Below are 57671 nucleotides of genomic sequence, written 5' to 3' on the forward strand. Positions count from 1 at the left end.
TGGGCAGCCCGGTCAGCCCATCCGACGACGCCAGCGCCTCCAGCGCCCGCCGATGCCGCCGCCCCATCCACAGGAACAGCGCCAGCGCCAGCGCCAGCGCGCCTGCCACCCCGCCCAGCAGGATCAGCCGCTGCCGCTCATAGCGCGCCCGCTCCTGCTCGAACACGACTTCGCGCTCCAACGCCTTGTTGCGATCCACCTGCCGCTCGATCTCCACCTGGCTGGCCAGCGTCGCAGCCTCGCGGCTTTTCTTCGCCTCGATGTCATCGCGGTACATATCGGCATAGCGCTTCATGTCGGCATAGGCTTCGCGGAAATTGCCCAGCCCCGCCTGCGCCATGCCGCGCGTCTGATAGAGCGGGAATTTGATCGCCGACCGGCTGGCGGGCGCCTCGAGTATCGCCGTGGTCAGCGCCACCGCCTCGGGATAGCGCTTGAGCCCATAGGCAATGCGCGATCGATAGGCCATCAGCCGGGGCCGGGCCATCTGGTCGTCGCCGAACAGCCGCTCCGCCTCGTTGCACGCGCCCTCTGCCTCGCCGAAGCGCTTCAGCGACAACAGCGACTGGCATTTCGACATCACGGCAAAGGCCGCGAAATTGCGGTTCCCAAGCGACAGGCTCAGCCGATAGGCGGTGTCGAAGCCGCCGATCGAGCTGACGAAATCCTTCATTCCCGTATGCGTCATCGCCCTGCGAAACGCCGTGGAGGCGGTGAGGAAGGTCAGATTGTTGGCCCGCGCCCAGCGTTCGCCCTCGTCGATCAGCGCCAGCGCCTCGGCACTGTCCCCCGCCTTCATCAACACGCCCGCGACATCGATCGCCAGCAACGCGCGCTGCTCGGCCATGCCCTGCTGGATCGCCAGGCGATATGCGGCGCCCAGTTCCCGAATTTCCGCCACCGGCTCACGGCTGAGCGACCCGATCACTGCGCGCGAGCAGATATCCTCGATCGAATTGGGCGTGACAAAGCGCCGCGCCGCCTTGATCCGATCGGCGATCGGCTTGAGCGCGGCGGGGTCGCTCTGGCCGAATGCCAGTTGCGCGAGCAGCTCCATGTGCGGTGCGTCGCGCGGGCTGGGGGCGAGTGCGAGCCCGGCATTGGCCGCTACGACCTCGTCCTCGCTGCGTTCCAGCGTGCTATAGGCCAGCGCCTGTGCGGCATACAGCCATGCCCGGTCGATCCGGCCCAGATCCTTGCGCGCGAGTTGCGCAGTGATCGCGGCCAGTGCGCGCGCCGGATCGGCATTCACCTGCCGCTGGAAATCCGCAACGATCGGCGGAGACCCGATGCTGCACATTGCCTGCGCCGGCGATCCCGCCAGCACCAGCGCCGCCGCAAGCGCGCCCAACGAAATCCCTGCTGCCCGATTCGCCACGTCCGACCCCCGTATAGTTACGGAGCCTGGGTGCCATCTTCATGGTTAATACTGGGTAAGTATGCCCCGCGGCAGATTGTTTTACGCGGAAATTCTCGAAATGCTATTCATGAGCGCGCGCCGCGCTGATCGCGAACCACAGCCAGCCGCCGATCAGAGTCAGGCCCCCCAAGGGCGTCACCGCCCCCAACCAGCGCGGGGCGCCCAGCGCCATCAGGTACAGCGTCGCCGCAAAGATCGCGCCGCCGGCCACGAAGCACCATGCCGGCCCGCGCATCGCCATCCGCACCGCGACGAGCGCAGCGACGGCGTGGATCAGCTGATACTGCCCCCCGGTGCGCAGCCACTCCGCCGCCTGCGCACTGGCCGCGCCATGCGCCCCGAACGCCCCCGCCGCGACGGCAATGGCGCCCGACAGCGCGGCGAGGATGGTGAGGTTCTTCACTTCGCCTCCAGATCCGCCGCAGCCGCAGCCGCCTGTCCCGCCGGGGTGAAGATGCCGTCGCGCCCGGCATACAGGTCGCCGCTCTCGCGCTGGAGCTTCAGCCGCTCAAAATCGCGCCGGCGATATTCGGCTTCGGTCTTGTCGGCCTCCTGCATGTCGACGCCCACCGCCGCCATCGCCCGCCGTGCCATCACCATCGCGCTCTCCAGCACTTCGCGGACGGCACCCGCGATCGGCGCCCCCTTCATCTTCATCACGCTGCGCCGGTCATAGGCGCGCACGAAGATCGTCGCCTTGGGAAAGCTGTGGTGGATCGCCTCCAGCTTCTCGGTATCCAGCCCGTCGCCGTCCTGGCAGAACAGCAGCAGCTCGGCATCCTCCGCGCCCGCCTGGCGCAATATGTCGAGCCGGGTGCCGTCGCCATAATAGACCTTCATCCCGAACTCGCCGGCGACCTGGATCATCTCGACATCGGTGTCGACGATCGTCACGGGAATCCCCTGCCCGATCAGCATCTGCGCCACGGTCTGCCCGAACCGGCCATAGCCGACGACGACGGCGTTGCTCCCGTCCTGCTGCGGCCCGTCCAGCCCCTCGGCGCTGGCCTCGGGTTCGGTGCGCAGCCGCTTGGTCGCCATCATCAGGAACGGCGTGGTCGCCATCGACAGCGTCACGATCGCGCCAAACACGCTCGCCGCCTCGCTCTCGACGAGGAACGCCGCCTGTGCCTGCGCGAACAGCACGAAGCCGAATTCGCCGCCCTGGCTCAGCAGCACGCCCAGCGCGAACGCCGATCGCGGCTTCATCCCGAAGAGCAGCCCCAGCGCCATGATGATCGCCGCCTTGGTCGCGATCAGCGCAATCGCCATCCCCGCCACGAAAAAGGGTCGCTCGGCAATCGCATGAAGGTTCAGCGTCATCCCCACCGCGAGGAAGAACAGCCCGAGCAGGATCGCGCGGAACGGCGCGACATCGGCCTCCAGCTCGTGCCGATACGGCGAATCCGCCAGCATCACGCCTGCGATAAACGCCCCCAGCGCGGCGGACAGCCCCAGCGCCTCCATGATCGCAGCACTCGCGATCACCGCGAACAGCCCGGCAAACACGAACATCTCGCGCTCGCCCAGATTGCCGATCAGCTTGAACAGCGGGCGCAACAGATAGCGTCCGGCCAGGATCAGCCCGACGATCGCGACGACGGTATAGACCGCCAGCAGCCATCCCGGCGGCCCGTTCTGGTCGGCGGGGTTGCGCGACAGCGCGGCGACGATCGTGATCAGCGGCACGATCGACAGGTCCTGGAACAACAGGATCGCGAATGCGCGCTCGCCGAACGGAGTCCGCAGCCGCCCCGCCGATTGCAGCATCGGCAGCACCTGCGCCGTCGACGACAGCGCCAGCGGCAGTCCCAGCGCCAGCGCCGCGCCCAGCGACGACCCGGTCGCGAACCACACGATCCCCGCCACCGCAACCCCGCACAACGTCACCTGCAGGAACCCCAGCCCGAAAATCTCGCGCCGCATCCGCCACAACCGGCTGGGGCTCAGTTCCAGCCCGACGAGGAACAGCAGCAGCGCGATGCCCAGTTCGGCAATCCCCATCTTGCCCTCGGCATCGCCGACCAGCCCCAGCACCTGCGGCCCGACCAGCGCCCCCGCGACGAGGAACCCCAGCGTCGCACCGATCCCCAGCCGCCGAAAGATCAGCACGAACACCAGCGCAAAGCCGAGCAGCGGCACGCCGTCATGGAGCAGCGACATTCCCGAATGCTCTTCCATCAGCCCCGTCCCCCCGCCTGTGCAGCCGCCTCCGCCGCCGCCTCGAACGCCAGCCGGATCGAGGCATGCCGCCCGCGATGCGGCAATGCCGGCGCGAACAGCTCCAGTCCCGGCCATTCGGGCGGCGCGTCGCGCTCCCCCGCCAGCCAAGCCGCCAGCGCATCACGCGCCGCCGCCAGTTCCTCGGCGCTACGCCCGACGACATGCGCGCCCATCAGCGACGCCGAAGCCTGCCCCAGCGCGCACGCCCGCACCAGCATCCCCACCGCGGACACCCGCCCCTCGCCATCGGTCTCGACATCCACCGTCACCCGGCTCCCGCACACCGGCGAGCGCTTCTCAACGCTCGCCATCGGCGCGGCCAACCGCTCCTGATAGGGGATGGAGGCGGCGAGCCGCAAAATCTGGGTATTGTACAGCGGCGCGTTCATCCGCCTGAACCTAGGGGACGAAGCCCCGCGATGCGACTCCTACCAAGGGATGGTTGCGCGATTTCGGAGGGGGCGGGGCTGGCAGCAGCCCCCCCGTCATCCCGGCGAAGGCCGGGACCCATTCAGCCCCTCCGCTGAATGAAAGAACGCGGACGGAGCACCGAAAGAACTCTGACTTCCCTCAGGATGACACGGCTTTTGCACGATGCTATAATCGCCCGCACCAATAGAATATAGTGCCATTGCCTCATCTTTACTTCCCGTCATGCTGAACTTGTTTCAGCATCCATGGCGCAACCAGCCTGTGCATTGCCTGTTGCACCATAGATGCTGAACCAAGTTCAGCATGACGGCGTGAGAAAAGGGCGAATGCTTCCGTAAGCAACAACCCTAAGCCAAGGGAGGGAAAAGCCGCCATGTCCGACAAACCCGTCGCCGAACGCCTCCAGGTCAAACATGGCCGCCGCCTCGCAGTAATCGGCGCCCCGCCCGCCCTCGACGCCGCAATCGGCACAGATGCCCCCCGCGCAGCCCCGTCAGAAGCCGAAGTCGTCCTCCTCGCCACCCCCGACCGCGCAACCTTCCTCGCGCAAGTCCCCCGCACCGCCGCCGCGATCGCCCCCGCCGCAATCCTGTGGGTAGCCTATCCCAAACTAACCTCCCCCCTCGCCGCCGACCTCAACCGCGACACGATCCGCGCACTGGCGCTGGCGCATGGCCTCGACACGGTGAGCCAGATCGCCGTGGATGCGGACTGGTCGGCGATGCGGTTGAAGCGGGTTTAGGGGGTGGGCTCGGAGGGAAGCGCCCCATGTGTGGACGGCTCTCCGTTGGCAAGGGTTTGCGAGCGGATGCACTTGGTGGTCGGTGCGGCCATGTGTCCGGCCTTTGATGCGGCTGTCGTTGCCGCTGGCCATAATGCCTTCCGCGGACCGGATCCCTGATCAATTGCTCGCACTCGGGGTGCGGGGGCGTAGTAGGGTGGTCTGATCCGGGGGTGTCGACCGGCTTTCGTGCAATAGCTCCTTTGCCCTTTCCAACCTCGCAGCGCAGCCTTCAGCCGCGCAGTCTCATGCGGCGACGGCCATCGGCTCGCGATAGCGTTCTCCGTGCATCATCATGGCCCATGCAATCCGGGCGTTCTTGTTCGCCAGTGCGATAGCAGCAACCTTTGGCTTGCGGCGCTCGAGCAGGCGGACGAGCCAGGTCCGGCGCGTGCTCTGCATTGCGCGTCGGATCACGGCCATGGCGCCTGCGAACAGCATCTGCCGCAGATAGCGATTGCCGGCCTTGGTGATGGACCCCAGCCGCTCCTTGCCGCCGGATGAGTTTTGCCGTGGCACCAAGCCCATCCACGCTGCCATGTTGCGGCCGCACCGGAAGACCGACGGGTCGGGCACGCATGCTATCAGTGCTGACGCCACCAGCGGCCCGATGCCGGGTACTTCCATGAGACGACGACCAAGCTCCGTCGAACGGGCCAGGCCGAGGACCTGGCGATCATTCTCGAGGATCTGCTGCTTCACCAGCTTCCATTGGGCAACGAGCATCTGCAGACACTGACGCGCTGCTGCAGGGAGACGCGCATCGGCCGCATCGTCGATGACCTCGAGCAGCCGGTCGACGCCACGGCGCCCAACCGGTGCGACGATCCCGAACTCCGCCATGTGCGCACGAATGGCATTGGTGAGCATCACCAGCTGACGGTTGAGCATCAGGCGCACCTTAGTGCAGCATCATCGCGCTTTGCTCCTCGGGCGCTTTCGGCGCAACGAAACGCATGGTGGGGCGCGTCACTGCCTCTGCGATCGCCTCGGCATCGGCCATGTCGTTCTTCTGCCGCTTCACATAGGGCTTCACATATTGGGCAGGCATCAGCCGCACCTCATGGCCAAATTTGGCGATCTCGCGAGCCCAATAATGTGACGTCGCGCAGGCCTCGATCCCGACCAGACAGGGCGGCAGCTTTTCGAAGAACGGCAGCAACCGCGCCCGCGTCAGCCGCTTCTGCAGAATGGTTGTGCCGGCTTCATCCAGCCCATGCAGCTGGAAGACCGACTTCGCGATGTCCAATCCGATCACATGTACGTTCGCCATGGCACTTCTCCTCCATTCGACCGGAGCAGATTAGATCGACTCCGCGGTGATGGAGAGCCGTCCACGGCATCAGTTGCGGACATTCGGCATCCGTGGTCAATTGACCGTATGAGTGGAAATCCTGACTACAATGCGCTGATGCGCGACGTTTGCGTGGGGAAAGGTTGGTGCGGCGGAATCGTTAATGGCGAGCCGTGCCACGTAGACTACCTTATCCCAGAAACAGGGTCTGTAAGCGCCGAACAGTTCGTCGAATGGCTATTTCAGGCCGAGGGCCTCGATCCATCATCCGAACCTGCCAAGTGGGGAAAACATAAAGACGGGCTGCGCGAGGCATTCGTCCGCCACATGGGTGCGGACGTGGTCGATGCTTCGGCACTCAAATGGGATGTCAGCTAACCACCGATTCCGGGCACTCGCGGCGAGCTTCGCCTGTACCGTCCGACGCAGCAGCCGCCCCCTTGCAATCGCGGCGATGTTCCCCATATGTGCCGAACTTGCCGCCTTCCGGCGACCGCTCTTTGATCCCGTTAGTTATCCCCTCACGTGCACGAAGCGGCGCGCTTCGCGGGCTCGACTCATGTTCCGGCTGGCGGTTCCCGCCAACTCCACAAGCCTAAACTTCCTAAACTTCGCATCCCCTCGCCGGCCCGTAGCGAGGCCTGCCGAAAAACGCGCATACGCCTAAACTTCCTAAACTTCGCTCGGTGGCCACCACCCCAGCGCGGTGGCAGCTAACCACCACTACCAGCCGCTCCCCACACTACCGCCGCCGCCCCACACTAGCATTCCCCGCATCCTCGTCCGCATCCGCAGGTCCCCCAAACACCGGCTCCCCGCGCCGCCGCCGGTCGACGAACTCCGCGATCCCCGCGCTCGTCCGGTCCAGCAGCGGATAGGTCGAGGACGAGGTGATCCAGCGCGGGCGCTGGGCCGGGCCGCCGCCGACGGTGTCGAACACCAGCACCATCAGCAGGAAGACGATGCTCACCAGCACCAGCCCCTTCAGCGCGCCGAAGCCAAAGCCCAAGGCGCGGTCGATCGGCCCCAGAAAGCCATCGCGCGTCCGCGATCCGATCGCATTGGCGATCATCCGTCCGCCGAAATAGGTCGCCCCCGCCAACATCGCGAACGCGAGCACCGCGCCGCCCTGCGCCGTGCCCACCACCCCCGCCAGCGCCTGCGACAGTGGCGTATGGAACAGCTTGAGCGCCAGCACGACCAGCAGCCAGGCGAGCAGCGCCAGCACTTCGGTCACGAAGCCGCGCATAAAGCCCAGGATCGCCGCCCCGCCGATCGCGAGCAGCACGATGATGTCGAGTCCAGTCAAGTTCATGGCAAAGCGCCCTCCCGCGCGTCCTTTACGCCAGCACAGCACCGCTGCGGAAGCGATTTGGCGCGCTACCGCCCCAGCAAATGATCGACGAATGCCCCCAGCGTCCGGAACCCCGCGATCGACAGGCCGCCGCCATCGGGCTTGGCCCCCGCCTGCCCCTGCGGCGCCATCGCGCGCCCAAACCCCAGCTTCGCCGCCTCGCGACACCGCAGCGGGCCGTGCGCCACCGGGCGCACCTCGCCCGACAGCGCGATCTCGCCGAACGCCACGGCGTCCGCCGCCATCGGCCGCTCGGCCAGCGCCGAGACCAGAGCCGCCGCCACCGCCATGTCCGCAGCCGGGTCCTGCACCCGGTATCCGCCCGCGATGTTCAGATAGACTTCGCAGGTGGAAAAGCTGAGGCCACACCGCGCCTCCAGCACCGCCAGCACCATCGCCAGCCGCCCGCTGTCCCAGCCGACCACCGCGCGCCGCGGCGTCGCCCCGCTCGCCAGCCGCACCACCAGCGCCTGCACTTCGACCAGCACGGGCCGCGTCCCCTCCAGCGCGGGGAACACGATCGTCCCGGTCACGCTCTCGTCGCGATTGGTGAGGAACAGCGACGAGGGGTTGGCGACTTCGCTCAGCCCCTCGCTCTCCATTGCGAACACCCCGATCTCATCGGTGCCGCCAAAGCGGTTCTTGGTCGCGCGCAGGATGCGGTACTGGTGGCTGCGCTCGCCCTCGAACGCGAGCACGGTATCGACCATATGCTCGAGGACGCGCGGCCCCGCGATGCTGCCGTCCTTGGTGACATGCCCGACGAGCACCAGCGCCGTCCCGCGCTCCTTGGCAAAGCGGATCAGCTCGCCCGAACTCGCGCGCACCTGGCTCACGGTCCCCGCAGCACCTTCGATCAGGTCCGAATGCATCGTCTGGATCGAATCGATGATCAGCAGGTCGGGCGCGCTCCCCTCGCCCAACGTCGTCAAAATATCGCGCACCGACGTCGCCGCCGCCAGTTGCACCGGCGCATCGCCCAGCCCCAGCCGCCGCGCGCGCAGCCGCACCTGGTCCGCCGCCTCCTCGCCGGAGACATAGGCGACGCTCAGCCCCCGCAGCGCGATCTTCGCCGCCGCCTGGAGCAGCAAGGTCGACTTGCCGATCCCCGGATCGCCGCCGATCAGCGTCGCGCTCCCCTCGACAAAGCCGCCGCCCAGCGCACGGTCCAGCTCGGCGATGCCGCTGCGCATCCGCTCGGGCAGCGCGATCTCGCTGTTGAGCCCGCTCAACTGGATCGTGCGCCCGCCCGATTGCAGATTATGCCGCGCCTGGAACGGAGTCGCATTCGCCGCCACCTCCTGCACCAGCGTGTTCCACTCGCCGCAATCAGCGCATTGCCCCGCCCATCGCGACGCCACCGATCCGCACGCCTGACACACATATCGTTTCTGGGGCTTCGCCATGGCGGCGACGCTAGCCGATCCGGAACAGGAAGGGAACACCGCTTGTGTGCGCGCCGTCAGAAGCTCGCCATCAGGTTGAGCGAGCCATAGAGCGTCGTCCCCCCGCCGGGCGCGTTCGGCGCCGCCTCGAGGAAACTCCCCTTGGCCAGCACCACCCCGTCCGCCTCGAAGCGCAACCGCCCCGGCCTGACCCACCAGCGCAGCCGCGCGTCGAGCTGATGCCCCGCAAACGCCCCCGCCTGCCCGCTCGCATCGCGCACCCCGGTCGTCGAGAACGCGTCGCGCCGCTCGGCCAGCCACAGCGCGTGATAGCTCGCAAAGGCGTCGACGCGCGCCGACGGCGTCACCTCCGCCCGCGCCCCCGCCGCCGCGATATTGGCGCGCCCCACCGCGTTATAGATACCCGAGGGCGCGAGGTCGGCGCGGCGCATCCCGAACAGCGTGTCGAACCGGCCATAGCTGCCACCCGGCCGGTCGCCGCTCGCGCGATCGACCTCCACCGACAGCCGCGGCTTCCACGCCCCCGCCAGCGTATAGCCGACATCGCCATGGACGAACCATGCCGACACCGGCAGCACCGCCGCCGCGGGCGCCGTCGATGCGCGCACGCGGCCCGACTGATAAAACCCCTCGACTTCCGCATCGACCCGCCCCTTCGCCGGATCGCGCAACAGCCGCCCGCCATAGGTGTTCAGCGATCGGTTGCGCGTCGGTCGCCCCGGCATGTCGCGCTCGCCGAGATGGTAGAAACTCGCCTCGACCATCACCGGCCCGATCGCGTGCGCCTGCGCCACCGTCCCGCCCCACAGCACCAGGTCGAACCCCTCGCGATCAGGCGCGACGCCGTTGCGGTCCAGCGTCGCGGCATCGTCGGGCCGGCGCTGCTGCGGCAGGACGTAGAGCAGGTTCGCATGCAGCCCCGCCTTGCCCGTCAGCTCGGCTTCGACGCCGGTATAGCCATTGGTCGTGTTGCGATAATCATCCGCCGCGACCAGCCGCCGCGATCCGATGTTGAGCATGAACCGCCCGCCCCGCACCACCGCCTTCACCCCCGGCGCCAGCGGCAGCGCGACCGCGGCATAGGCCTGGACCAGCTCGGCGGCATTGACTTCGCCCGTCGTGATCGGCCGCCCGGCATCGCCATAGGCCCGGCTGTCCCACAGCTCGCCGACCAGCGCCACCGGCCCCGACTGATAGCGCGCGAGCAGCGTCGAGCGGACATTGAACAGCGCCCCGCTGCTATCGGACCCCGCGACCGGCGACGCATCGATCGCCTCGTACCGCAGCCGCACCGTCGCGCTCAGATCGAGTCCGTCCTCGGCGGCACGGGCGGGCGCCGCCGGCCCGGACTGGGCGGCAGCCCCCACCGGCATGACAAGCGCAACCAGCCCCAGCATTTCGCGACGCATCGAACTTCCCCCCGGAAATGCCCCGCTTCCGCTTTACCCCGTTACCGCGCCGGGAGAGAGCGACTTCGCATTGCCCGCCGCAAAGCTCCGCTTCGACTGGGCGCCATGAACTTGCCCCCTCCCCCCCCGGTCGCTATGCGCAGCGCAACATGCACCCCTCGGACCTCCGCGTCGCCCTGTTCAGCGGCAATTATAATTATGTCCGGGATGGCGCGAACCAGGCGCTGAACCTGCTGGTCGGGCATCTGCTCGCGCGCGGGGTTCAGGTGCGGGTCTATTCGCCCACTGTCGAGACCCCGGCGTTCGCGCCCACCGGCGACCTCGTCAGCATCCCCTCCTGGCCGCTCCCCGGCGAGCGCGGCGAGTTCCGCTTCGCCACCCGCCTGCCGCGCAGCGTCCGCGACGACATCGCCGCCTTCGCGCCGAACCTGGTCCATGTCTCGTCGCCCGAATTTGTCGGCCACGCCGCGATCCGCTTCGCGCGCGCACACGGCCTGCCCGTGCTGGCGTCGCTCCACACCCGGTTCGAAACCTATCCGCGCTATTACCATCTCGGCTTTCTCGAGCCTTTGGTCGTCCACCTGTCGAAGCGCTTCTACAACCGCGTCGATACCGTGATGGTCCCCGGCCAGTCGATGTGCGACCTCCTGCGCGAATGGGGCGTCACCACTCCGATCGGCATCTGGTCGCGCGGCGTCGACCACGCGGCCTTCAATCCGCAGCGCCGCAGCCTCGAATGGCGCCGCGATCTCGGCATCGCCGATGACGAGTTCGCGGTCGGCTTTCTCGGGCGGCTGGTGCTGGAAAAGGGGCTCGACATTTTCGCGGGCGTCGTCGCCGCGCTGGAGGCACGCGGGGTCAAGCACCGCGTCCTCGTCGTCGGCGACGGCCCGGCGCGCGACTGGTTCGCCGAGCGCGTCCCCGGCGCCGCCTTCGCCGGATTCCAGCGCGGCGAAGACCTCGCCCGCGCCGTCGCGTCGATGGACGTGCTGTTCAATCCGTCGGTGACCGAGACCTTCGGCAACGTCACGCTGGAGGCAATGGCCTGCGGCGTCCCCGTGGTCGCCGCCCGCGCGACCGGCGCGGTCGACCTGATCGAAGACGGCGTCAACGGCTTCCTCGTCCCCCCGCGCGAAATCGCAGGCTACACCGACGCCATCGCCCGCCTGGCGCAGGAGCCGGAGTTAGCGGCATCGGCAGGCGCATCGGGCCACGCCAAGGCGCTGGGCTATGAATGGGACCGGATCAACCAGGCGGTGCTGGAGGCGTATCTGGGCTTGGTGCGGGGTTGAGGGGGGCGACTGCCGTCGTGCCGGATCAGTCCAGGCCGGTCTTGCCCGGCGCCCAATAGGCCTTGGCGAGCAGGCGCGCCGCCGGAAACGGCTGCGACCGCAGGACTTGCCTCAGCCTCTGTATCGTCCGTGCGTTCCCGGTCAGCACGATTGATGCGCCGGCGGCTGCGGCCTCGGAGAGCCCCGCCTCCATCGCGAAGATATGGCCATTCCCGCCTTTCCGCACGACCAGCGCCAAAGGATCGAGGCCCAGATGCGCGGCAACGCGCCGAGCGCTCTCGACGTCTTCGACTTCGAGGCAAGCCGATACGGCGCGCGTCGGGTCCTGGTGAATCGCCGCATAAACGAGCCCGATCGAGGTCTCATCCCCGACGACGAGTAGCGGACCCGGCAGGCACGACAGGTCCAACGACGCGCGCGGACCGAAGATATCGCACCGATCGCCGGGCGCCACCGTACGGACCCACCCGCTTCCCGGTCCATCGCCATGGGCGTAGCCCAGAATACACATCCGCCCGGTCGACGGGTTCCACTCGACCGGAGTATAGGTCCGCGCGACGAAGGCGGAGCCCATCGCGATCTGCACCTTCTGTCCGGGCAGCCATGCCACGTCGGCAAGCGCGGGCCCCTCCAACGTGATCAGATGGAAGCGATCGGCCAGTTGCTCGTTCGCGACGATCGTCGCGGGCTTCATCCACAGGCGCATCACCGCCTTGCTGAACCGCCCCGGCTCCTTGGTGGCGCGTTCGGGCGAGCCGGCGGCGAGCATCACGCGACCCTCACGGAAAATTCGTTGCCGCGCCCCGCATCCGGCAGCGAAAACGAAAGATAGCCGTTGGCGGGATCGCGGACATAGGCCTGATATTCGGGCTCGAACGCATTCTCGCCAAGAATCACTGCGCCCGGCTTCAGCCGCTGCTCAACCAGCTTGAGCACCGGCAGATACAGCGAGAAAGCACCATCGACCAGCACCATGTCGACCGCGCCGCCCACGTCCTTCAACGTTTCGAGCGCGTCGCCGGCGCGGATTTCGACCAGATCGCCGAGTCCCGCCGCGTCGAGATTCGCGCGCGCCCGCGCAACCTTGCCGGGCTCCATCTCGCTCCCGATAAGGTGCCCGCCGCCATTGTCGCGCAGCGCGGCGGCGAGATAGATCGTCGAAATCCCCATCGACGTGCCGAACTCAACGATCCGCGTCGCCCCGCGGGCGCGGGCGATCGCATAGAGAAAGCGCCCATATTCTGGCGAGACCGCAAGGAAATTATCGGCGTAGCGGCGATAGACCGTCGAATAGTCCGCACGCTCCCCGGCGAGAATATCCGAGATCATCTGCTCGGCCCCGCCCGGGCCGTTGAAGATCGTCATCATCGCCTCGAAATGTTCGCGGTCCGAATTCTCGGCGTCGCGATGGAGATCGTTCAGAAGATCGGCGACCCGGCTGGTCTGCAATGTGTTCACGCGCTTTTCCCTTTTTTCCGCGCTGCAAGCGGCACGGCCTCGACGGAGTGATGCGAAAGGGATACCGGGGCGCGGAGATGACGTCATTACGAAGCCACGACATACTATTATCGAATCTCGCCAATCCTGGAGGGCATGATGCCGATCCTGAACGCTATCGATGGTTTCGAGTGGATCGACCCCGACGATGTCCCCCGGCCGATCGTCGCCTTTGGTGCCCAAATGTCCGATGCGGACGGCTTCGAACTCGAACCGCATCGGCATCGCAAGGGCCAGATGCTGCTCGTCCAGCGCGGCGCGCTCAGTTGCGAGGTCGAAGGCGGGCTGTGGATCGTGCCGCCGCGCAGCGCGATCTGGATCCCCGGGGGCGCGCTGCACGCCATTCGCGCGTCGGGTGCGCTGGAAGGCTATGACGCCTTTGTCGATTCCGATGCCGCCGCGCGCCTGCCGCGTGCCTGTTGCGCGGTGGCGGTGACCCCGCTGCTGCGCGAACTTCTGGCGCGGGCTGCGCATCTGCCGTATTTCTATGAGGACGAAGGCGCAAATGCGCGACTGGTGGCGGTGCTTCTCGATGAACTGGCGATAGCGCCGGTCGAGGATCTCCATCTCCCGATGCCAAGCGATCCGCGCCTGCGCAAAGTCGTCGACCAGATGATGGCCTCGCCCGCAGATCGGGGAAGCCTGAAGATCTGGGCGCACCGTGCCGGCATGGGCGAACGGACGCTGGAGCGGCTAATCCATCGACAGACCGGGATGAGCTTCGGCCGCTGGCGCCAGCAACTCGGCGTCGTGCTTGCCGTCAAATGGCTCGCGGGCGGCGCCTCGATCCAGCAGGTCGCCGGGGAACTCGGATATGAAAGCGTCCCCAGCTTCGTGACGATGTTTCGAAAGGCGCTCGGCACCTCGCCGGGACGGTATATGGCGGAACGTCACTCGGGCTGACGATCCGCCCCGACCCTGTGTCCCCTATTGCCGATCAAACAACTCTCGCCTGGGACGCGCTTGTGCCTAGCTAAGGCCGCAGCGCGATCACCCCCTTGACTCCCCCCACCACCCCGCTAAACACTGAACCATATGGTTCAGCATCCCTCCCCCGCCCTCGATCTCTCCTTCGCCGCCCTGTCCGATGCGACGCGGCGGGGGATCATTGATCAGCTTGGGCGGGGCGATGCCTCGATCACCGTGCTGGCCGACCGGTTTCAGATGACGCTGACCGGCATGAAGAAGCATGTTCAGGTGCTGGAGCGCGCGGGGCTCGTCGTCACGCAGAAGGTCGGGCGGGTGCGGACCTGCACGCTGGGCACGCGCGGCCTCGCGGCGGAGGCGGCGTGGATCGAGGCGCATCGGCGGCTGTTCGAGGACCGCTTTAGCGCATTGGATGAAATTCTGGACGAACTGAAACAGGAGGAACAGGATGACTCAGCAAGGTGACACTGCAGCGGCCACGCCCAACCGCACCTCGGTCGAGCGCAGGGGGACTCGCGAACTGGTCGTGACGCGGGTCTTCGATGCCCCGCCTGCGCTCGTGTACCGGGCGTGGAGCGAGTCCGACCTGTTCCGGCGCTGGTGGATGCCGCGATCGGCGGTGGGCGTGTCGCTCGTGGCGTGCGACCTCGACATGCGTACCGGCGGCAAATACCGGCTGGAATTCAGCGCGGGCGGGCCGGACACCATGGCCTTTTACGGCAAATATCTGGAGGTGGTGCCCAACGAGCGCATCGTCTGGACCAATGACGAGGGCGAGGAAGGCGCCGTCACCACCGTCACCTTTGCCGAGCAGGACGGCAAGACGCTGCTGACCTTCCACGAAGCCTATCCGACCGCCGAGGCGCTGGAGGAAGCGCTACAGGGATCGGCCGCCGCGCTGCCCGAACAGCTCGAGCAGCTCGACGAACTGCTCTCCGCCACCGACGCATGACGCCCGGCGCCTGCGGGAGGGTCCCGCAGGCGCTATCGCCAGTCGAACCCCAACGGCGCCTCGCGAAACGCGAACCGGTCGAGGTGGCGCGCCACCGCGCCCTTCAGCCCTTCGAGCTGTTCGTCGGACGACGCGTCGATCCGCACGTCCAGCCCCGTTTCGGCGACGTTGAACGTCACCACGGCGTCGCCGGGGAACGCCATGCCGCGCGCGTCCTTTGGGAAGATCACCGTGCCGTTTTCGGGGGTGAATTCCACCTGGAGGTTATGGCTCCAATGCTTGCACAGCTGCTGGAGATATTTGCTCGCGCTTTCGGTCGGCACCAGCGCCGACGCGCTTTTGGTCGTTACGGTCATTCTGTTTCCCTTCTCCCGCGGCGCCGGCGGTAAACCCAGCCGGCGCCGGAGCATTTCCAGACGCGGCATTTACAGCCGCTCGATCTTCCGCGCCGCTTCGTCGAGGATCGCGGCGACTTCGTGGAGCGTGTCGGCCCCGACCTCGGGATCGCCCAGCCGCTCCTGGAGCACCGTGCGCAGATTGCCCATCGCGCGCCGGATCGGCCCGCCGCTGGTACGCGCCTGCTGGCTGCCCAGTTCCGCGAGCCGGGCGAACAGCGCGGCGACCACTGCGGCATTTTCGGCGAGGTGCGCGGTGCCCGCCTCGGTGATCGCGAACTGCTTCTTCGCGCCCTCGGTCCTGGTCTCGGCGATCAGGTCCATCTCGTCGAGCAGCGTCAGCGTCGGATAGACCACGCCGGGGCTGGGCGCATAGCCGCCGCCCGACCGTTCCTCGATCTCGCGGATCAGGTCGTATCCGTGGCGCGGCTGCTCGCCGATCAGCTTGAGCAGGAGGAGGCGCAGTTCGCCCCCGTCGAACATCCGCCGCCCGCGCGGACCGCCGCCGCCCTCGGGCCGACCCCAGCCGCCGCGACCGAAGCCGCCGCCAAAGCCGCGCGGTCCGGGACCGCATTCGCGCCGCTCGTGGCGGCCATGTTGGCGATGATGAAAACGCATTTGGTTTATTCCTGTCTGAGTCGTGATGGGTCTAAGATATATCTTCGTGACGTTTGCACAAGCCCCCTATGGGCAACTTTTGTCACTTTCGCCCTCAGCCCCTATCTTGGCGCCATGCCCGATCTCTTCGCCGCCCATGAACAGCCGACCGTCGCCGCCGATCCCCCCGCCGGCGCCCCCCTCGCCGATCGCCTCCGCCCGCGCCGGCTGGACGAGGTCGTCGGGCAGGAGCATCTGACCGGGCCGGAGGGCGCGATCGGGCGGATGGTCGCGGCGGGAAAGCTCAGCTCGATCATCCTGTGGGGCCCGCCCGGCACCGGCAAGACCACGATCGCCCGCCTGCTCGCGGACGCGGTCGGGCTGCGCTTCGTCGCGATCTCGGCGGTGTTCTCGGGCGTGGCGGACCTGAAGAAGGTCTTCGCCGAGGCGCGCGAGCACGCCCGGATCGGCCGCAAGACGCTGCTCTTCGTCGACGAGATCCACCGCTTCAATCGCTCGCAACAGGACGGATTCCTGCCGTTCGTCGAGGACGGCACCGTCACGCTGGTCGGCGCGACGACCGAGAACCCGAGCTTCGAGCTCAACGCCGCGTTGCTCAGCCGCACGCAGGTGCTGATCCTCCACCGGCTCGGCCACCCCGCGCTGTGCAAGCTGCTCGATCGCGGCGAGGCGCTGGAGGGCCGCCCCCTCCCCCTGACGCCCGAGGCGCGCGACGCGCTGGTCGCCAGCGCCGATGGCGATGGCCGCTTCCTGCTCAACCAGGCCGAAACTTTGTTCTCGGTAACGTTCGAAAAGCCGCTCGATCCCGCCGCGCTCGGCGATTTCCTCCAGCGCCGCGTGGCGGTGTACGACAAGGATCGCGAGGGGCATTACAACCTGATTTCCGCGCTCCACAAATCGATCCGCGGCAGCGATCCCCAGGCCGCGCTCTATTATCTCGCGCGGATGCTGACCGCGGGCGAGGAGCCGCTCTACGTCCTGCGCCGCCTCACCCGTGCGGCGGTCGAGGATATCGGCCTCGCCGACCCCCAGGCGCTGGTCCAGTGCATCGCAGCCAAGGACACTTATGAATTCCTCGGCTCGCCCGAGGGCGAACTGGCGATCGCCCAGGCGTGCCTCTATCTCGCCACCGCGCCCAAATCGAACGCCGCCTATGCCGCGCAGAAAGCGGCGTGGCGCTCGGCGCGCGAAACCGGATCGCTGATGCCGCCGCAGAACATCCTGAATGCCCCGACCAAGCTTATGAAACAGATCGGCTATGGCAAGGGCTACACCTATGACCACGACGCCGAGGACGGCTTCTCGGGCGACAATTACTGGCCCGACGAGTTGCCGCCCCAGACCTTCTACACCCCCACCGATCGCGGCATGGAAAAACGCATTTCGGAGCGGATGGCGTGGTGGGACTCGATGCGCGAGGCTAAACGCGATGACTGACTGGGACGACGCCGTCGCCACCGCCTGCGCGCTGCCCGGCGTGGTCATGGCCTCGCATTACGGAACCCCCTGCCCCAAGCTGAACGGCAAGGCGATTCTGGCGCCCGGTCGCGAGGCCGGAAGCTTCTGCCTGATGGTAACGCAGGCGGAGAAGTCGCTGCTGCTCGAAACCGACCCCGACACCTTCTGGGAAACCGACCATTATCGCGGCTATCCGGCGGTGCTGGCGCGCTACGGCACCGACGCGCGCGACCGGATCGCGCTCTATGTCGAGCGCCGCTGGTGGGACCTCGCCAAAAAGCCCCAGCGCATCGCCGCCGGGCGGGCGGAGCGGCCCTGACCTTCACCGATTTCATCGCGATCGACTGGTCGGGCCAGGCCGTCGAGCGTCCCGCCGGGCTCGCCGTCGCGCATGTCGGCACAGGGACAGGCGCGCCCCGGCTGATCGATCGGCGATGGTCGCGCGCCGACATCGCGGAGTGGCTGGGCGAGTTGGCCGACACCGGCACCCGCGCGCTGATCGGGCTCGATCTGTCCCCCGCCTTCCCCTTCGACGACGAAGGCGCCTATTTCCCCGGCTGGGAAGCCTCCCCGCCAGACGCCCCCGCGCTGTGGGCATTGGTGGACCAGCTCAGCGCCGACGATCCCCACCTCGCCGCCAGCAGCTTCGTCGCGCATCCCCATGCCCGCCGCCACTTCCGCCAGCGCGGCGATTGCGGCGACCTGTTCCCGGCCGGGCGCGGGCGTTTCCGGGTGTGCGAGCATGGGCAGGAGGCGATGCGGCTGTCGCCCTATAGCTGCTTCAACCTGGTCGGCGCGTCGCAGGTCGGCAAGTCGAGCCTCACCGGCATGCGCGTGCTCCACCGCCTGCGCGGGCGGATCGGGATGTGGCCGTTCGATCCGCTGCCCGCGACGGGGCCGGTGCTCGTCGAAATCTACACCTCGCTTGCCGCACGGCTGGCGGGGATGCGCAAGGGCATCTCGAAGATCCGCGACGCCGCGACGCTGGACGCCATGCTCGCAGCGTTCGGATCGGACGCGCATGCCCCGCTGCCCCGCTATGACGATCATGCGACCGACGCAATGCTGTCCGCCGCCTGGCTGCGGTCCGCCGCCGCCAGCCCCGCCCTGTGGCGCCCGTCCCGGCTGACACCGGCTCTCGCGCGCACCGAAGGCTGGACCTTCGGCGTGCCTTGAGCTGGCCCGTTCGCTGATAAGTGTCCGATGAATCGGTGCTTGAACCGGGTAGCGTTACAACATATCAGCTTTGTTGCATTGCAACCAAGATCGAGCGACGCCGCGTTGAATTCCTGCAACAAACCCCTTGCGAGGCTGACCGGCCCCCGTGGAGCGCCCTCGGGCGGTCGGACGGTGCCGACGCTGGCGTTGCTATGGGCCGCATTGCTGGCGTTCGCTTGGCAGAGCATCGTCACGCAGACGCATCGCCATGTCGATACCACCACCGTGTTCGGCCAGTCGATCGCCAGCATCAGCAACGGCGACTCCGACGATCAATCCCCGGTGGATTCGCCCGCGAACTGCGTGATCTGCCGCGAAGTCGCGCATGCCGGCCCTGCGCTGCTCCCTACCGGTGTCACGCTCGACACCCCGGCGCGGTCTGAGTTCCGCGCAGCCGCATCCGACCTCCTGCGCCAGCAATCGATCGAGCGCTCGCATCGCTGGCAGAGCCGCGCACCACCTCAAATCCTCCACGCCTGAACGAACCGTATCCGACGCCGCGCGCCCTTGGCGCTCGCCGCCGAAGACGGTTCGCCGTCGATACGAACAAGGTTCCTGGAGTAGTTTCCCATGCGTCATGCATTGCTTTTGAGCGCAGCGTCGCTCGCCCTCGCGCTTCCTGCGGCCGCCCGCGCCGCCGATCCCGACACCACCAAGCCCGCGGCGCCCGCCACCGCGGCACCCTCCGCTCCCGCCGACGCCGAGCCGGCGGATCAGGACCGGCGCAAGACCGGCGAGGAAATCGTCGTCACCGGCATCCTGCCGCAGAGCGAGAAGGACGTGCTTTCGGGCACCACGGTCCTCTCCGGCGAAGACCTGACCCGCAACCTGCGCCCCAGCATCGGCGAAACGCTCGCCCGCCAGCCCGGCGTCTCGGCCACGTCGTTCGGCCCCAGCGCCTCGCGCCCGATCCTGCGCGGCTTCCAGGGGGAGCGCATCCGCGTGCTCAGCGACGGGATCGGCTCGATCGACGTGTCGAACACCTCGGTCGACCATGCCGTGATCATCGACCCGCTGCTCGCCGAGCGCATCGAAGTGGTGCGCGGTCCGTCCGCGCTCCTCTATGGGTCGTCGGCCGTGGGCGGGGTCGTGAACGTGATCGACAGCCGCATCCCCCGCGCAATCCCGGCGGACGGCTATCGCGTCAATTCGATCGCGAGCTATGGCTCGGCGGCGAACGAGCGCTCGATCGGTGCCGCCGGCGACGTGGCCGTGGGCGACAAGATCGTTCTCCACGCCGATGGCTCGTACCTGAAGAGCGGCGACCTGCGCATCGGCGGCAATGTCCTGTCGTCCAGCGCCCGCGCCGCCGCGCTTGCCGCCGCCGCCGGCCCGACGACCGAGGACGATCCCGATTTCGCAGCGAGCGCCGCGCTCAAGGACAAGCTGCCCAATTCGGCGGCGAAGACCTGGACCGCGGGCTTCGGCGCCGCGCTGATCACCGACACCGGCAATCTGGGCATTTCGTACAGCCATTATGACAGCCTCTACGGCGTGCCGATCCGCTACGCGACCGAATCGGGCCAGGAACAGGAAGGGCCGCGGCTCAGCGTCCTCCAGAACCGCGTCGACCTGCGCGGCGAAGTCGAAACCGGCGGGGGCTTCCTCGACAAGATCCGCGTCCGCGCCGGCTATGCGAATTACCGGCATTTCGAGCTTGAGGAAGACGGCGCGGTCGGCACCGCCTTTTACAACAAGGGCATCGAAAGCCGGCTTGAACTGCTCCAGGCCAGCCGCGGCGGGTGGAGCGGCGCGTCGGGCGTCCAGTATTTCCATCGCGACTTCGACGTCGAGGGCGACGAGGCCTTCCTCCCCAAGAACAAGACGAGCCAGCTCGGCCTGTTCACGCTCCAGCAGCTCGATCTGGGCGCGCTGCGCGCTGAAGCCGGGCTGCGCTACGAGCGGAGCGATCTTGAGGCATCGCCGGTCGACGGCGACCTCCGCTTCTTCTCGGGCAAGCGTCAGTTCGACGCCGTCTCGGGATCGGCGGGCGTCTCCTATGCACTGGCAGACGGCGTGCGCATCGGCGTGAACCTGTCGCGCACCGAACGCGCCCCTTCGGGCGAGGAGCTGTTCGCGCGCGGCGGCCATGCCGGCACCCAGTCCTGGGAACTCGGCAACCCCGACTTCAAGCTCGAAAAGTCGTGGGGCCTCGAAGGCACGCTGCACATCCACCAGGATCGCTTCAGCTTCGATGCGTCGGCCTATTACAACTGGTTCTCCAACTACATCTCGGACAACCAAGTGGACAGCTCGATCTGCCAGCTCGCCGCCGATCCCAGCGAGCGTGAGGTCGACTTGCCCTGCTTCCAGTATCAGCAGGCCGATGCCCGCTATTACGGGTTCGAGGCCGACGCTTCGTTCAAGCTCGCGCAGGTTGGCCAATACGCGATCAACATCGATGCGCTGGGCGATTATGTCCATGCGACCATCGTCGATGTCAGCCCCGTCCCCCGCATCCCGCCTGCGCGCGTGCTGGGCGGGATCGAGGCGCAATCGGACCGCGTCAGCGCCCGCGCCGAAGTCGAGCATGTCTTCGCGCAGGACCGGATCGCCCCGTTCGAGACCACGACCGACGCCTATACGATGGTCAACGCCTCGATCGGGTTCAAGCCGATCTCGGGCAACGACAAGGTCTCGCTCCTGCTCAGCGCGAACAATCTGTTCGATGTCGAGGCACGCCGGCATACGAGCTTCCTGAAGGACTTCGCTCCGCTGGCCGGCCGCGATCTCCGCGCAACGCTGCGGTTCGGCTTCTAGCCGCCGCCGGGTGACCCGCCCGGGCTCCGCATGCCGGAGCCCGGGCGGGTTGCACGCCAAAATACTTGACCCGCCGCCGCGACCCGATCAAACGCACTCGCGATCGCACTGTCTTTGCGTCAGGTGGCCGGTTTAGCTCAGCTGGTAGAGCAGCGGTTTTGTAAACCGAAGGTCGCGGGTTCGATTCCTGCAACCGGCACCATTTTTCGGCAGCCTCCTGCCCCCTGCGGGCCCCAGAGCGGCCGCGGCGCGTCAGCCGTGCAGCAATCCGTCGCGATCAGCCGCCGCGCCCTCGCTCTCGGCCTGACGGATCAGGACCATCACCTCCTCGATGATCGAGCGCATCATCGCCCCCGCCAGCGTGTCGTCGCCGGCCTCGATCGCCTCGAGCACCGCCTTGTGCGCGGGCAGGCTGGCGCTACGCCCCTTGAACCGGTTGGTGAAGCGGATCGAGGTTCGCAGCGCGGTGCCCACCAGTTCCTCGAACTGGGCGAAGAACGGGTTGCCGCAGGCACGGAGGATCGCGATGTGGAACGCGATGTCGGCGTCGAGCGCATCGTCGTCGCCGCGCTCGGCCGCCTCCATCCGCGCAAATCCCGCCGCGATCCGCGCCTTGCCCGCGGAGGTGGCATAGCGCGCGGCGAGTTGCGCCGCCACGGGCTCCACCGCGAGGCGCAGCTCGCTGAAACTGCGCAGCAGCGGCAGCGTGAACTTGCGTTCGAGCAGCCAGCGCAGCACGTCGGTGTCGAACAGGTTCCATGCCGAGGTCGGCTGCACGATCGTCCCCTGGCGCGGGCGCGCGGACAACAGCCCCTTGGCCGTCAGCATCTTGACCGCCTCGCGCGTCACCGACCGGCTGACGCCATGCTGCACGGTGAGCTCCGCCTCGGTCGGGAAGCGCTTGCCGTCATATTGCCCCGTGACGATCGCGCGCCCGACCACGTCGAGCAGGCCATGTGTGAGGTTGCGGCCCAGCGCCGTGCGCGCTTGGCTGGGGACAGGATCGATCATGGGTGCTGGTCGCCGAATCGAGTGGCTGGGACAAGAACGCTGGCCCGCGTCACGCGGTCCGCGCCGCCTGCCATGCAGCGACGAGCGCAAGCGCCCGCTCGCGCACCACGGCGGCGGAATCGCCCGGCTTGTACAGCGCGCCGCCCACACCGATCCCCTCGACACCCGCCGCCAGCCATTCGGCAAAATTATGCGCTCCCGTGCCGCCGACCGCCCAGACGCGGACATGCTTGGGCAGCACTTCGCGCACCGCCTTCAGATAGGCGGGTCCAAGCGCGACTGCGGGAAACAGCTTCAGCCGCCGCGCGCCCGCGGCAATCGCCTGGAACGCCTCGCTGGGGGTGACGAATCCCGGCATGGGCTCCAGCCCGCATGCCACCCCGCGGGCGATCACTGCGGGATCGGTATTGGGCGTGACCATGATCGTGCCGCCGGTCGCCGCCAGTGCGTCCACCGCGGCGACGTCGAGCACCGTCCCGCCACCGATCGCCGCACGATCGCCCAGCCTGTCCTGGAGCAGGCGAATGCTGGTCGTCGGCTCGGGCGAGTTGAACGGTACTTCGATCAGCCGGATGCCGGCCTCGACCAGCGCCTCGCCGATCGCCAGGACCTCGCCGGGCGCTATGCCGCGCAGGATGGCGACGATGGGCGCGGTGCCCGATGCGAGCAGGTCGTCGATGGTCATGGGGTCTCCAGCAGGGCAAGGCCGGCGAGCGAACACGCATCGCCGGTATAAGCGGTGGCAGTCAGGCTGCGTGCGGCCAGCGCCTGGGAATAGCGTTCGACCAGCGCCGGATCGCCGATCAGCGCGATCTCGCCGGTGGCAGCGGGCGCGATCTCGGCAATCTCGGCTCCAATCACCAGGCCCGAGAGGAAACCGCGCGCCCAGGCCCCTCCGACGCCGCTGCGCAATTGCGCCGCACGCGCCTCGAACAGCGCACCAAGCAGGTGCCCGCCCGCGTCGATCCGCGCGAGCCCGGTGGCAAAGCCGGTCGCCTCGTCGGTGTCCGCACCGTCTTCGGCAGAGGCGCGGGTCAGCGTGGAATGGTCGCGCAGCAGCGCAAACAATTCGCCGGTCAGGAAGGTCTGGAACCCGGTCACCCGGCCATCCTCGACCTGCGCCCATTTGCTGTGCGTGCCGGGCAGCGCGACGAGATGCCGTCCGTGCGCCAGCGCCGGGGCGATCGCCATCGCGCCGAATATCTGCGTCTCCTCGCCGCGCATCACGTCCGCCGCACCCGATGCGCGGGTGCAGGCCAGCCCCGCACCGATGGTGACGGGAATCGCGTCGAGCGCGAGATGCACGGCCCCCCGGCGCCACGCCGCTGCATCCGCGGGGCAATCGGCATAGGGTATCTCGACCCAACCGTTGCGCGAACCCACCATGCCGCACAGGCGGATCGCGCTTGGTTCGCCGGTTTCGCGCCACGGCGCGAGCGTCGCGCGCAGCACCTGTTCGGGGGGCGCGCCCAGATTTCCGATTCCGGGGCCGGTCGCCCGTTCGACGACCACCCCCTTCTCGATCCGATAGAGCCGCAGGTTGCTCGTGCCCCAATCGCCCGCGACGGCATAGCTCATCGCGCAGGCCCTGGGATGGAGTGGTGCTGGCAAAGCGCCATGTCGTTCCACGGCCGGCTTTCGCCCGGCACGGCCTCGACAGGCCGGATCAAACCCCGTTCCAGAACCCACCTCCCGCTCGGCGCCCACACACTCCCCGCGCGCCGATGTCACTAATCATATAATTGGAACCACAGAAGAGGCAATCGCCGCGATGCATATCCGAGCCTGGCGGCGGCGCGCATCCTATCGGCGCCCCGCTGGCCACACGGGCGCGTCCTTGCCATCGGTCATCCGCACCGGCGCGATATCGCCGTTGCGCGTATAGTGTACCCGGTCGATCGCGATCTGCCGCTCGCCCTTGAACGGCGCCGGCCCCGCGGGGCGTTCCCAACGGTGATAGACGATCAGCCAGTTGCCATCCGGTCCCCGAACGAAGCTGTGATGCCCCGGTCCCTGGTGCTTTGCGTCGCTGCTGAGGATCATGCCGCGATAGCGCCAGGGCCCTACCGGCGACGCGGAGGTCGCGTAATGCACCGAATAGTCCGGCCCGTTCCAGCGCCCATGGCTATAGGACAGGTAATAGCGTCCGCCGCGCTCGTGCATGAACGCGCCCTCGGTGAAGCGCGGCGGCTGCGCGACAGGCACCTCGCGCGCGATCTCGGTCATGCTGGTCTTGAGTTCCCACACGCGCAGCTTCGCCCCGGCGCTGCCGCCTGCATACATATAGATGCGCTTCGACTTCGGATCGACAAAGACCATCGGGTCGATCGCCTCGAACCCGTTGCCGCCGGTCACCAGCGGACGCCCGCTATCGCGATAGGGCCCCTCCGGTCGATCGGCGATGGCAACGCCGATCCGGCTGGGCGTCGGATTCTGCGGTCCCACCGAGTAATAGAGATACCATTTGCCCGCGCGCGTCGCGACGGCGGGTGCCCACAGGAAATGCTCCTTGGCGCCGTCGTCGCCGATCCAGCCGATCTGGTCGCGCCGGATCAGCACCCCGCGCGGGCGCCAGTCGCGCAGGTCGCGCGACGAGAACGCGCCAAAGCGGTCGGCTGCCCAACTGCCCCCCGGCCCCCCGGTCGGGAACACCCATAGTTCGCGGTCGATGACGACGGCGTGCGGATCGGCGCCCTCGAATTGCGGATTGCCCTGCCCCGCCGGTGCATCGGCACCGGTGAGGACGAGGGTGGAGACCGCAAGGACGAAGGCCGCAGCAACCCGGCGCATCAGAAGCGCGTCCGCACGCTGACGGCGTACAGGCTGTCATCGGTGCGCGTGTCGCGCCAGATAAAGTCCTCGCCGATATAGCTCTGGTAGCGCGAGCGCAGGATGTTGCTGCCCTCCACCGTCAGCGTCACGTTCTTGTTGAGGTCATAGCCGAGGCTGAAGTCGAGCCGCCCGTTGGGCCGCACATAGTTGAGCCAGGCAGGGCTGTCAGCCGGGCGAACGTCGCCGGTCCCGGAACGGTCCTCGTCGAAATATTCCGAGCGATAGGTATAGACCAGGCGCGCCGATATCCCGCTGCGGTCGTACAACAGGCCGACATTGTAGTTGTACTTTGACACGCCCTGCAACGAATAGCCCGCGAGCGGATCGTCGCCGCCGACCTCGGAATCCGCGAGCGTGAAGTTGCCGAACACGCCGAACCCGGCCAGATCGCCCGGCAGGAACGAGAAGAACGTCTGGCCGCTGACCTCGATGCCCTTCAGCTTCGCAGTGCCGACGTTGCGCGGGCGCGAGATGTTGTAGACGATGCCGTCGATCGTTTCCGCAGTCACCCCGTTGACCACGCGGTTCGAAATGTCGCGATAATAGCCCGCGATCGCGAAATAGCCGTCCTTCCAATAATATTCCGCCGTCGCATCGAAGCTGTCCGACTTTTGCGGCTTCAGGTCCGGATTGCCGCCCGATCCGCCGTTGCGGATGTTGGGATTGGTCGAGACGATATAGTTGAGCCCCGGGTTGAGCGACCCGAACGCCGGCCGCGCGAGCGTCTTGGCATAGGTCGCGCGCAGCTGAAGCCCGCCGCCCAGTTGCAGCCGCGCGCTGGCATTGGGGAGCCAGTCGGTGTCGGTCTTGCCCACCGTGGTCGTGACGGGCGTGCCGCTGACGATGCCGGTGCCCGTAATGTCACGCTCGGTACGCGAATAGCGGACCCCCAGCTTGCCATCGAGCGTCACCGGCCCGCCGCCGAACGGGATCTCGTACCCGGCCTGCGCATACCCCGCATAGCTAGTCTCGGCCACGTCGAAGCGGCGCGTCGGATCGAATGCCGGCTGCCCCGCCGGCGCACCGAAGAAACTGCGCAGCGCCTCCTGCCCCGTGCCCGACAACAGATAGTCGCGCGACGGCAGCACAAATGTCGCGCCGTTGTTGATCTGCGGAATCCCCGGCGCGCGCATCAGCGGCAGGTTGGCGGCAGTGATCGGCGTGGCGAACGACCCTCCCGGCGGCGCGACGCCCAGCTGGACCTGTTCGAACAGCGCAGTGCGGTCGGCATAGCGCCCGCCCAGTTCGATCGTCTTCAGCACGGTATCGAAATCGTAGCTGACGTCGCCCTTCACTGCGAACAGGCCGCCACTGGACCGGACATAGTCCTGGAACAGCGCGTTGATGAAGCTATAGCCGGTCGCGTCGACCATCGGGTTGCCCGGCGCAGTCACGCTGGGCGTGTTGCCGCTGTCGAGACCGATCGTCACCGACGGAATCCGCTTGCCGATATCGACGACGAAGTTCGCGTTGTTGACGATCGAACGCTCATAGCTGACGTCGAGATTCGCCTTCAGCTGGTTGCGGTCGAACTTGAGCCCGGTCGCCGCCAGCCAGGTGTCGGTGCGGTTGTCGTGCGCCTGCGTCGAGGTGAAAGCCTCGGGATTGTTGAACGTCGCGCTGCTGAAATTGCACAGCCGTTGCTGGGTGATGGCGGACGGATCGGTCGTCGCATTGGAATTGAACCCGTCGGGACCGACATTCGCGGTGAAGCACTGGTCGGTCGGCACGACCCCCGTCACGCTCGACGCGGTACCGAGCCGGTATTCGTAGAACGCTGTCGTATATTTGCTGCGAAACGCCGAATAGAGCCCGTCGACATACACCTCGAGGCTGGGCGATGCCTGCCATTGCAGCGATCCGTTCGCCTGCGGCCGCTGGTACCGGCCATATTCGTTCAGCCCGCCCGCCGAAATCGGCAGCAACAGCCCGGCTGCCCCCGCGGGTCCCGCGTTGCCCGACCGGCGGTCCGCGACATAGTTGGTCGGGCGATTATACGGGATGTCGTACCACGACACATTGATCAGCGCGCCGATCTCGCCGATCCCGGTGTCCCAGCGATCGGTCGCGAGGAAGCTGACCTGCGGGCCGAGCTTTTCCGCATTCGACGGGTAATTCAGCTTGCCGCTGATCGCGATCGTCGGGTCGGTGTAGTTGAACGCCTTGTTGAGCCGCAGGTCGATCGAGCCGGCGACGCCGCCCTCGATCAGGTTGGCGGTATTCGACTTGTACACGTCGACGCGCGCGATCGCTTCTGCGGGCAGATCCTGGAACGCGAAGCCGCGCCCGTCGGCGGTGAAGATCTCGCGTCCGTCGAGCGTGGTCAGAATGTCCGACAGGCCGCGGACCAGCGGGCTCACAATCTCGTTATTGCCGCCGACCGTCACCTGCACGCCGGGCACGCGCTGCAATGCCGCGGCGGTCGTCGGATCGGGGAATTTGCCGATGTCCTGCGCGACGATCGAATCGACGATCTGCGGCGAGGTGCGCTTGATCTCGGCGGCCTGGGCCAGGCTCGCGCGGATGCCGGTCACGACGATCTCGTCGCCGGCATAGTCTTCCTGTGGCGCCGCGGCGGCAGCGTCGGGCATCGCGCCGGCGTCATTTGCGGGGGGTGCCGCCTGACCATTGGGCGAAGTCGCCCCTTCGGGCGTTGACTGGGTCTGGGCGTGCGCCTGGGCGGCCATGACGAACGCGAGGATGGATGCTGAAAGCGCGAAATACCGGCGCATGAAACCTCTCCCTGATGTTCCGGCCGGCGACAAGGAGGTGCCGACTCCGGTATGGGCGAGCCCTCTATCTGTTTGATTTTAGAGGATCAAGCGAATTTATCTTATTAATCACTTGTCTGAGAATGGCCGATCACCTACCCTCTTTCGATCGGAATGCAGGCGCCATGGGGCGTCCGCGCCCGCCTGAAAGACAGGCCCGCGAGACGGGTCGAAGATCGATCGAGGAGAGACTCAAGGATGCGCCACGTCATCATCGCCACGCTGTTGGCAGCAACGTGCACCAGCCCGGCATTTGCGACGCGGACGGAACGCGCCACCTTTGGCACATTGCCCGACGGACGCGCCGTCGAACGCGTCACGCTGACCAACGCGCACGGCATTTCCGCGACGGTGATCGCGCTCGGCGCTGCGTTGCAATCGGTGAAGATGCCCGATCGCGCGGGCAAGGTCGCCGATGTCCAACTCGGCTATGACACGCTCGAAGGCTATGTGACCAAGCCCGAATTTTTCGGCGCCACCGTCGGTCGCGTCGCCAATCGCGTGGCGAAGGGCCAGTTCACGCTGGACGGCAAACCCTATCAGACCCCCGTCAACAACGGCCCCAACTCGCTGCACGGCGGGACGAAGGGCTTTGACAAGGTGCTGTGGCAGGTCATCGACGTACGGAATGGCCCCACCGCCTCGGTCACGCTCCGCTATGTCAGCCCGGACGGCGACATGGGCTATCCGGGCACGGTGACGACCACGGCAATCTATTCGCTCGACGAGAAGGACGCGCTGACGATCGAATACCGCGCGACGACGGACAAGCCGACCTATGTCAACCTGTCCAACCATGCCTATTGGAACCTCGCGGGTCCGGGCAGGAGCGCGATGGGCCATGTCGTGACGATCCCGGCGGACCGCTACACGCCGACCGACGCGACCTCGATCCCGCTCGGTCGCCATGCGAGCGTCGCGGGCACCGTCTTCGATTTCCGGAAGCCGACGCCGGTCGACGAGCGGGTGCGCGACGCGCGCGACGAGCAGATCGCCTTCGCGCACGGCTATGACCATAATTGGGTGATCGGCGACGCCGTCACGCCCGATCAGCACCGCATGGCGCGCGTCGTCGAACCGGTGTCGGGCCGCGGCTTCGAACTCTGGTCGAACCAGCCGGGGCTGCAATTCTATTCGGGCAATTTCTTCGACGCTACGGTCAAGGGCAAGGGCGGCCAGCTGTATCGCATGGGCGACGCCATCGTCCTGGAGCCGCAGATTTTTCCGGACGCGATGAACCAGCCCGGCTTCCCCTCGATCCGGCTCAACCCCGGCCAGACCTATCGCAACGTCATGACGTACCGGCTCTTCATCGCGAAGCGCTGACACGGGAGTAACAAATGAAAAAGCTATTGCTGGCCGCGCTCGCGGCGACGAGCGCGCTGAGCGCCGCCACTGCCGATGCCCGACCGCGCTGGACCGAGGCGCAGGCCGCCAATTGGTACGCCAAGCAACCCTGGCTGGTGGGCGCGAACTACACCCCTGCTTCCGCGATCAACCAGCTTGAAATGTGGCAGGAGGCGACCTGGGACCCCAAGCGGATCAACTATGAACTGGGCCTCGCCCAGGGCATCGGGATGAACACGATGCGGGTGTTCCTCCACGATCAATTGTGGACGCAGGACCCCGAGGGCTTCAAGCGCCGCATCGACGAATTCCTGACCATCGCCGCCGCGCACGGCATCCGCCCGCTGTTCGTCCTGTTCGACAGCTGCTGGGACCCCGACCCCAGGCTCGGGCCGCAGCATCCCCCCATTCCGGGCGTCCACAATTCGGGCTGGGTGCAGGGACCGGGCCTGCCGGGACTGCGCGACAAGAGTCGCTACCCCGCGTACAAGGCCTATGTGCAGGGCGTCGTCGGCGCATTCGCCAACGACGATCGCATCCTCGGCTGGGACATCTGGAACGAGCCCGACAATGGCGCCGACCAGTATAAGGGCCAGGAGGGCAAGGAACCGCTCGTCCGCGCGCTTCTGGCGCAGGCGTTCGACTGGGCGCGCGATGCCGATCCGTCGCAGCCGCTGACGTCGGGCGTGTGGCAGCATGACGATTGGACGCCGACCGGCGGCAAGCTGACGCCGATGGAAAAGCTCCAGATCGGCCAGTCCGATGTCGTCTCGTTCCACGATTACAGCTGGCCCGAGACGTTCGAGGCGCGGATCCGCCAGTTGCTGCCGTATAACCGACCGATCCTGTGCACCGAATATATGGCGCGCGGCAACGGATCGACCTTCGACGGCTCGCTGCCGATCGCCAAGCGCTACAATGTCGCGATGATGAATTGGGGGTTCGTCGACGGCAAGACCCAGACTCGCCTGCCCTGGGACAGCTGGAAAAAGCCCTATGTGATGGAGGAACCGACGATCTGGTTCCACGAGGTGTTCCGCGCCGACGGCACCCCCTATCGCACCGCCGAGACCGACCTGATCCGCCGCCTGAGCGCCGCGCCCAAAGGGGTAGTGCCCGCCGCGCCAACCCCAGCCCCCGCGCCGCGCGCGCGCCGGCGCAGTTGACGCGAGCGGAGGCCGGGCAATCCCGGCCTCCGCCTCAGCCCTTCGGCGTCCTGCCCCGGCTGTGCCCGCGGGTCATCGGGTCGGGCTTGGGCGGTGGCTTCCAGCCCTTGGGCGGCGTGACGCGCTGCTGGCTGGTGCCCAGTCCCATGCGCCCCGGCTGCTGGCGGACAAGCCCCGAGGTGTCGATATCCGCCACATCCTCGGCGCTCGCGCCTGCGCGGAGCAGGTTGATCCGGTCGCGCAGCCGCCGCGCTTCCTCGAAGTCCATCGCTTCGGCGGCAGCTTCCATCTGCGCGTGCAGGTCGTCGATCGTTTCGCTCATCCGCTTTCAACGCCGCGCGACGAAAGGCGTTGCGGCGTGCGGGCGCGACTTGTGCATTGCCCGCTGCCGAGTCTCCCCGTACAATCGATTGCAAGTCCGATGACGGACAGGGATGGAGGGGATTCAGGATGCGCGATGCGAACATGCCGCAACTCGGCCGGCGGAGCGTGCTAACGGGTGCGGGAGCAGCGGCGGTAGCGACGATGATGACCGATCCCGCCACCGCGCGGCCCCAGGCTGCACCGGCCAGCAATACCACCGACGCCGTCCGCGCGGGCGTCGGCATTGCCGAAGCCGACACGCGCAGCGGCAAGGTCGCCGGCTATGTTCGCCGCGGCATCTTCGCGTTCAAGGGCATACCCTATGCCGACACCACCGCCGGCGCGCACCGCTTCACCCCGCCACGCCCCGCAAAGCCATGGGACGGGGTCCGCAGTTGCCGGAACTACGGCCCCGTGGCGCCGCAGGACAAGGGCACCGGCCGGTTCAACGACGAGGAAGCATTTCTCTTCCAGTGGAACGACAGCGTCGAGAGCGAAGACTGCCTGCGCGTCAACGTCTGGACCCCCGGGATCGCCGACGGTGCGCGGCGCCCGGTGATGGTGTGGCTCCACGGCGGCGGCTTCGCAGCGGGGTCGGGGCATGATCTCCCCGCGTTCGACGGGCATAATCTCGCGGTGCGCGGCGACGTCGTCGTGGTCGCGCTCAACCACCGGCTCAACCTGCTCGGCTTTCTCGACCTCTCGGCGCATGGCGCGCGCTATGCCCGGTCGGGCAATGTCGGGATGCTCGACATCGTCGCCGCGCTCGAATGGGTGCGCGACAATATCGCCGCTTTCGGAGGCGATCCGGGGCGTGTGACGATTTTCGGCCAGTCGGGCGGCGGCGCGAAGGTCAGCACGCTGATGGGCATGCCCGCCGCGCGCGGGCTGTTCCACCGCGCAGTGGTGCAAAGCGGCTCCTTCGCCTCGGCCAAGAGCGTCGAGAGCCAGCAGCGGCTGGCGGCGCTGATGCTCGCCGAACTGGGCATCGGCGCGGGGGAATTGGCTCGCCTCCACGCGCTGCCCTATGCCGATCTGCGCCGGGCGAGCGAAGCCGTGCTCCGCCGCGAAAATGGCGGGGGCATCGGCCCCGCCGCAATCGGAACGCGCCGCTTCCGCGAGGCGCTGGGCTTCGGTCCCGTGGTCGATGGCAGCGTGCTGCCGGCGGTGCCGTTCGGCCCCGATGCGCCGCCCGTCAGCGCCGACGTGCCGATGATCATCGGCACCACGCTCAACGAATTCACCACCGGGATCAACCATCCCGAAGTCGAAGCGATGACTCGCGCGGAGCTGCTCGCGCGCGTCGAGGCGATATATCCCGGCAAGGCCGCTACGATCGTCGCCGCGTTCGCCCGGCGCACGCCCGCGGACAAGCCCTTCGATCTCTGGTCGCGGATCGCGAGCGCGCCGGTGCGCCAGGCGGCGATCGCGCAGGCGCAGGCAAAGGCGCGCGCGGGCGGCGCCCCGGCCTATCTCTACTGGTTCGGGTGGCAGACTCCGGTGCTCGACGGCAGGCCGCGCGCCTTTCACTGCGCCGAAATCCCCTTCGTCTTCGACAATGTCGAACGGTGCAAGACGATGACCGGCAACGGCCCGCGCGCCCATGCGCTCGCCGCGACGATCGCGGATGCGTGGATCCGGTTCGCCCGCACCGGCGACCCCAACCATCCCGGCATGGCGGCGTGGTCGCCCTATACGGCGGCGGCACCCGCGACGATGGTCTTCGACGATTCCCCGCGTCAGGTCGTCGCGATCGACCGCGACGAACTCGCCAGCCTCGGCTGACCGAGGCGCCGGGCGGGCGTCACGCCGATTCGCGCTGCACCAGCCGCGGCTCGATCAGTTGCGATTGGGTGTCTTCGCCCCCCAGCCGCGCGATCACCATCTCGGTCATCAACCGCGCACCGAGCCGCAGATTCTGGTCGATCGTGGATAGCGAGGGCGCGAAATGCTCGCCGATCGGCAGCCCGTCATAGCCCATCACCCGCACATCCTGCGGCACGCGCACCCCCGCCTCGGTCAGTGCGCGCAGCGCGCCGATCGCGGTGACATCGGCGCCCGCGACGATGCCGTCGGGCAGGTCGGGCGCCGCCCCCAGCCAGTCGCGAATATCGGCATAGGCCGCGCTCGGCTCGAACCGCACCGGCAGCACCGACATGCCCGCGCCCAGCCCCGCTTCGTCCAGCGCCTGCCGCACGCCAGCCAGCCGCTCGCCGAATTCATGCCCCTGGATCGGCCCGGCAAACGCCACCGTCCGGCACCCTTGCGCGATCAAATGGCGCGCCGCCATCCATCCGCCCTTGCGATTGTCCGACCCCACCGAACAATGATGCTGCCCCTCCAGCACCCCTCCCCACGCCACCATCGGCTGATAGCGGCGCGAGACCTCCTCGATCACGTCATACTGGTCCGAATGGCCGACGATGATGATCCCGTCGACGCGTCCGCTCCCGACATAATCGTCGAGCCAGCGCTCATCCCTGGGCAGGATACGCGACAGCAGCAGGTCATAGCCGCGCTCGGCCAGTTCGTCCGCCAGAAAGCCGGTCATCGTGCTGAAGAATGGGTCGGACAGATGCTGGGTGCGCTCATGCCCCAGCGGCACCAGCACCCCGATCGTCCGCGTGCATTGCAGGCGAAGGTTGCGCGCGACCAGATTGGGGCGATAGCCGAGTTCGTCGGCAAGCTGGTTGATCCGCGCGCGGGTGTCGACGCTCACCCGCCCCGTTCCCGAAAGCGCCCGCGACGCCGTGGCGGTCGACACCCCGGCGAGCGCGGCGAACGCCTTGAGGTCGCGGACTACCGCCATGCCGGCTACGCCGCAACGGCGGTCGCAACGCCTCCGCCCAGCAGCGCGCGCTCGCCAAGCAGCATCGCACCGTACAGCCCGGCATCCTCGTCGAGGCAGGTCGGCGCGATGATCTCGGCGATCCGCGCATCCTCGATCAGATAGCCGCGGTTGAGCGCCACCGCCTCGCGCCGGATGCCCTCGATCAGCCCCGGCGTCTTGAGCACCCCGCCGCCGAACGCGATCCGGTGCGGCGACAGCGTCGCGAGCAGCGCGACGGAGAGGTGCGCGAGGTAAAAGGCGATGATCCGGTGCCCTTCATGGTCCGCGGGCAGTTCGGACAACGGCACGCCCCAGCGGTCGAGAATCGCCGGGCCGCTCGCCAGCCCCTCCATGCACGCGCCGTGGAACGGGCAGCGGCCGGCAAAGCCCAGGTCGTCGGGGTGCCGCGGCGGATAGAAATGCCCCATTTCGGCATGGCGCACCCCGGCGATCGGCACGCCGTCCATCACCGCGCCGCCGCCAATGCCCGTGCCGACGGTGATATAGACCACCAGCCCGCGCTGCCCGCCGATCGCAGCCTCGGCCATCGCCGCGCCGTTGACGTCGGTATCGAACCCGACCGGCACGCCGCCGAACGCATCGCCGATGATGTGCGCCAGCCGCACCCCGGTCCAGCCCGGCTTGGGCGTGGCGAGGATCGCGCCCCATCCGGGCGAATCGAGGTCGCGATCGACCGGCCCGAAGCTGCCGATCCCGAACCCGGCAATCGCCCCGTGCCGCGCCTGCGCCGCCGCGAACCACGCGATCGCCGCGCCCAGCGTCTCCTCGGGGCTGGTCGTCTCGATCCGCACGCGCTCGGGCAGCAATTCGCCGCCGCGCGCCAGCCCGCAGATGAACTTGGTGCCGCCCGCCTCGATACAGCCCAACAGAGGTGCAGGCATCACGCGGCCGCCTCCGCCTTGGGCAGGCGGATGAACATCGTGGCGACGGCGCCCGCCAGCATCAGCGCGCCGGCGAGCATGATCGCGTTGCGCGGGTCGCCGCCCAGCAGACTGTCGTAATAGAGCGGCATGGTCACGGTTTGGAGTAGCATGGGGAGCACGATGAACATGTTGAAGATGCCCATGTAAACCCCTGTTCGCTCCGCGGGCACTGCGCGCGCCAGCATCACATAGGGATTCCCCATCATGCTGGCCCAGCCGAGCCCGATCCCGAACATCGGCAGGAACAGCATTTCGCGCGTCCCGATATTGGGCAGCGCCAGCATCGCGACCCCCGATGCGGTCAGGCACAGCGCGTGGAGCGGCTTCGATCCGATCCGGCGCGCGATCGGGATCATCGCGATTCCCGAGCAGAACGCGATGAAATTATAGAAAGCACCGACCTGCCCGTTGATCAGCGTCGCCTCGCGGAACGCCGCGCTCTGCGGGTCGCTGGTGTCGAACAGCGAACGCGACAGCGCGAACACCACGAACTGCCAGTACGTGAACATCGCATACCATTGGAACAGCTTCATCAGCGCCATCTGGCGCATCGCCACCGGCATTTCGGCGATCGCCGCGCCGATTTCCTTCAGCGTCGCCGCCGCCCCGCGCGGCATCGCCCGGATGCGCGCCTTCTCCTCCGGCGCCATCGGCAGTTCGCGCACGTTGAGGATCGACCAGAGGATCGTGGTGATCGACAGCACCGCCCCGACGATGAACGCGACATAGGTGAAGGTCGGGATGCCGTTCGACGCGAGCGAATCGCGGCTCAGCCCGAACCAGATCAGCAGCGACGGCGCGAGGTAGGACAGCGTCTGCGCCGCCCCGGTGAACGACGCCTGGGTCAGGAACCCCAATGGCTGTTGCCGCTCGTCCAGCCGATCGCGGACATAGGCGCGATACGGCTCCATCGTCACATTGTTGGCGGCATCCAGAATCCACAACAGGCTCACCGCCATCCACAATGTCTGGCTGAACGGCATCGCCAGCAGGCTGAGGCTGCACAGGATCGCACCGACGATGAAATAGGGGGTGCGCCGGCCCCAGCGGGTGTCGGTACGGTCGCTCATCGCGCCGATGATCGGCTGGACGATCAGCCCGGTCATCGGCCCGGCGAGCCATAGCAGCGGCATCGCCGCCTCGCTCGCGCCGAGAAAGCCATAGATCGGGCCCATATTGCTCTGCTGGAGCCCGAAGCTGAATTGCAGCCCGAGGAACCCGACATTCATCTGGAGGATGCGCCAGATCGACAGCATCGGCTTGCCCGGGCTGGGCATGCCAGCGCGCGCCGACTCAGCGCGCGGCAGGGGGTCGGTCATCGGTCACCTCTCCAAACAATCGATTGCAGCAACTCTATCGTCGCAAAGCACCCGCCGTGGCAAGCGCCGCGCTCCAAGCATCGCTGGCTGTTGTTCTTGATCTTCGCGGGCGTTCCGCCATACCCTCCCGCCAATGTCAATCGATTGCGCACACGGCCGGAAGCGCCGCACAGGAGAGGAAGATTTCCATAATGACACTCAGGATGGGACGGAGGTTCGCACGTCTTACGATCGCCGCCACGGCATGTCTCGCGCTGGCCACCGGCGCGGCGCACGCGCAGAATGCCCCCAAACCGCAGCGGCCGCGGCTTAGCATGCAGCCCGCCCTCGGCCCCCTCCCCGAAGCATGGCGCGCAGCGGAAGTGATCCCGCTCTGGACCGGCGCGATGCCCGAAAGCGGGTTCAAGGCGCATCCGGTGCCCGCCGATTCGCCCGGCACTTTCCTGCGCAATATCGAAACGCCCGCGATGCGGCTGTTCCGCCCCGCCCGCCCGAACGGCGCGGCGGTGCTCGTCATTCCCGGCGGCGCCTATGACTTCATCTCGATCCTCAACGAAGGCGTCAGCGTCGCCGAAAACCTGACGGCGAAGGGTTATACGGTGTTTGTCCTCACCTATCGCCTTCCGGGCGAAGGCTGGTCGCACCGCGCCGACGTGCCGCTTCAGGACGCGCAGCGCGCGCTCCGCACGATCCGCGCAAAGGCCGCCGATTTCGGGCTCCAGCAGGGGCGATTCGCAGTGCTCGGCTTCTCCGCCGGCGGCCATCTCGCCGCGACGCTCGCCACCGATTTCGGGCAGGAAGTCTATACGGCGCGCGACGCGACCGATCGGCTCGATGCGCGCCCGGATGCCGTCGGGCTGATCTATCCGGTCATCACGGCAAAGCCGCCCTTCACGCATGGCCTGTCGGCGGAGCGCCTGCTCGGTACCCGTCCGACCCCCGAAGCGATCGCCCGGCGCTCGCCCGCCGATCGCGTCACCACCGCGACGCCGCCGACCTTCCTCGTCCATTCGCTCGACGATGGTGCGGTGCCGGTCGAGAACAGCCTGTTGATGCTCGAGGCGCTGCGCGCGGCGAAGCGCCCGGTCGAGGCGCATTTCTTCGAGGAAGGCGGCCATGGCTATGGCCTGGGCGCGCCCGAGGCGTCGACCGGGCATTGGATCGACTCGTTCGACCTCTGGCTCCAGCGCGTGTTCGCAACCCCGCCTGCGCCGGTGTCGGACCGCGACTGATTTGCAACACCTGACGCCGGCCGGGGGCTGAAAGCCCGCCGGCCGGTTTGTCTAATCCCTTGTAGCGGCTGGAGGAACTGCCCTCCCTTCGCCAATTTCCGCCCCCGCTTGCATTGCCGGATTCTCGCTGCTAATTCTTGAGCAATCGATTGCGCAGACACATCGATCGTTAGGGAGGATCCAATGAAGGCCATGATTTCATTCTCGACCGTTGCGTGCGTCGCGTTGCGCAATCGTTTAACCATGACATATTTGCTGACCGGCGCAGCCGCCCCGGCAATCCTGCTCGCCACCGCGCTACCCGCTTATGCGCAGGACGCCGCTCCGGCGGCCGACGTCACCGACGACAGCGAAATCGTCGTCACCGCGCTCAAGACGGGCGCGCAGCAGCTCGACAAGGTGCCCGTAGCGATCCAGGCCTTTTCGCAGGAGACGCTCGGCAATCGCGGCGTGCGCGACGCGGCGGACCTGATGCAGTTGATTCCGGGTGCCTCGCAGGCGCAGGAAATCGGCGCCGGCTATCGCATCTTCTCGTTCCGCGGCTCGGGCGCGGGCGGCGCGGTGGGCGACGGGATGATCGGCTATTATCTCGACGACACGCCGTTCGGCGTGCCCAACAACCAGAGCGCACCGCCGCTGCAATTTTTCGACATCGAGCAGGTCGAAGTGCTGCGCGGGCCCCAGGGCACGCTGTACGGCCAGGGGTCGATGGGCGGCACGATCATCTATCGCACCAAGAATCCAAGCCTTGACCGGATCACCACCAGCGGCGATTTCGAACTGTCGAACACGCGGGATTCGGGAAAGCTCAACTATCGCGCCGCAGGGGCGGTGTCGGTCCCGCTCATCACCGACAAGCTCGGCATCCGGCTGAGCGGCGGCTATGAAAAGCGCGCGGGCTACAACGACATCTACTCGGGCGCCCCGGTCGGCGAGCCGTATAAGACCGACGCGAACAACATCATTTCGAAGGATTTACAGGCCGTCATCCTGTGGAAGCCCACCGATCGCGCGACGGTGCGCCTGCGCGCGTGGCATTTCAGCACGGATCAGGACTATCTGAACGTGATGAACTCGGTGAACCCGCCCTATGCGGCGTATCAGGGCACGATCGACGGCTATGACAAGCGGAGTGCCAATTATTATTCGGGCACCTTCACCTATGAATTCGACAAGCTGACGCTCACCAACGCCACCTCATATCAGGATTCGAAGCCCGGCGGATTCGGCCTCGCGCTCAATCTGGGGGAACCGCTGGGCATCGGGCTGCTCGTCAATGGCGGCCACGCCAACAACTTCGTGAATGAATTGCGGCTGACCACGTCGGACGGCGGCCCGCTGCACTGGGTGGGCGGTCTGTTCTATCAGAAGGCCAATGGCTATTACACGTTCAAGCTCGACTTCCCGACGCTGAAGAGCGAAGGCGAAACGATCACCCGCACCGAGAATGCCTCGATCTTCTCGGAAGTCAGCTATGAGCTGTTCGACGGCAAGCTCGTCCCGCTGCTGGGCCTGCGCTATGTCCGCGACAAGCGCAGTTCGGAATCGGTATCGAACGGCGTCCCCGCGACGAGCGAGGCGGAGCCCGACGCGCTGACGTGGCGCGCCAACCTGGCCTATTACGCCACCGACGACTGGATGTTCTTCTTCAACGCCGGCACCGGCTTCCGCAGCGGCATCCTGCAATCGCAGGCCCAGGCCGATGCCGTCACCGCCGATGGCGTGCCGAGTTCGCTGTCGCTGACGCCCGACAAGCTGCGCAACCTCGAAATCGGCGTGAAGGGATCGTTCGCCGACGGCAAGGTCCGCGTCGCGACCAGCGTGTACGACATCAAATATACCAACCTCCAGGCGGCATTCACCACGTCGATCGGGCTGTCGGCCTTCGCAAATCTCGGCGATGCCACCACGCAGGGTGTGGACATCGAACTGGCCTGGGATACGCCGCTGAAAGGGCTGACGCTCAGCTCGGTCGCCAATTTCAACACGTCGGAATTCACCAACGTGAAGTCTGCCTTTGCCGGCGCCGATCCGCGCGTCGCCAATGGCCAGGAATTGTACAACACCCCGCCCTTCAACGTGCGTTTCGACGCCAGTTTCGATCGCAAGGTCGGCGAGATCGGGGTCTTCGCCAATGCCTCGGCCACTGCGGTCGGGCGCGCACGCAACGGCGACGCGACGGTCGACACGCTCGACCCGTACGAGCTCTACCGCGCCAGCGCCGGTATCCGGATCGACAATTACGAGTTCCGCATCTTCGGCGAGAACCTGTCCGATTACCGCGGACCGACCTCGGCGAACGGCCCGACGCTTCTCGCCGGGCCGCGCCCGCTGACCGTCGGGGTGGGCCTGCGCGTCAACTACTGAACCGAGCATCCCTCTCGCCCGCCCTGCCCTTGGGAGCAGGGCGGGCATTTTTTTGCCCTTCTGCATTTTCGAGCAATCGATTGCGGATCGCCCGGCGATGCCATATCCTCACGGCAAAGAGACTGATCGGGAGAGAGACATGCTGGCCGCACGCGCAACCCTCGGGGCGCTGTTGATCCTTTGCGGCGCGCTCGACGCGCTGCCCGCCGCCGCCGCGAAGATCCAGGATCGCTGGGTCAGCGGCTGGGGCACCGCCCAGCAACTCGCGCCCCAGCCGATACCCAAGATGCCGCCCCGCCCCGCGGGCGAGACACGCCCCGCGCCGCCGCCGCCGCAGGGGCCCTCCCCCCTCGTCCCGACGCCGGAGACGATCGGCGACCAGACCGTCCGGATGCTCGTCCGCACCTCGATCGGCGGCACGCAATTGCGGCTGCAATTCTCCAACGCCACCGGCGGCGCCCCCGTCACGATCGCGCGCGCCCGCCTCGCCAGGAGCGCCGGCGAAGCGCGCACAGTGGCCGGGAGCGACCACGCCGTCTCCTTTTCGGGACAGCCGGGCGTGACGATCCAACCCGGCGCCGTCGCGATCAGCGATCCCGTCGCGCTGCCGGTCAAGGCGCTCGAAATGCTCGCCGTGTCGATCTACCTGCCCGACCAGACCCCCGCGAACACGATCCATCCCCTCGGGCTGCGCACCACCACGCTCGCCCCCGGCGACCGCACCGGCGATGCCGACCTGCCCGGCGCCCAGACCAACCGCTCCTATTTCTGGCTGACCGGGCTGGAGGTGCTGGCGCCCGCCCGCTCGGCAACGATCGTCGCGTTCGGCGATTCGATCACCGACGGCTATGGCACCACGCCCGGCCGCAGCGCCGCCTGGCCCGATCTGGTCGCCGAGCGGTTACAGGCCGATCCCGCCACGCGGCATCTGTCGATCGTCAACATGGGCATTTCGGGCAACCGCGTCCGCCGCGACGGCGCCGGACTGTCGGCGCTGGCCCGGTTCGACCGCGACGTGCTGGCGCGGCCGGGGGTGCGCTGGATGATCCTGCTCGAGGGGATCAACGACATCAACATCGCCGCGATTCCCGGCATCCCGCCCTCGGAGGATGTCGACGCCGCGATGCTGATCGCCGCCTATTCGCAGCTCATCGATCGCGCGCACCTTCATGGCATCAAGGTCATGGGCGCCACCCTCACCCCCACCGAGGGCCTGTGGATGTACGGCCCAAAGACCGAGACCGTGCGCCAGGCCGTCAATGCCTGGATCCGCACCGGCGGCAAGTTCGACGCCGTGGTCGATTTCGACGCAGCGGTCCGCGATCCCGCCCGCCCCGCGCGGCTCAACCCCGCTTATGACCCCGGCGACCATGTCCACCCCAACGACGCCGGCAACGCCGCGATGGCCGCCGCACTCCCGATCGGCACCTTCGCCGCCCCCTGAGTCCCGCGCTTTTGCAATTGCAGCGGCGCTGTTGCAAAGGAGGCTGACCGGGCGGCGATAGCGCTGCCCGCTACGGAGAGCGGATTTTGGCAGGGAAGATCCGGACCATCTACGATCTCGCCAAGCTGGCGGGCGTGTCGGCGGCGACCGTTTCGCGCGCGCTGGCGGGCAAGGACATGGTCAATTCCGAAACCTCGGAGCGCATTCGCAAGCTCGCCGAGGAACATGATTTCCGCCCGAGCGCGCTGGCCCGCAACCTGCGCACGCGGCGCCGCGGCGCGATCGGGGTGGTCGTCCCGCTGGGGCATGATCGCGGCCAGCATCTGTCCGACCCGTTCTTCATGACGCTGATCGGCTATCTCGCCGACGAACTGACCGAGCGCGGCTTCGACCTGGTGCTGTCGCGCGTGATCCCGAGCCGCGACGACTGGCTCTCGCGGCTGATCGACGCCGACCGCGCCGACGGCTTCATCATCGTCGGCCAGTCGGACCAATCGGGCGTGCTCGATCGCATCGCCGCCGATTATCTGCCGATGGTCGTATGGGGCGGCTTCGTCCAGGGTCAGGTCCATTGCTCGATCGGGACCGACAATTTCCTGGGCGGGCGGCTGGCGATGCAGCATCTGATCGACCGCGGCTGCCGCAAGATCGCGTTCCTCGGCAATACCCAGGCGATCGAGCCCTCGCTCCGGCTCGAGGGCGCAAAGGCCGCGATCCAGGCGCGCAGCGATATCGAACTGATGGATACGCCGACCCATTTCGCGCCCGAGGTGAGCGGCACCGACATCGCGACCTTCCTGACCCAGATCGGCGACCCGCCCGACGGCATCTTCGCCGCGTCCGACGTGATCGCGCTGACCGCGATGCAGGTGCTGGCGGCGCGTGGCCTGTCGGTGCCGGGCGACGTCCGCGTGATCGGCTATGACGATCTCTACGTGGCGCAGACCAGCGTCCCGCCGCTCTCCACCGTCCGCCAGAACATCGCCGCCGGCGCCTCGCACCTCGTCGGCAGCCTGTTGCGGCGGATCGCGGGCGAACAGACCGGCTCGGTAATCCTCAACCCCGAGCTGATCGTCCGCGAAACCACCTGAAAAGGGTTACAGCGTTTCGCCGGTCGGCGCGGTGCACTGGAAATTCTCGGGAGCGCTAGGATCGCCGCCCTTGAACCGCGCATAGCTCGGATAGGGGCATAGCGGCCGCGCCGCCGGGGCGGGCTTGGTGCGGTGCGCCACCACGGCCTCGGGCGCCTTGCCCTGCTCGACCCAATCGACCACCGCGCCGAGCATATCGAAGCTGTCGAACGCATCGCCGCCCGCGCAATGCCCCATGCCGGGGACCATGTAGAAGCGGCTGGCATCGGCCCAGCCTGCGCCATTGGCCTCACCCGCGCGCCGCCAGTAATCCAGCGTGTCGAATGCGGAGAACCACGCATCGCTGACCCCGTGGTAGAACAGCACCTTGCCGCCCTTGCCCAGATAGGTGCTGAGGTTGGTCCAGCTATCGGTGTCGGTCAGCCGCTGCATCCAATCGGCGCGGATCGCCGCAGCCTGTGCGTCGAGGTCGATCGTCACTTCGCGATTCGGCGGCCCCAGAATATCGGTGCGCCCGTCGACGATATAGCCCGAAACCGGCCCGGCGACATCGACGATGCCGGTATCATAGGGCACCGGCGCATAGAGCGCGCGCCCGCTCGCGTCCTTCGGCCCGGCAAAGGCGCGCTCGAGCGACCCGACCTGCGCGGCGCTCAGGCACCCGTCCTGCTTCTCGCCCGCGCATTGCAGCGCGGCGGGGCGGAAGCGGCACTGCGCCACATTCATGATCATCCCGTCGGCCAGCCCGTCCAGCGCGTCGCATTGCTGGAGCAGCCCGGCCTTGATCGCCTGCCGGTCCGCCGTCGTGAAATTGCGCTCGGGCAGCGCCTTGCCCTGCGCGTCGCGCGGCGCCGACTGGTTGAACATCACCTTGGCATAGCCGGTGCCGAGGTTGGAGAAGCCCGTCCGCATCGCCGGCGCGCCGATCACCACTCCGTCGAACATCTCGGGATAGCGCTGCATCGCCAGCATCGTCTCGCGCCCGCCGGTCGAGCATCCGGCCATATAGCTGTGCGCGATCGCCTTGCGGTAATAGCGCGTCGTGATCGCCTTGGCCGCGACCGTCACGGTGCGCACCGACGCCTCGGCGAAATCCAGCGCGGCGCGCTGGTCCTCGCGGAAACTGCCGTCGAACACTGCGCCCTTATGCCCGCTGTCATGGCTGGCGACTGCGAAGCCGCGCGCCAGCGCCGAATCATCGCCCACTGCCTCGACGCCCAACGGCGCCCGGATCGAGCCGTTCAGCCCGCCCCCGCCCTGGAGCAGGAAGCGCCCGTTCCAGTTGGAGGGCAACGCGATCTCGAACCCGATGCCGTAATCGCGGCCGCCCACGCCCTTGCGCGGCGCGATGACTCCCGCGACCTTGCAATATTGCGGCAGCGCGACCTTGAGCGATCCGCCAAAGGGCAGCGGCGTCTTCCCCGCCGCCGCCGGGGCGACCAAGGTGGTCGCCGTAATCTGCACATCGTCGCCCAGCGCCGCCCGCGCCAGCGCCACACAGGCGGCGGCGGGGCTTTGCGGCGCCGGCTTTTGCTGCGCCTGTGCGGGCATCGCGGCGACGACCGCCGCAACGCCAAGAACCATCCGGTAGCTGCCCAAAATCCTCTCCATTCTCTGCCTCCCGCCGGGCGTCAAAGTCCCGTTGCAATCGATTGAATGATTCAGTACCCCAAGGCTGCGAAAGGCGCAATGACGGCGCCGCTAGCACGGGAGCGGATGGAGCGGGCGAAGCGTGTGAAGCGCTCGCTACGCGCCGAAGAGGGGCCGACGCGGCGCGTGCCGCGGCGTTGCGCCGCTTGCAGGCGCCGATTGCATCCTCCCACCGATCGTTCGCGGGGCGCGCCTGATCAGGCCCGCTCGCTCCGAAGCAGAGGTAGGAATAGAGAGTGCAAAAGACCGACCCGAACCCCAGCGGCGATCTTGAATTTACCGTGTCCCCCTGGACCGCGCAGCATGTCGCCGCGATCCGCGACGACGAAGCCGCGCTGCCGCGGATCGCGCTGGCCGATGTCGCGCGGGTCAGCGCCACGATCGATATCTGGGACGCCTGGCCCGTCCAGGATGCCGATGGCCGCCCCTCGGCGCTGGCAGGCGACGCAACATTGTGGATGGCGCTCGCCTCGCCGCGCTTCCCCGACCCCGACGAGCGCCACGGCCATGCGCGCATCCATTTGTTCCGCAAGGATGCAGGCGGCTGGACGCATCTCGGCCCGGCAATGCCCGACGGCTTCTCGCCGGGCAGCCGCGAATGGTCGGGCTCGGCGGTGCTTGGCGAGGATCGCCGCACGCTCACGCTCTATTTCACGGCCACCGGCTTGCGCGGCGAACCGGCGCCGACCTTTGCCCAGCGCATCTACCGCGCCGAGGCGAGCTTGCGCGCCGCCGACGCGAACGGCCCGGTGTTCGAGGACTGGCGCGGCCTGACCGAGTTGTTCGTCGAGGACCCGCGCTGGTACATGGCCAGCGACGCCGGGTCGGGATCGGTCGGCACGATCAAGGCATTTCGCGATCCCGCCTTCTTCCAGGATCCGGCCACCGGGCAGCGCTATCTGACCTTCGCCGGCTCCGACGCGTGTTCGCCCTCGGCGTTCAACGGGCTGGTCGGGCTCGCGGTGGCGCAGGACGATGCGAACCGCTCCTGGGCGATCCAGCCGCCGATCGTCACGGCGGCGGGGCTCAACAACGAACTCGAACGCCCGCATCTGATCTACCAGGGCGGCGCCTATTATCTCTTCTGGTCGACGCAGCGCCATGTGTTCGATCCGGCGGGGCCGACCGGCCCGACCGGGCTGTACGGAATGGTCGCGGATCGCGTCGAGGGGCCGTGGGCGCCGCTCAACGGATCGGGGCTGGTCCTCGCCAATCCCGCCGAGGCGCCGGCACAGGGCTATAGCTGGCTGGTGCTTCCCGACCTTACCGTCATAAGCTTCATCGACAATTGGGGCCCACCCGCCGCGGACGAACCGCGGCGCTTCGGCGCGACGTTCGCGCCCGAAGTGCAACTGGTCCTCGACGGCGCGACGGCGCGCCGCAAAGCGTGACAGCGCTCCCGGCGAGCGGGCGCGAACCGTAGAACAAGGCAAGCAGGAGAGTGGTATGAAGGCTAGGATCAGGATGTGCTGCGCGGTTGCGCTGGCATTGTCGACGACCGCGACGGCAGCCTGGGCACAGGCGCCCGCGCCCGCTGCGCTTAGCGCAGAGGACGAGGCGAAGCTGGCCCCCGTCGCCCCCGAACTGCGCGACGCGGCGCGCCGCGCGATGGGCTTTTCAAAGATGATGGGGCCCATCACCGAGGAGGCGGTACGCGCCTCGCGCAAGGGCGGCGGCGGCTTCCCGCCCGCGCCCGAACGCCTCGCCGAAATCGCCGTCGACGAACGCATGATCCCCGGCCCGCAGGGCGCGCCCGAGGTCAAGCTGTTCGTGATCAACGCCAGGGCGGGCACCCCCCGGCCCGGCATCCTCCACACCCATGGCGGCGGCTTCATCCTCGGCACCGCCGCGACCGATGTGCGGCGGCTCCAGGAACTGGCGCGCGAACTGGATTGCGTGATCGTCTCGGTCGAATATCGCCTGGCCCCGGAGACCGGCTATGCGGGATCGACCGAGGATAATTATGCCGGGCTGCGCTGGATGTACGGCAATGCCGCCACGCTCGGGCTCGACAAGGCGCGGATCGCGGTGATGGGCGAAAGCGCCGGTGGCGGCCATGCCGCGCTGCTCGCGATCGCCGCGCGCGACCGCGGCGAGATCCCCCTCGCCTTCCAGCTTCTGGTCTATCCGATGCTCGACGATCGCACCGGCGGCGTGACCAAGGTGCCACCGCACATCGCCACGGTCGGCTGGAGCGCGTCGGAGAACCAGGTCGGCTGGCGCGCCTTTCTCGGCCAGCAGCCGGGCACCGCCAGCGTCCCCACGCGCGCCGTGCCCGCCCGCACCCAATCGCTGGCGGGACTGGCGCCCGCGCTGATCGTGGTCGGCGGCGTCGATCTCTTCGTCAGCGAGGATATCGACTATGCCCGGCGGCTGAACGAAGCCGCCGTCCCGACCGAGCTGTTGGTCATCCCGGGCGCATTCCACGGCTTCGACCAGCTCGCCCCGGCCACGCCCCAGGCACAGCAGTTCAACAAGGCAAAGGTCGACGCGCTACGCCGCGCGTTCCAGGCGACCAAGTAACCCGCACGGGGCGAGAGGCGGCATCGCCTTTCGCCCCGCCGCATTTGCGGGGATTGGCTATGGTCTTGTACAATCGATTGCGATACACTTCGTCACATGCGGTAAACGTAACGGCAAGTTGCGACCGCGCGAACCAGGGTCATTCGGTGCACGGGGGCGGGCAGTGTCCCGTCGGTCCGGCACCGGCGGCCCAGACACGCTAGGAGCGGACATGAAGACCCTGAAGATGATTGCGGCGGCGCTGCTCGCCTGTACCGCCGCGACGCCCAGCCTCGCCGCCGATGGTCCGGAGCTTCGCGTCGGCGCGGCGAAGGTCGACATCACCCCCAAGAGCAATCCCCTGCCCGGCCAGTTCACCGGCGTGCTCGACCCGCTCTATATCCGCGCGATCGTCGTCGAGGATGGCGGCACCCGCGCCGCGCTGGTAACCGTGGATGCTGGCGCGATCGGCACCGATACCTGGACCTATGTCACCCAGCGCGTGGCCAAGGAGCTGGGCATCCCCGCGGCGAACGTGCTGCTCACCGCCACCCACACCCACAGCGTCCCCTTCGGCCCGAACAAGGATGCAGGCGCCCAGATCGTCGAGGCGATCGCCAGCGCGGCAAAGACGCTGCGCCCCGGCCGCTTCGCCTATGGCAGCGGGGTTTCGTACATCAACGTCAACCGCAACATCATCGACCCCAAGACCCGGCGCTGGTGGGAAGGTCCCAATTATGATGGGCCCTCGGACAAGACTGTCGCGGTGGTCGCGTTCGAGGACCTGGCCGGCAAGCCGATCGCCGTCTATTATAATTATGGTGTCCACGCGGTGCTCACCGGCACGCTCGACCTGATCAGCGCCGACATTCCCGGCGCCTCGTCCAACTATATCGAAAAGTCGATGGGCCCCGACGTGGTGGCGGTCTGGTCGACGGGTGCTGCGGGCGATCAGAATCCGATCTTCTTCAACCAGACCTACGCGCTGCGCGACATCCGCATCCAGGATTATGCCGCGCGCGGCGAGGATATCAGCAACGCGATGCCGCCGGGTGGCAAGGGCATGGACCGCACCAATCCAAAGGTCGCGACGCTGATGGAGCAGCAGAAGCAGATGACGCTGAGCATGGGCCAGATGCTCGGCGAGGAGGTTCTGCACGTCGTGCGCGACGGGCTGGAGCGCCCGCAGACCCGCGCGACGATCCGCGGCGCCAGCACCAGCATCCAATGCCCGGGCCGCAACCGCACCGACAGCGGCCGCGCGGGCTTCCCCGGCGTCTATACCGATGGCGACCCGGTCTCGATCAAGCTCAGCATGGTCCGCATCGGCGACGTCATGCTCGGCGGCGTCGATGGCGAGGTGTTCACGACGATCGCCCAGCGCTTCAAGCGCGAATCGCCCTATAAGCATACGATGATGGTCACGCTGACCAACGGCATGGCGCGCTCGGGCTATATCCCCAACGACGCCGCCTTTGCGCAGAACACCTTCGAAGTCGTCAGTTCGCGGCTCAAGCCGGGCTGCGCCGAGGACAAGATCGTCGACGGCCTGCTCGATCTGGTTGCCCAGACCGAGAAATAAGCGAGTCGACCGCTCACAGATACCCCCGGGTCGCGCACGGGGAAATGAAGGCGGGCGGGGTCGAAAGGCCCCGCCCGTTTTCGTCTGTCCCGCTCTATTCCGATTGCATCAGCGAAATTCGAATTGCATATCTGGTAGAAAGGGCTGGTCGGCGCTCCTCCAGGGGGCGTCAGCTTGGTACCATAAGAGCATCGAGGAGCAGGGCGTTGGCGGGAACGAGCGGAATCTTGAGCCCTGCCGCGCGCGGATCTGCGCGGGGCGCTTTCCTCACCCCCGCCTATCGCTGGGGCTTCATGCTGGTCGTCAGCCTGTTTTTCCTCTGGGCGCTCGCCAATAATTTCAACGACATCCTGATCCGCCAGTTCCAGAAGTCGCTCGGGCTGAACCGCGCCCAGGCGGGCTTCATCCAGTTCGTCTTCTATATCGGCTATTTCGTCGTCGCGATGCCCGCCGGGCTGCTGATGCGGCGCTGGGGGTATAAGGCGGGCATCCTCACCGGGCTCGGGCTCTATGCCGCTGGCGCGCTGCTCTTCTACCCCGCATCGATCGCGATGAGCTTCGGCATGTTCCTGTTCGCGCTGTTCGTGATCGCGGCGGGCGCCGCCTGTCTGGAGACTACCGCCAATGCCTATACCGGCGCGTTCGGCGATCCCGGCACGGCGGTCCAGCGGCTCAACCTGGCACAAGCGTTCAACGGCCTCGGCGCCTGTATCGCGCCGGTCATCGGCGGGCTGCTGATCTTCTCGGGCGTCGAGCATTCGGACACGACGCTCGCGGGCATGAGCGAGGCGCAACTTGCCGCCTATCGCGCCGCCGAAGCGACGACGGTCCAGCTTCCCTATCTCCTGCTCGCGGGCGCCGCGCTGCTGGTCGCCGCGGCGGTCGCGGTGACACGCCTGCCGGAGGGCCGCACCCACAGCGACACGCCGCTTCGCACCCAATTCGCCACGCTGCTCCGCCATCGCCCGCTCACCGGCGCGGTGGTCGCGCAGTTCTTCTATGTCGGTGCACAGGTCGGCATCTGGAGCTATTTCATCGATTTCGTGAAGGACGTCGCGCCGCAAGTCTCCGAACGCAACGCGGCGTACCTGCTCTCGACCAGCCTGGTGCTGTTCATGATCGGGCGCTTCACCGGAACCGCGGTGATGTCGCGCATCCGCCCGACGACGTTGCTCGGCGCCTATGCGGTCGCCAACGTCGCGCTCTGTGCAATCGCTGCCACCGGCGCCGGCTGGCCGGCGATCGGCGCGCTGATGCTCAGCAGCTTCTTCATGTCGATCATGTTCCCGACGATCTTCGCACTCGGGGTCGACGGCCTCGATACCGCGCGCCCGCTGGGCTCGTCGTGCATCATCATGGCAATCATCGGCGGCGCGCTCTTTCCGCCGCTGATGGGGCTGGTCGCGGTAGCGACCGGCGGGGTGCCCGCCGCGCTGCTGCTCCCGCTGCTCTGCTTCGCGATCATCGCCGCCTATGCCTGGCGGGCGCGCCGCGCAATCGCGGCATGATCACCCGCCGCCAGACATTGCTCGCCGGTGCCGCCGCCCTCGGCGCCAGCGCAGTCGGCGCGCCCATCGCCCGCGCGGCACCGCCCCGCCGCGCCGATCTCACCATCCCCTTGCCCGATGGCGTGCTCGAGTTGTTCGCGCTCAGCGACCGCGCCGTCCGCGTCCGCTTCGCCCCGCGCGCATCGCTCACTTTGCCCGACAGCACGATGCTGCAACCGATCGTCTCGCCGCCCAAGCCCCGCATCGCCGAGCGCGACGGCACCACCCGCCTCACGCTCCCCGGAATCGCCTGCGAATGGTCCCCCGGCACCGGCTGCCTCAGCTTCCGCGACGCCACGGGCCGCCTGTTGCTCCAGGAGGCGCCCGGCACCCGCCGCCTCGCCCCCGTGCCGCTCGGCCTGTCCGTCGAACAGGGCTTCGCCTCGCCGCCCGACGAGCACCTCTTCGGCACCGGCTGTTTCCAGGACGGCCACCTCAACCTGCGCACCCTGCCCCGCCGCCTGACTCAGGTGAACACCCAGATCAGCCTGCCCTTCCTGCTCTCCAGCAAGGGCTATGGCCTGCTCTGGCACAATCGCGGCATGAGCGAGCTCAACCCGCCCGGCACCATCGTCCCGCTGGCCAAGGCAGCGGCGGGCGCCGAAGCCAGCGCCGACGTCACCACCGCCACCGGCAACGCCCGCGTCGCCCGGCGGGAGGCGCGGTTCGAGACCGAGTTCATCACCACCCGCGCCGGTCGCCACGCCTTCCTGCTCGACATCGGCAAGAAGATGGCGTCGCGCCACCATGTCGAGATCGACGGCAAGCTGGTCAGCGACCACAGCAACCTCTGGCTCCCCCCCACCACCAGCTTCTTCGCCGATCTGGAGCCGGGCACGCACCGGGTCCGGGTCCTCGCCAATGCCGACGACGCCCCGACGCTGGCATTCGGCCCGGCGATCGACACGACGGTCTGGCGCTCGCCCGTCGCGGAGGCGATCGACTATGTCGTGATCGCCGGGCCCTCCTCCGCCGAAATCCTCTCCGGCTATCGCGGCCTGATCGGCGCCACGCCGATGATGCCGCTCTGGGCGCTCGGCTATATCCATTGCCGCGAGCGCTTCCATTCGTCCGACGAAATCCTCGCCACCGCCCGCGAATTCCGCGCCCGCCGCCTGCCCGTCGATATGATGGTACAGGACTGGCAATATTGGGGAAAATATGGCTGGAACGCGATGCGCTTCGACGAGGCGCACTATCCCGATCCCGCCGCGCTCGTCCGCGACCTGCACGGCATCGACATGCGGCTGATGCTGTCGGTCTGGTCGAAGGTTTCGCGCGACACCGACCTGGGCAAGCAGGTTGCGGCGCGCAACTTCTACATCCCCGACACCGACTGGGTCGATTTCTTCAACCCGGACGCCGCCGCCTTCTACGCCGACAACCAGAATCGCCGCCTCGGCGCGCTTGGCATCGACGCCTGGTGGCAGGACGCGACCGAGCCCGAGAATGACGATCTCGTCGGGCGCCAGACCGCCGCCGGCCCCGGCGAGCGCGTGCGGATCGAATATCCGCTCCACGTCTCACGCACCGTGTACGATGCCCAGCGCCGCGCCTTTCCCGATCGCCGCGTGATGATCCTCACCCGATCGGCCTTTCCGGGGCAGCAACGCTATGGCGCCGCCACATGGTCGGGCGACATCGGCAATGACTGGGAAACGCTGCGGCGCCAGATCCCCGCCGGGCTCAACATGGCCGCGGCGGGCTATGCGTGGTGGACGGTCGATGCCGGCGGCTTCTTCCGCCCAGGGCCCGGCCAGTACACCGACACCGCCTATCACGAACGCTTCCTGCGCTGGTTCCAATACGCGACCTTCCTGCCGCTTCAGCGCGTCCATGGCTATATGACCGACACCGAATTCTGGCGCTATGGCGAGACGGTGGAGCGCGTCGCGCGCGACTATCTCGATCTGCGCTACCGGATGCTGCCCTACACCTATTCGCTCGCGGCGGAGGCCAGCGCCACGGGAATGCCGCTGATCCGCCCGCTGCTCTTCGACTTCGCCGATGACGCGACGGCGCTGGGTCAGACCCACAGCTATATGTTCGGCCCCGCCTTCCACGTCGCCCCCGTGCTCGAAGCCGGGGCGGCGACATGGCCGGTGTACCTGCCCCGCACCCCCGGCGGCTGGCACGACTTCTGGACCGGCGAGCACCGCGAGGGCGGGCGCACCCATACCGTCCCCGCCCCGCTCGATCGCATCCCGCTCCATGTCCGCGCGGGCAGCATCGTCGCGCTGGGCGCGGTCCGCCAATCGACGGTGGGGGCACCGGGGCAGGACCTCGAACTGCGCATCTATCCGGGCGCCGACGGGCAGACCGCGCTCTACGAGGATGACGGGCTGACCTATGACTATGAGACACGCGGCTCGGCCCGCATCGCGCTCGACTGGGACGATGCCCGCGGCGAACTGACCATCGGGCGGCGCGCGGGCGCCTATCGCGGGATGCCGCCAACCCGGACAATCCAGGTGCGGCGGATGGGCACGCCCGGCCCGGCGCAGCAGATCGTCTATGCGGGCAGGACGGTCCGGGTACGGGTATAGCCATTCATGGCAAGGGCCGCTTGACCCGATAACTTGTCGGACTATTGTCGGCGGCACGGGAGCACGGTCGAACGTAGCGTCCGGATTTGGGAGGTAGGGGTGAAGGGCTTCGTGGCGTCACGGCGCGCGTTCGTGGCAGGGACCAGCGCGCTGGCAATTGGTGGCGCTACCGGGGCGCCGCTGTGGGGCGCGGAAACGCCCGCACGCGTCCAGCCTGTCCCCTCGCGCCACGTTCGGCTGAAACCGTCGATCTTCGCCGATTCGCTCGCCGCCAATCGCCGCTACCTGCTGTCGCTCGATCCGCTGCGCCTGCTCCACAATTTCTACGCGTCCGCCGGCCTGCCGACGCGCGGCGAGCGCTATGGCGGGTGGGAGAGCGACGGGATCGCGGGCCACACGCTCGGCCATTGGATGAGCGCGGCCTCGCTGATCATCGCGCATGACGGCGACCCGCAATTATCCGCCAAACTCGATCTCGCACTAACCGAAATGGCGCGCATCCAGCAGGCGCACGGCGACGGCTATCTCGGCGGCACCACCGTCCCGCGCCAGGGCAAGAGCGCCGACGGCAAGATCGTGTTCGAGGAGGTTCGCCGCGGCGACATCCGCACGCGCGGCTGGGACCTCAATGGCGCATGGGTGCCCGTCTACACCTGGCACAAGATCATGGCGGGGCTGATCGCCGCGCACGGCATCGGGAACGCCCGCGCGCTGCCGATCCTGCTCGGCACCGCCGACTATTTCGGTCGCATCATCGAAGGGCTCAGCGACGCGCAGGTGCAGGAATTGCTCCACGCCGAACATGGCGGGATCAACGAAGCCTATGCCGAAACCTATGCGATCACCGGCAACCCGCGCTGGCTCCGCATCGCCGAGCGGCTGCACCACCGCGAGGTCCTCGATCCGCTGACCGGACAGCAGGACAAGCTCGCCGGGCTCCACGCGAATACCCAGATTCCCAAGCTGGTCGGGCTGGCGCGGCTGCACGAACTGACCGGCAATCCCGCGCATGCGACGGCGGCGCGCTTCTTCCACGATCGCGTCGTCCATCACCACAGCTATGTGATCGGCGGCAATTCGGAACGCGAGCATTTCGGCCCGCCCGACCAGCTCGCCGACCGGCTGAGCACCGCGACGTGCGAAGCGTGCAACAGCTACAACATGCTCAAACTGACCCGGCACCTCTATGGCTGGTCACCGCACGGTGACTTGTTCGACTATTATGAGCGCGTCCAGCTCAACCACATGATGGCGCACCAGCGCCCCGACACCGGCCAGTTCGTCTATTTCATGCCGCTGGAGACGGGCGCGCGGCGGGCCTATTCGGCGCCGGAGAACAGTTTCTGGTGCTGCGTCGGCTCGGGGATGGAGAGCCATGCCAAGCACGCTGATTCGATCTTTTGGCACGATAAATTAACGCTTTACGTCAATCTCTTCATACCCTCGCAGCTCGCCTGGCGCGAACGCGGGCTGACCCTCGATCTCGACACCGCCTACCCCATGGACGGGGAGATCGCGCTGTCGGTAAAGGCCGCCCCCCGCACCGCCACCGGCATCGCGCTGCGCATCCCTGCGTGGGCGACGTTCGCCACGTTCCACCTGAACGGCACGCCGATCGATCCCCCCCGCCGCGACGGCTATGCGATGCTCCACCGCCGCTGGCAGGCGGGCGATCGCATCACGCTGTCGCTGCCGATGACCCTGCGCAGCGAGCCGCTGCCCGGCGATCCCGCGACCGTCGCCTTCCTCAGCGGCCCGCTGGTCCTGGCGGGCGATCTCGGGCCGGATGCGACCGCGTTCACCGGCACCCCGCCCGCGTTGCTGGCACAGGGCAATCCGGAGGGTACGCTGCGCGCCCAGCCCGGCGCGCACCGCTATCAACTGGCGCCGGTGCTCGGCCCCGCGGTCGAGCTGAGCCCGTTCTACGCGATGTACGATCGCCGGACGGCGGTCTATTTCAAGACCTTCACCGAGGCACGCTGGGCGGCGGACAAGGACGCCTATCTCGCCGCCGAGGCCGAACGCGCCGATCTCGTCCGCCGCACGATCGACATCTTCCATATCGGCGAGATGCAGCCCGAGCGCGACCACGCGCTGACCGCGACCGGCGGCGCCCCCGGCGAATTCTATGGCCGCAAGTCGCGCCGCCTCCCCGCCGGGCAGAGCCTGCGCTTCCGCATCGCGCGCCGCGCGGGGCCGTCAGTGCTCCAGATCACCTATTGGGGCGACGATATCGATCGCGTCGCAGAGATCAGCGCCGACGGCACCCCGATCGCCACCGAACGCCGCGCCGGGCCGAAGCGCAGCGACTGGGTCGTCCGCGACTATCCGCTACCGCCGACCACCACGGCCTCATCCGAAATCGCCATCCGCGCGCTGCAAGGCGACAGCGTCCTCTACGGCGTGCGCGTCATCGCGACGCCCGCCCCCTGATCCCAAGCCCGGAGACACTCTATGCAACGATCCCGCCCCCTGACCGCAGCCTTGCTGCTCCTCCTAGCCTCGGCAGCGCCGATCGCTGCCCATGCCCAGAGCAATGCGCCGGTCGCGATGACCATCGACGCCGGCAAGCCCGGCCCGAAGATCGATCGCAACATCTTCGGCCAGTTCGCCGAACATCTGGGCACCGGCATCTATGGCGGCGTGTGGGTGGGCAAGGATTCGCCGATCCCCAATGTGCGCGGCATCCGCAAGGATGTGGTCGCTGCGCTGCGCGCGATCCGCGTGCCCAATGTCCGCTGGCCCGGCGGCTGCTTCGCCGACGAATATCACTGGCGCCACGGCATCGGCCCGGCGGAGAAGCGGCACAACACGATCAATTCCAACTGGGGCGACTCGGTCGAGCCCAACAGCTTCGGCACCGACGAGTTCTTCGATTTCGTCGACCAGATCGGCAGCGAGGCCTATGTCTCGGTCAATGTCGGATCGGGCACCGTCCAGGAGGCTGCCGACTGGATGGCCTATATGACCGCCGATCCCACCACGACGGCAGGCAAGGAACGCGCCGCCAATGGCCATCCCGCGCCGTACAAGGTCAAATATCTCGGCATCGGCAACGAAGCCTGGGGCTGTGGCGGGTCGATGACCCCGGACCATTATGTCGACACGATGAAGCCGTTCGCCCGCTTCACCCGCAACTTCAACCCCGCCCAGACCGGCGCCGAGACGATGCAGCGCATCGCAGTCGGCCCGGATGGCGAGGATACCGGCTACACCGAAGCCGTGATGAAGGCGTATAAGGGCCACAACTGGGCCTGGAGCATCGAGGGGCTGTCGCTCCACAGCTACACCACCGCCGGCTGGCCGCCCTCCTATGCCAGCGAGAATTTCGACGAAGGCGCCTATGCCCGGCTGGTCAAGGCCACCTATGCGATGGACGGCATGATCACCAAGCATTCGGCGATCATGGACAAATATGATCCCGAAAAGAAAGTGCCGCTCGTCGTCGACGAATGGGGCGTCTGGCTGAAGCCCACGGCGGGCACCAATCCCGGCTTCCTCCAGCAGCAGAATTCGATGCGCGACGCGATCATCGCGGCGGTCAACGTCAACATCTTCGCCCGCCATGCCGATCGCGTCCGGATGACCAACATCGCGCAAATGATCAACGTCCTCCAGGCGATGATCCTGACCGACAAGGACAAGATGGTACTGACCCCGACCTATCACGTGTTCAAGATGTACCTGCCGTTCCAGGACGCGACCTTCGTGCCCGCCACCTTCGACGCCGGCACCTATAAGGAAGGCGATGTGACGCTGCCCCGCATCGACGCGATCGCCGCGCGCGATACCGGCGGCAAGCTGTGGATCGCCGTCACCAACCTCGATCCGCGCAACCCGGCGCAGGTCCGGGCGTCGGTTGCGGGGGTGAAGCTGCGCTCGGTCTCGGGCCAGCTGCTCACCGCGCCGCGGGTCGACAGCGTCAACAGCTTCGCGGCACCCAATGCGGTGGCGCCAAAGCCCTATTCGGCAAAGGCATCGGGCGACGGCATCACGCTGGAAGTGCCCGCCAAATCGGTCCTGGTCGTCCAGGTCGAGTCCTGATGCGCCCTGCCCGGGATGGCGCCACTGCCATCCCGGGCATCGCTCTCAGAGCTGGCCCACCGCAACCGGCTCGGGCGCGCTGCGCACCAGCGGATTGCGCAACGGCAGCGTGAACGGCGCCGCCTCGATCTCGAACACATCGCCCTCCTGCGTCCGCACCCCGTCGCTGAACGACAAAGTCGCAGTCCCGAAGAAATGGACATGGATGTCGCCGGGAATGCGGAACAACGGATATTTGAAGTGGTGATGCTCGAGGTTGGCGAGGCTGTGCGACATGTTCGCCTCGCCCGACAGGAACGGCTTTTCCCAGAGCACCGCGCCCTCGCGCCGGATGCGGCTGGTGCCGCGCACGTCCTCGGGCGGCGTTCCGACCAGCAGCTCGGGGCCTAAAGCCGCCTGGCGCAGCTTCGAATGCGCCAGCCACAGATAATTGTGCCGCTCGGTCACATGGTCGCTGAACTCGTTGGCAAGGCACAGCCCCAGCCGGTGCGGGGTACCGTCCGGCCCGATCAGATAGATGCCCGCCAGCTCGGGCTCCTCGCCGCCATCCTGCGCGAAGGCGGGCATCGCGAGCGGCGCGTCGGGACCGATCAAATGCGTGCCATTGCCCTTGTAGAACCATTCCGGCTGCTGGCCGACATCGCCGGGCGCGGGCTTGCCGCCCTCGACGCCCTCGAGGAACATCCGCATCGAATCGGTCTGGTGCGCGGCGGCGGCGGCGTCGCGGTGCATCTTGTCGCGCCCCTCCGCCGAGCCGAGATGCGTCAGCCCGGTCCCGGTCAGGATCAGGTGCGCCGCGTCGGGATGGTCGATCGGCGCGAGCAGCCGCCCCGCCGCCTGCTCGGCAGCCAGGTCGACCGCCTCGTCCAGCCCAAGCGCCTCGACCGTCTCGGCAATCCCGACGCCGCGCTCGATCGCCGCCATCGCCAGTGCGCGGACACCGTCCACGCCGCGCACGAAATGCGCCTCCCCGCCCCGCGCTGCGATCACCCGGCGGGTGCCATCGGCGGCGCGATGCTGCGAAAGTCGAAAACTCATGCCATGCTCTCCCGAACTGCGCGGCTCGCCGAGCCGCTCGATTTAGTCCGACATATCAGCCGAAATCCGAAAGGCAATCAGGCGTTGCTTGGCAAAGCGCCCCTGATAAGGGATGGTGCCACAGTGGAGGCGCATGCGCATGCCGATCAAGGGGGAGGACAATCTGCCCTCCGGAGAGATTGCAATCGACCAGGTCGTCCGATCGCCCAAGGGCTCGGGCCGCCGCCTGCGCGGCGCCGTCGCGCATTATCTGGGCAGCGCGATCGTGTCCGGACGGATCGCGCCCGGCGAGCGGCTGACCGGCGAAGTCGAGAATGCCGAGGCGCTTGACGTCTCGCGCAGCGCCTATCGCGAGGCGGTGCAGGTGCTCACGGCCAAGGGGCTGGTCGAAAGCCGTCCCAAGGCGGGAACGCGCGTGCTGCCGCGCAGCCGCTGGAACATCCTCGATCCCGCCGTGCTGGCTTGGGCGTTTTCGGGGGAGCCGGACCTGGATTTCGTCCGCGACCTGTTCGAACTGCGCGCCATCGTCGAGCCCGCCGCCGCGCGCCTCGCCGCCGAACGCCGTGACAAGACCGACATCCGCGACCTCAAGGATGCGCTGACTCGGAT

Annotated in this window: 48 protein-coding genes, 1 tRNA gene and 1 pseudogene (2 of these 50 cut by a window edge); 27 read left to right on the plus strand and 23 right to left on the minus strand. The window is 67.6% G+C overall.

Annotated features, from left to right (window positions below; genetic code table 11):
• The 4 genes from TS85_RS24160 to TS85_RS12840 all read right to left on the minus strand — a co-directional run.
• Positions 1-1378, minus strand: partial view of a GGDEF domain-containing protein gene (locus tag TS85_RS24160; protein ID WP_155006404.1) — the 5' portion only. Its footprint begins 509 nt before the window's first position; only the first 1378 of its 1887 coding nucleotides appear in the window; its start codon is at positions 1376-1378; its stop codon lies off the left edge, out of view.
• Positions 1379-1481: 103 nt separating this feature from the next.
• Positions 1482-1823: a DUF423 domain-containing protein gene (locus TS85_RS12830; protein WP_044332656.1), complete on the minus strand. Its 342-nt coding sequence runs from the start codon at positions 1821-1823 to the stop codon at positions 1482-1484.
• Positions 1820-3601, minus strand: a complete 1782-nt coding sequence (locus TS85_RS12835; protein WP_044332658.1) for a cation:proton antiporter domain-containing protein — start codon at positions 3599-3601, stop codon at positions 1820-1822. Before TS85_RS12835 ends, TS85_RS12830 begins: the two co-directional genes overlap by 4 nt.
• Positions 3601-4032, minus strand: a complete 432-nt coding sequence (locus TS85_RS12840) for an iron-sulfur cluster assembly scaffold protein (protein ID WP_044332661.1) — start codon at positions 4030-4032, stop codon at positions 3601-3603. The genes TS85_RS12835 and TS85_RS12840 overlap by 1 nt, the downstream gene beginning before the upstream one ends.
• Before the next feature lie 416 nt (positions 4033-4448).
• Between TS85_RS12840 and TS85_RS12845 the strand changes: the two genes are divergently transcribed.
• A complete protein-coding gene (locus TS85_RS12845; RefSeq protein WP_044332662.1) occupies positions 4449-4817 on the plus strand; it encodes a hypothetical protein in 369 nt (122 codons plus the stop codon).
• A 285-nt stretch (positions 4818-5102) separates the two neighbouring features.
• On the opposite strand, the pseudogene TS85_RS12850 reads toward TS85_RS12845, so the two are convergent.
• Positions 5103-6129, minus strand: a pseudogene (locus TS85_RS12850) (IS110 family RNA-guided transposase).
• Between the two features lie 138 nt (positions 6130-6267).
• On the opposite strand from TS85_RS12850, the gene TS85_RS25445 reads away from it, so the two are divergent.
• Positions 6268-6528, plus strand: a complete 261-nt coding sequence (locus tag TS85_RS25445) for a hypothetical protein (RefSeq protein ID WP_155006405.1) — start codon at positions 6268-6270, stop codon at positions 6526-6528.
• 364 nt (positions 6529-6892) lie between these two features.
• Here TS85_RS25445 and TS85_RS12855 read toward each other — a convergent pair whose 3' ends face one another.
• From TS85_RS12855 to TS85_RS12865, 3 genes are all read right to left on the minus strand, one after another.
• Positions 6893-7465 carry a CvpA family protein gene (locus tag TS85_RS12855; protein WP_044332665.1) on the minus strand — a complete coding sequence of 191 codons (573 nt, stop codon included), beginning with the start codon at positions 7463-7465 and terminating at the stop codon, positions 6893-6895.
• Between the two features lie 65 nt (positions 7466-7530).
• Positions 7531-8910 (minus strand): DNA repair protein RadA, encoded by a 1380-nt coding sequence (radA, locus tag TS85_RS12860; protein WP_044332668.1) that lies wholly within the window; start codon positions 8908-8910, stop codon positions 7531-7533.
• A gap of 56 nt (positions 8911-8966) precedes the next feature.
• On the minus strand, positions 8967-10319 hold the full coding sequence (locus TS85_RS12865) for an alginate export family protein (protein ID WP_173426232.1): 1353 nt from the start codon (positions 10317-10319) through the stop codon (positions 8967-8969).
• A 149-nt stretch (positions 10320-10468) separates the two neighbouring features.
• Here TS85_RS12865 and TS85_RS12870 point away from each other — a divergent pair, with 149 nt between their 5' ends.
• Complete coding sequence (locus tag TS85_RS12870) at positions 10469-11611, plus strand: glycosyltransferase family 4 protein (protein ID WP_044332670.1); 1143 nt, start codon at positions 10469-10471, stop codon at positions 11609-11611.
• Positions 11612-11636: 25 nt separating this feature from the next.
• Here the strand turns inward: TS85_RS12870 and TS85_RS12875 are convergent, their stop codons facing one another.
• Entirely contained in the window at positions 11637-12380 is a 744-nt protein-coding gene (locus TS85_RS12875; protein WP_044332671.1) for a siderophore-interacting protein, read from the minus strand.
• Positions 12380-13069, minus strand: coding sequence for an O-methyltransferase (locus tag TS85_RS12880; RefSeq protein ID WP_044332673.1), 690 nt, complete (start codon positions 13067-13069; stop codon positions 12380-12382). The genes TS85_RS12875 and TS85_RS12880 overlap by 1 nt, the downstream gene beginning before the upstream one ends.
• Before the next feature lie 135 nt (positions 13070-13204).
• Between TS85_RS12880 and TS85_RS12885 the strand changes: the two genes are divergently transcribed.
• From TS85_RS12885 to TS85_RS12895, 3 genes are all read left to right on the plus strand, one after another.
• Entirely contained in the window at positions 13205-14011 is an 807-nt protein-coding gene (locus tag TS85_RS12885) for an AraC family transcriptional regulator (protein WP_227698472.1), read from the plus strand.
• Between the two features lie 132 nt (positions 14012-14143).
• Positions 14144-14500 carry an ArsR/SmtB family transcription factor gene (locus tag TS85_RS12890; protein ID WP_044332674.1) on the plus strand — a complete coding sequence of 119 codons (357 nt, stop codon included), beginning with the start codon at positions 14144-14146 and terminating at the stop codon, positions 14498-14500.
• A complete protein-coding gene (locus TS85_RS12895; RefSeq protein ID WP_044332675.1) occupies positions 14484-14987 on the plus strand; it encodes an SRPBCC family protein in 504 nt (167 codons plus the stop codon). Before TS85_RS12890 ends, TS85_RS12895 begins: the two co-directional genes overlap by 17 nt.
• A gap of 32 nt (positions 14988-15019) precedes the next feature.
• Here the strand turns inward: TS85_RS12895 and TS85_RS12900 are convergent, their stop codons facing one another.
• On the minus strand, positions 15020-15343 hold the full coding sequence (locus tag TS85_RS12900; protein WP_044332677.1) for a DUF2218 domain-containing protein: 324 nt from the start codon (positions 15341-15343) through the stop codon (positions 15020-15022).
• Positions 15344-15412: 69 nt separating this feature from the next.
• Positions 15413-16000 (minus strand): PadR family transcriptional regulator, encoded by a 588-nt coding sequence (locus tag TS85_RS12905; protein WP_044332679.1) that lies wholly within the window; start codon positions 15998-16000, stop codon positions 15413-15415.
• 114 nt (positions 16001-16114) lie between these two features.
• Between TS85_RS12905 and TS85_RS12910 the strand changes: the two genes are divergently transcribed.
• The 6 genes from TS85_RS12910 to TS85_RS12935 all read left to right on the plus strand — a co-directional run bounded on the left by TS85_RS12910 (position 16115) and on the right by TS85_RS12935 (position 21638).
• Complete coding sequence (locus TS85_RS12910) at positions 16115-17437, plus strand: replication-associated recombination protein A (protein WP_044332681.1); 1323 nt, start codon at positions 16115-16117, stop codon at positions 17435-17437.
• A complete protein-coding gene (locus TS85_RS12915) occupies positions 17430-17777 on the plus strand; it encodes a hypothetical protein (protein WP_044332684.1) in 348 nt (115 codons plus the stop codon). Before TS85_RS12910 ends, TS85_RS12915 begins: the two co-directional genes overlap by 8 nt.
• Positions 17720-18634 carry a hypothetical protein gene (locus tag TS85_RS12920; protein ID WP_077228596.1) on the plus strand — a complete coding sequence of 305 codons (915 nt, stop codon included), beginning with the start codon at positions 17720-17722 and terminating at the stop codon, positions 18632-18634. Before TS85_RS12915 ends, TS85_RS12920 begins: the two co-directional genes overlap by 58 nt.
• 174 nt (positions 18635-18808) lie before the next feature.
• The gene (locus TS85_RS12925) at positions 18809-19156 is read left to right on the plus strand and encodes a hypothetical protein (RefSeq protein WP_155006407.1); all 348 of its coding nucleotides are present in this window, start codon (positions 18809-18811) and stop codon (positions 19154-19156) included.
• Positions 19157-19246: 90 nt separating this feature from the next.
• The gene (locus tag TS85_RS12930) at positions 19247-21436 is read left to right on the plus strand and encodes a TonB-dependent receptor (RefSeq protein ID WP_044332690.1); all 2190 of its coding nucleotides are present in this window, start codon (positions 19247-19249) and stop codon (positions 21434-21436) included.
• Between the two features lie 126 nt (positions 21437-21562).
• Positions 21563-21638: transfer RNA gene (locus TS85_RS12935), tRNA-Thr, on the plus strand.
• A gap of 50 nt (positions 21639-21688) precedes the next feature.
• On the opposite strand, the gene TS85_RS12940 is transcribed toward TS85_RS12935, so the two are convergent.
• From TS85_RS12940 to TS85_RS12960, 5 genes are all read right to left on the minus strand, one after another.
• Positions 21689-22447, minus strand: a complete 759-nt coding sequence (locus tag TS85_RS12940; RefSeq protein WP_044332692.1) for a FadR/GntR family transcriptional regulator — start codon at positions 22445-22447, stop codon at positions 21689-21691.
• A gap of 49 nt (positions 22448-22496) precedes the next feature.
• On the minus strand, positions 22497-23132 hold the full coding sequence (locus TS85_RS12945; RefSeq protein ID WP_044332694.1) for a 2-dehydro-3-deoxy-6-phosphogalactonate aldolase: 636 nt from the start codon (positions 23130-23132) through the stop codon (positions 22497-22499).
• Entirely contained in the window at positions 23129-24025 is an 897-nt protein-coding gene (locus tag TS85_RS12950) for a 2-dehydro-3-deoxygalactonokinase (RefSeq protein WP_044332696.1), read from the minus strand. The genes TS85_RS12945 and TS85_RS12950 overlap by 4 nt, the downstream gene beginning before the upstream one ends.
• Before the next feature lie 225 nt (positions 24026-24250).
• Positions 24251-25237, minus strand: a complete 987-nt coding sequence (locus TS85_RS12955; RefSeq protein WP_044332698.1) for a family 43 glycosylhydrolase — start codon at positions 25235-25237, stop codon at positions 24251-24253.
• Positions 25237-28011, minus strand: coding sequence for a TonB-dependent receptor (locus TS85_RS12960; RefSeq protein ID WP_077228597.1), 2775 nt, complete (start codon positions 28009-28011; stop codon positions 25237-25239). The genes TS85_RS12955 and TS85_RS12960 overlap by 1 nt, the downstream gene beginning before the upstream one ends.
• Before the next feature lie 237 nt (positions 28012-28248).
• Between TS85_RS12960 and TS85_RS12965 the strand changes: the two genes are divergently transcribed.
• Together TS85_RS12965 and TS85_RS12970 are read left to right on the plus strand one after the other, a co-directional pair.
• Positions 28249-29376, plus strand: a complete 1128-nt coding sequence (locus TS85_RS12965; protein WP_044332700.1) for an aldose epimerase family protein — start codon at positions 28249-28251, stop codon at positions 29374-29376.
• Positions 29377-29390: 14 nt separating this feature from the next.
• Positions 29391-30563, plus strand: coding sequence for a cellulase family glycosylhydrolase (locus TS85_RS12970; RefSeq protein WP_044332702.1), 1173 nt, complete (start codon positions 29391-29393; stop codon positions 30561-30563).
• A gap of 34 nt (positions 30564-30597) precedes the next feature.
• On the opposite strand, the gene TS85_RS12975 is transcribed toward TS85_RS12970, so the two are convergent.
• Positions 30598-30885: a UvrB/UvrC motif-containing protein gene (locus TS85_RS12975; protein ID WP_044332704.1), complete on the minus strand. Its 288-nt coding sequence runs from the start codon at positions 30883-30885 to the stop codon at positions 30598-30600.
• 128 nt (positions 30886-31013) lie between these two features.
• On the opposite strand from TS85_RS12975, the gene TS85_RS12980 reads away from it, so the two are divergent.
• Complete coding sequence (locus TS85_RS12980) at positions 31014-32711, plus strand: carboxylesterase/lipase family protein (RefSeq protein ID WP_044332705.1); 1698 nt, start codon at positions 31014-31016, stop codon at positions 32709-32711.
• A gap of 19 nt (positions 32712-32730) precedes the next feature.
• On the opposite strand, the gene TS85_RS12985 is transcribed toward TS85_RS12980, so the two are convergent.
• Genes TS85_RS12985 through TS85_RS12995 form a run of 3 tightly spaced genes read right to left on the minus strand, consistent with a single transcriptional unit; the run spans position 32731 to position 36019 of the window.
• Positions 32731-33735, minus strand: coding sequence for a LacI family DNA-binding transcriptional regulator (locus TS85_RS12985; RefSeq protein ID WP_044332706.1), 1005 nt, complete (start codon positions 33733-33735; stop codon positions 32731-32733).
• Positions 33736-33740: 5 nt separating this feature from the next.
• Entirely contained in the window at positions 33741-34658 is a 918-nt protein-coding gene (locus TS85_RS12990; RefSeq protein WP_044332707.1) for an ROK family protein, read from the minus strand.
• The gene (locus tag TS85_RS12995; protein ID WP_227698473.1) at positions 34658-36019 is read right to left on the minus strand and encodes an MFS transporter; all 1362 of its coding nucleotides are present in this window, start codon (positions 36017-36019) and stop codon (positions 34658-34660) included. The genes TS85_RS12990 and TS85_RS12995 overlap by 1 nt, the downstream gene beginning before the upstream one ends.
• 314 nt (positions 36020-36333) lie before the next feature.
• Between TS85_RS12995 and TS85_RS13000 the strand changes: the two genes are divergently transcribed.
• From TS85_RS13000 to TS85_RS13015, 4 genes are all read left to right on the plus strand, one after another.
• A complete protein-coding gene (locus tag TS85_RS13000) occupies positions 36334-37251 on the plus strand; it encodes an alpha/beta hydrolase (RefSeq protein ID WP_227698474.1) in 918 nt (305 codons plus the stop codon).
• 243 nt (positions 37252-37494) lie between these two features.
• Positions 37495-39618 carry a TonB-dependent receptor gene (locus tag TS85_RS13005; RefSeq protein WP_044336245.1) on the plus strand — a complete coding sequence of 708 codons (2124 nt, stop codon included), beginning with the start codon at positions 37495-37497 and terminating at the stop codon, positions 39616-39618.
• A 139-nt stretch (positions 39619-39757) separates the two neighbouring features.
• Positions 39758-41062: an SGNH/GDSL hydrolase family protein gene (locus TS85_RS13010; protein WP_077228598.1), complete on the plus strand. Its 1305-nt coding sequence runs from the start codon at positions 39758-39760 to the stop codon at positions 41060-41062.
• A gap of 86 nt (positions 41063-41148) precedes the next feature.
• Positions 41149-42153, plus strand: a complete 1005-nt coding sequence (locus TS85_RS13015; protein ID WP_227698475.1) for a LacI family DNA-binding transcriptional regulator — start codon at positions 41149-41151, stop codon at positions 42151-42153.
• A 6-nt stretch (positions 42154-42159) separates the two neighbouring features.
• Here TS85_RS13015 and TS85_RS13020 read toward each other — a convergent pair whose 3' ends face one another.
• Positions 42160-43764 carry a tannase/feruloyl esterase family alpha/beta hydrolase gene (locus TS85_RS13020; protein ID WP_052507904.1) on the minus strand — a complete coding sequence of 535 codons (1605 nt, stop codon included), beginning with the start codon at positions 43762-43764 and terminating at the stop codon, positions 42160-42162.
• A gap of 275 nt (positions 43765-44039) precedes the next feature.
• Here TS85_RS13020 and TS85_RS13025 point away from each other — a divergent pair, with 275 nt between their 5' ends.
• From TS85_RS13025 to TS85_RS13055, 7 genes are all read left to right on the plus strand, one after another.
• Positions 44040-45194: a glycoside hydrolase family 68 protein gene (locus TS85_RS13025; RefSeq protein ID WP_227698476.1), complete on the plus strand. Its 1155-nt coding sequence runs from the start codon at positions 44040-44042 to the stop codon at positions 45192-45194.
• A gap of 55 nt (positions 45195-45249) precedes the next feature.
• Positions 45250-46326: an alpha/beta hydrolase gene (locus TS85_RS13030; RefSeq protein ID WP_052507905.1), complete on the plus strand. Its 1077-nt coding sequence runs from the start codon at positions 45250-45252 to the stop codon at positions 46324-46326.
• A gap of 211 nt (positions 46327-46537) precedes the next feature.
• On the plus strand, positions 46538-47887 hold the full coding sequence (locus TS85_RS13035) for a neutral/alkaline non-lysosomal ceramidase N-terminal domain-containing protein (RefSeq protein ID WP_044332710.1): 1350 nt from the start codon (positions 46538-46540) through the stop codon (positions 47885-47887).
• Between the two features lie 227 nt (positions 47888-48114).
• Positions 48115-49395, plus strand: a complete 1281-nt coding sequence (gene fucP, locus TS85_RS13040) for an L-fucose:H+ symporter permease (protein ID WP_227698477.1) — start codon at positions 48115-48117, stop codon at positions 49393-49395.
• Complete coding sequence (locus tag TS85_RS13045; RefSeq protein WP_052507906.1) at positions 49392-51980, plus strand: glycoside hydrolase family 31 protein; 2589 nt, start codon at positions 49392-49394, stop codon at positions 51978-51980. Before fucP ends, TS85_RS13045 begins: the two co-directional genes overlap by 4 nt.
• A 99-nt stretch (positions 51981-52079) precedes the next feature.
• Positions 52080-54413 (plus strand): glycoside hydrolase family 127 protein, encoded by a 2334-nt coding sequence (locus tag TS85_RS13050; RefSeq protein WP_044332713.1) that lies wholly within the window; start codon positions 52080-52082, stop codon positions 54411-54413.
• A 21-nt stretch (positions 54414-54434) separates the two neighbouring features.
• On the plus strand, positions 54435-56024 hold the full coding sequence (locus TS85_RS13055; protein WP_044332716.1) for an alpha-N-arabinofuranosidase: 1590 nt from the start codon (positions 54435-54437) through the stop codon (positions 56022-56024).
• A 45-nt stretch (positions 56025-56069) separates the two neighbouring features.
• On the opposite strand, the gene araD1 is transcribed toward TS85_RS13055, so the two are convergent.
• Positions 56070-57062: an AraD1 family protein gene (gene araD1, locus TS85_RS13060; RefSeq protein WP_044332718.1), complete on the minus strand. Its 993-nt coding sequence runs from the start codon at positions 57060-57062 to the stop codon at positions 56070-56072.
• 139 nt (positions 57063-57201) lie between these two features.
• On the opposite strand from araD1, the gene TS85_RS13065 reads away from it, so the two are divergent.
• Positions 57202-57671 carry the 5' portion of a FadR/GntR family transcriptional regulator gene (locus TS85_RS13065; protein ID WP_044332719.1) on the plus strand. Its footprint extends 292 nt past the window's final position, so 470 of the gene's 762 nt are visible here — the first part of the coding sequence; its start codon is at positions 57202-57204; its stop codon lies off the right edge, out of view.

This window comes from Sphingomonas hengshuiensis (assembly GCF_000935025.1).
GTDB classification, from domain to species: domain Bacteria; phylum Pseudomonadota; class Alphaproteobacteria; order Sphingomonadales; family Sphingomonadaceae; genus Sphingomonas; species Sphingomonas hengshuiensis.

Coding starts and splice junctions, on each gene's coding strand:
- TS85_RS12835 (WP_044332658.1), bottom strand. CDS start 3,601: ATGGAAGAGCATTCGGGAATGTCGCTGCTCCATGACGGCGTGCCGCTG.
- TS85_RS12840 (WP_044332661.1), bottom strand. CDS start 4,032: ATGAACGCGCCGCTGTACAATACCCAGATTTTGCGGCTCGCCGCCTCC.
- TS85_RS12845 (WP_044332662.1), top strand. CDS start 4,449: ATGTCCGACAAACCCGTCGCCGAACGCCTCCAGGTCAAACATGGCCGC.
- TS85_RS25445 (WP_155006405.1), top strand. CDS start 6,268: ATGCGCGACGTTTGCGTGGGGAAAGGTTGGTGCGGCGGAATCGTTAAT.
- TS85_RS12855 (WP_044332665.1), bottom strand. CDS start 7,465: ATGAACTTGACTGGACTCGACATCATCGTGCTGCTCGCGATCGGCGGG.
- radA (WP_044332668.1), bottom strand. CDS start 8,910: ATGGCGAAGCCCCAGAAACGATATGTGTGTCAGGCGTGCGGATCGGTG.
- TS85_RS12865 (WP_173426232.1), bottom strand. CDS start 10,319: ATGCGTCGCGAAATGCTGGGGCTGGTTGCGCTTGTCATGCCGGTGGGG.
- TS85_RS12870 (WP_044332670.1), top strand. CDS start 10,469: ATGCACCCCTCGGACCTCCGCGTCGCCCTGTTCAGCGGCAATTATAAT.
- TS85_RS12875 (WP_044332671.1), bottom strand. CDS start 12,380: ATGCTCGCCGCCGGCTCGCCCGAACGCGCCACCAAGGAGCCGGGGCGG.
- TS85_RS12885 (WP_227698472.1), top strand. CDS start 13,205: ATGATGCCGATCCTGAACGCTATCGATGGTTTCGAGTGGATCGACCCC.
- TS85_RS12890 (WP_044332674.1), top strand. CDS start 14,144: ATGGTTCAGCATCCCTCCCCCGCCCTCGATCTCTCCTTCGCCGCCCTG.
- TS85_RS12895 (WP_044332675.1), top strand. CDS start 14,484: ATGACTCAGCAAGGTGACACTGCAGCGGCCACGCCCAACCGCACCTCG.
- TS85_RS12900 (WP_044332677.1), bottom strand. CDS start 15,343: ATGACCGTAACGACCAAAAGCGCGTCGGCGCTGGTGCCGACCGAAAGC.
- TS85_RS12905 (WP_044332679.1), bottom strand. CDS start 16,000: ATGCGTTTTCATCATCGCCAACATGGCCGCCACGAGCGGCGCGAATGC.
- TS85_RS12910 (WP_044332681.1), top strand. CDS start 16,115: ATGCCCGATCTCTTCGCCGCCCATGAACAGCCGACCGTCGCCGCCGAT.
- TS85_RS12915 (WP_044332684.1), top strand. CDS start 17,430: ATGACTGACTGGGACGACGCCGTCGCCACCGCCTGCGCGCTGCCCGGC.
- TS85_RS12930 (WP_044332690.1), top strand. CDS start 19,247: ATGCGTCATGCATTGCTTTTGAGCGCAGCGTCGCTCGCCCTCGCGCTT.
- TS85_RS12940 (WP_044332692.1), bottom strand. CDS start 22,447: ATGATCGATCCTGTCCCCAGCCAAGCGCGCACGGCGCTGGGCCGCAAC.
- TS85_RS12945 (WP_044332694.1), bottom strand. CDS start 23,132: ATGACCATCGACGACCTGCTCGCATCGGGCACCGCGCCCATCGTCGCC.
- TS85_RS12950 (WP_044332696.1), bottom strand. CDS start 24,025: ATGAGCTATGCCGTCGCGGGCGATTGGGGCACGAGCAACCTGCGGCTC.
- TS85_RS12955 (WP_044332698.1), bottom strand. CDS start 25,237: ATGCGCCGGGTTGCTGCGGCCTTCGTCCTTGCGGTCTCCACCCTCGTC.
- TS85_RS12960 (WP_077228597.1), bottom strand. CDS start 28,011: ATGCGCCGGTATTTCGCGCTTTCAGCATCCATCCTCGCGTTCGTCATG.
- TS85_RS12965 (WP_044332700.1), top strand. CDS start 28,249: ATGCGCCACGTCATCATCGCCACGCTGTTGGCAGCAACGTGCACCAGC.
- TS85_RS12970 (WP_044332702.1), top strand. CDS start 29,391: ATGAAAAAGCTATTGCTGGCCGCGCTCGCGGCGACGAGCGCGCTGAGC.
- TS85_RS12975 (WP_044332704.1), bottom strand. CDS start 30,885: ATGAGCGAAACGATCGACGACCTGCACGCGCAGATGGAAGCTGCCGCC.
- TS85_RS12980 (WP_044332705.1), top strand. CDS start 31,014: ATGCGCGATGCGAACATGCCGCAACTCGGCCGGCGGAGCGTGCTAACG.
- TS85_RS12985 (WP_044332706.1), bottom strand. CDS start 33,735: ATGGCGGTAGTCCGCGACCTCAAGGCGTTCGCCGCGCTCGCCGGGGTG.
- TS85_RS12990 (WP_044332707.1), bottom strand. CDS start 34,658: ATGCCTGCACCTCTGTTGGGCTGTATCGAGGCGGGCGGCACCAAGTTC.
- TS85_RS12995 (WP_227698473.1), bottom strand. CDS start 36,019: ATGACCGACCCCCTGCCGCGCGCTGAGTCGGCGCGCGCTGGCATGCCC.
- TS85_RS13000 (WP_227698474.1), top strand. CDS start 36,334: ATGCAGCCCGCCCTCGGCCCCCTCCCCGAAGCATGGCGCGCAGCGGAA.
- TS85_RS13005 (WP_044336245.1), top strand. CDS start 37,495: ATGACATATTTGCTGACCGGCGCAGCCGCCCCGGCAATCCTGCTCGCC.
- TS85_RS13010 (WP_077228598.1), top strand. CDS start 39,758: ATGCTGGCCGCACGCGCAACCCTCGGGGCGCTGTTGATCCTTTGCGGC.
- TS85_RS13020 (WP_052507904.1), bottom strand. CDS start 43,764: ATGGAGAGGATTTTGGGCAGCTACCGGATGGTTCTTGGCGTTGCGGCG.
- TS85_RS13030 (WP_052507905.1), top strand. CDS start 45,250: ATGAAGGCTAGGATCAGGATGTGCTGCGCGGTTGCGCTGGCATTGTCG.
- TS85_RS13035 (WP_044332710.1), top strand. CDS start 46,538: ATGAAGACCCTGAAGATGATTGCGGCGGCGCTGCTCGCCTGTACCGCC.
- TS85_RS13045 (WP_052507906.1), top strand. CDS start 49,392: ATGATCACCCGCCGCCAGACATTGCTCGCCGGTGCCGCCGCCCTCGGC.
- TS85_RS13055 (WP_044332716.1), top strand. CDS start 54,435: ATGCAACGATCCCGCCCCCTGACCGCAGCCTTGCTGCTCCTCCTAGCC.
- araD1 (WP_044332718.1), bottom strand. CDS start 57,062: ATGAGTTTTCGACTTTCGCAGCATCGCGCCGCCGATGGCACCCGCCGG.